Source organism: Chitinophaga caseinilytica (assembly GCF_038396765.1).
GTDB classification, from domain to species: domain Bacteria; phylum Bacteroidota; class Bacteroidia; order Chitinophagales; family Chitinophagaceae; genus Chitinophaga; species Chitinophaga caseinilytica.
Window position 1 is genome coordinate 4,086,420 of record NZ_CP150096.1, and the last position, 57,671, is coordinate 4,144,090.

General features: G+C 57.0%; 44 protein-coding genes and 1 pseudogene (2 of these 45 cut by a window edge). 18 read left to right on the forward strand and 27 right to left on the reverse strand.

The window, feature by feature from the left end; all coding sequences use genetic code 11:
• Positions 1-1,480, forward strand: partial view of a sulfatase gene (locus tag WJU22_RS16820; protein WP_341839339.1) — the 3' portion only. Its footprint begins 47 nt before the window's first position; 1,480 of the gene's 1,527 nt are visible here — the last part of the coding sequence; its start codon lies beyond the left edge, outside the window; it ends in the stop codon at positions 1,478-1,480.
• A gap of 84 nt (positions 1,481-1,564) precedes the next feature.
• Here WJU22_RS16820 and WJU22_RS16825 read toward each other — a convergent pair whose 3' ends face one another.
• The 3 genes from WJU22_RS16825 to WJU22_RS16835 all read right to left on the reverse strand — a co-directional run bounded on the left by WJU22_RS16825 (position 1,565) and on the right by WJU22_RS16835 (position 9,029).
• Positions 1,565-3,784: a TonB-dependent receptor gene (locus tag WJU22_RS16825; protein WP_341839340.1), complete on the reverse strand. Its 2,220-nt coding sequence runs from the start codon at positions 3,782-3,784 to the stop codon at positions 1,565-1,567.
• A 182-nt stretch (positions 3,785-3,966) separates the two neighbouring features.
• Positions 3,967-7,863: a discoidin domain-containing protein gene (locus WJU22_RS16830; protein ID WP_341839341.1), complete on the reverse strand. Its 3,897-nt coding sequence runs from the start codon at positions 7,861-7,863 to the stop codon at positions 3,967-3,969.
• Positions 7,864-8,126: 263 nt separating this feature from the next.
• The gene (locus tag WJU22_RS16835; protein WP_341839342.1) at positions 8,127-9,029 is read right to left on the reverse strand and encodes an AraC family transcriptional regulator; all 903 of its coding nucleotides are present in this window, start codon (positions 9,027-9,029) and stop codon (positions 8,127-8,129) included.
• A gap of 129 nt (positions 9,030-9,158) precedes the next feature.
• Between WJU22_RS16835 and WJU22_RS16840 the strand changes: the two genes are divergently transcribed.
• The 4 genes from WJU22_RS16840 (at position 9,159) to WJU22_RS16855 (ending at position 15,967) form a co-directional block, all read left to right on the forward strand.
• Positions 9,159-12,593 (forward strand): PVC-type heme-binding CxxCH protein, encoded by a 3,435-nt coding sequence (locus tag WJU22_RS16840; protein ID WP_341839343.1) that lies wholly within the window; start codon positions 9,159-9,161, stop codon positions 12,591-12,593.
• A gap of 102 nt (positions 12,594-12,695) precedes the next feature.
• A complete protein-coding gene (locus WJU22_RS16845) occupies positions 12,696-13,553 on the forward strand; it encodes a sugar phosphate isomerase/epimerase family protein (RefSeq protein WP_341839344.1) in 858 nt (285 codons plus the stop codon).
• Between the two features lie 3 nt (positions 13,554-13,556).
• Positions 13,557-14,687 (forward strand): Gfo/Idh/MocA family oxidoreductase, encoded by a 1,131-nt coding sequence (locus WJU22_RS16850; protein WP_341839345.1) that lies wholly within the window; start codon positions 13,557-13,559, stop codon positions 14,685-14,687.
• Positions 14,688-14,941: 254 nt separating this feature from the next.
• A complete protein-coding gene (locus WJU22_RS16855) occupies positions 14,942-15,967 on the forward strand; it encodes a hypothetical protein (RefSeq protein ID WP_341839346.1) in 1,026 nt (341 codons plus the stop codon).
• Positions 15,968-16,053: 86 nt separating this feature from the next.
• Here the strand turns inward: WJU22_RS16855 and WJU22_RS16860 are convergent, their stop codons facing one another.
• The 5 genes from WJU22_RS16860 to WJU22_RS16880 form a co-directional block, all read right to left on the reverse strand.
• Complete coding sequence (locus WJU22_RS16860) at positions 16,054-17,301, reverse strand: alpha amylase family protein (protein WP_341839347.1); 1,248 nt, start codon at positions 17,299-17,301, stop codon at positions 16,054-16,056.
• Entirely contained in the window at positions 17,301-18,896 is a 1,596-nt protein-coding gene (locus WJU22_RS16865) for a RagB/SusD family nutrient uptake outer membrane protein (protein ID WP_341839348.1), read from the reverse strand. Before WJU22_RS16865 ends, WJU22_RS16860 begins: the two co-directional genes overlap by 1 nt.
• Positions 18,897-18,982: 86 nt before the next feature.
• Positions 18,983-22,318, reverse strand: a complete 3,336-nt coding sequence (locus WJU22_RS16870) for a TonB-dependent receptor (protein ID WP_341839349.1) — start codon at positions 22,316-22,318, stop codon at positions 18,983-18,985.
• 141 nt (positions 22,319-22,459) lie between these two features.
• Positions 22,460-23,368 carry a FecR family protein gene (locus WJU22_RS16875; RefSeq protein ID WP_341839350.1) on the reverse strand — a complete coding sequence of 303 codons (909 nt, stop codon included), beginning with the start codon at positions 23,366-23,368 and terminating at the stop codon, positions 22,460-22,462.
• 73 nt (positions 23,369-23,441) lie between these two features.
• Positions 23,442-23,978 carry an RNA polymerase sigma-70 factor gene (locus WJU22_RS16880; RefSeq protein ID WP_341839351.1) on the reverse strand — a complete coding sequence of 179 codons (537 nt, stop codon included), beginning with the start codon at positions 23,976-23,978 and terminating at the stop codon, positions 23,442-23,444.
• Positions 23,979-24,084: 106 nt separating this feature from the next.
• On the opposite strand from WJU22_RS16880, the gene WJU22_RS16885 reads away from it, so the two are divergent.
• Positions 24,085-24,543 (forward strand): YciI family protein, encoded by a 459-nt coding sequence (locus WJU22_RS16885; protein ID WP_341839352.1) that lies wholly within the window; start codon positions 24,085-24,087, stop codon positions 24,541-24,543.
• Here WJU22_RS16885 and WJU22_RS16890 read toward each other — a convergent pair.
• The 5 genes from WJU22_RS16890 to WJU22_RS16910 all read right to left on the reverse strand — a co-directional run bounded on the left by WJU22_RS16890 (position 24,540) and on the right by WJU22_RS16910 (position 28,745).
• A complete protein-coding gene (locus tag WJU22_RS16890; protein ID WP_341839353.1) occupies positions 24,540-25,307 on the reverse strand; it encodes a LytTR family DNA-binding domain-containing protein in 768 nt (255 codons plus the stop codon). The two genes, WJU22_RS16885 and WJU22_RS16890, sit on opposite strands and share 4 nt — an antisense overlap.
• The gene (locus WJU22_RS16895; RefSeq protein WP_341839354.1) at positions 25,304-26,365 is read right to left on the reverse strand and encodes a sensor histidine kinase; all 1,062 of its coding nucleotides are present in this window, start codon (positions 26,363-26,365) and stop codon (positions 25,304-25,306) included. Before WJU22_RS16895 ends, WJU22_RS16890 begins: the two co-directional genes overlap by 4 nt.
• Before the next feature lie 14 nt (positions 26,366-26,379).
• The gene (locus tag WJU22_RS16900) at positions 26,380-27,273 is read right to left on the reverse strand and encodes an NAD-dependent epimerase/dehydratase family protein (RefSeq protein WP_341839355.1); all 894 of its coding nucleotides are present in this window, start codon (positions 27,271-27,273) and stop codon (positions 26,380-26,382) included.
• A gap of 90 nt (positions 27,274-27,363) precedes the next feature.
• Positions 27,364-28,152, reverse strand: a complete 789-nt coding sequence (locus WJU22_RS16905; RefSeq protein WP_341839356.1) for an SDR family NAD(P)-dependent oxidoreductase — start codon at positions 28,150-28,152, stop codon at positions 27,364-27,366.
• On the reverse strand, positions 28,149-28,745 hold the full coding sequence (locus tag WJU22_RS16910) for a hypothetical protein (RefSeq protein ID WP_341839357.1): 597 nt from the start codon (positions 28,743-28,745) through the stop codon (positions 28,149-28,151). The genes WJU22_RS16905 and WJU22_RS16910 overlap by 4 nt, the downstream gene beginning before the upstream one ends.
• Positions 28,746-28,947: 202 nt before the next feature.
• Between WJU22_RS16910 and WJU22_RS16915 the strand changes: the two genes are divergently transcribed.
• Both WJU22_RS16915 and WJU22_RS16920 read left to right on the forward strand, forming a co-directional pair.
• A complete protein-coding gene (locus WJU22_RS16915; protein WP_341839358.1) occupies positions 28,948-29,415 on the forward strand; it encodes a hypothetical protein in 468 nt (155 codons plus the stop codon).
• Between the two features lie 154 nt (positions 29,416-29,569).
• On the forward strand, positions 29,570-30,151 hold the full coding sequence (locus tag WJU22_RS16920) for a diheme cytochrome c-553 (protein WP_341839359.1): 582 nt from the start codon (positions 29,570-29,572) through the stop codon (positions 30,149-30,151).
• A 48-nt stretch (positions 30,152-30,199) separates the two neighbouring features.
• Here the strand turns inward: WJU22_RS16920 and WJU22_RS16925 are convergent, their stop codons facing one another.
• Positions 30,200-30,637 carry a DUF2147 domain-containing protein gene (locus WJU22_RS16925; RefSeq protein WP_341839360.1) on the reverse strand — a complete coding sequence of 146 codons (438 nt, stop codon included), beginning with the start codon at positions 30,635-30,637 and terminating at the stop codon, positions 30,200-30,202.
• Positions 30,638-30,770: 133 nt separating this feature from the next.
• On the opposite strand from WJU22_RS16925, the gene WJU22_RS16930 reads away from it, so the two are divergent.
• Positions 30,771-33,503, forward strand: coding sequence for a glycoside hydrolase family 78 protein (locus WJU22_RS16930; RefSeq protein WP_341839361.1), 2,733 nt, complete (start codon positions 30,771-30,773; stop codon positions 33,501-33,503).
• A gap of 86 nt (positions 33,504-33,589) precedes the next feature.
• Here the strand turns inward: WJU22_RS16930 and WJU22_RS16935 are convergent, their stop codons facing one another.
• The 4 genes from WJU22_RS16935 to WJU22_RS16950 are packed head-to-tail and all read right to left on the reverse strand — an operon-like array spanning position 33,590 to position 35,519.
• Positions 33,590-33,802, reverse strand: coding sequence for a helix-turn-helix transcriptional regulator (locus tag WJU22_RS16935; protein WP_341839362.1), 213 nt, complete (start codon positions 33,800-33,802; stop codon positions 33,590-33,592).
• Positions 33,802-34,416, reverse strand: coding sequence for a DUF2975 domain-containing protein (locus WJU22_RS16940; protein ID WP_341839363.1), 615 nt, complete (start codon positions 34,414-34,416; stop codon positions 33,802-33,804). Before WJU22_RS16940 ends, WJU22_RS16935 begins: the two co-directional genes overlap by 1 nt.
• 10 nt (positions 34,417-34,426) lie before the next feature.
• Positions 34,427-34,996: a TVP38/TMEM64 family protein gene (locus WJU22_RS16945; protein ID WP_341839364.1), complete on the reverse strand. Its 570-nt coding sequence runs from the start codon at positions 34,994-34,996 to the stop codon at positions 34,427-34,429.
• Positions 34,983-35,519 (reverse strand): class I SAM-dependent methyltransferase, encoded by a 537-nt coding sequence (locus WJU22_RS16950; protein WP_341839365.1) that lies wholly within the window; start codon positions 35,517-35,519, stop codon positions 34,983-34,985. The genes WJU22_RS16945 and WJU22_RS16950 overlap by 14 nt, the downstream gene beginning before the upstream one ends.
• Positions 35,520-36,006: 487 nt before the next feature.
• Here WJU22_RS16950 and WJU22_RS16955 point away from each other — a divergent pair, with 487 nt between their 5' ends.
• Positions 36,007-36,405 (forward strand): acyl-CoA thioesterase, encoded by a 399-nt coding sequence (locus tag WJU22_RS16955; RefSeq protein ID WP_341839366.1) that lies wholly within the window; start codon positions 36,007-36,009, stop codon positions 36,403-36,405.
• A 3-nt stretch (positions 36,406-36,408) separates the two neighbouring features.
• On the opposite strand, the gene WJU22_RS16960 is transcribed toward WJU22_RS16955, so the two are convergent.
• Together WJU22_RS16960 and WJU22_RS16965 are read right to left on the reverse strand one after the other, a co-directional pair.
• The gene (locus tag WJU22_RS16960) at positions 36,409-36,594 is read right to left on the reverse strand and encodes a hypothetical protein (protein ID WP_341839367.1); all 186 of its coding nucleotides are present in this window, start codon (positions 36,592-36,594) and stop codon (positions 36,409-36,411) included.
• A gap of 177 nt (positions 36,595-36,771) precedes the next feature.
• The gene (locus WJU22_RS16965; RefSeq protein WP_341839368.1) at positions 36,772-37,569 is read right to left on the reverse strand and encodes a hypothetical protein; all 798 of its coding nucleotides are present in this window, start codon (positions 37,567-37,569) and stop codon (positions 36,772-36,774) included.
• A 113-nt stretch (positions 37,570-37,682) separates the two neighbouring features.
• On the opposite strand from WJU22_RS16965, the gene WJU22_RS16970 reads away from it, so the two are divergent.
• A complete protein-coding gene (locus WJU22_RS16970) occupies positions 37,683-39,542 on the forward strand; it encodes a heparinase II/III domain-containing protein (protein WP_341839369.1) in 1,860 nt (619 codons plus the stop codon).
• A gap of 84 nt (positions 39,543-39,626) precedes the next feature.
• On the opposite strand, the gene WJU22_RS16975 is transcribed toward WJU22_RS16970, so the two are convergent.
• A complete protein-coding gene (locus tag WJU22_RS16975) occupies positions 39,627-40,361 on the reverse strand; it encodes a class I SAM-dependent methyltransferase (RefSeq protein WP_341839370.1) in 735 nt (244 codons plus the stop codon).
• 122 nt (positions 40,362-40,483) lie between these two features.
• Here WJU22_RS16975 and WJU22_RS16980 point away from each other — a divergent pair, with 122 nt between their 5' ends.
• Positions 40,484-41,542 carry an NAD(P)H-dependent flavin oxidoreductase gene (locus WJU22_RS16980; RefSeq protein WP_341839371.1) on the forward strand — a complete coding sequence of 353 codons (1,059 nt, stop codon included), beginning with the start codon at positions 40,484-40,486 and terminating at the stop codon, positions 41,540-41,542.
• A gap of 358 nt (positions 41,543-41,900) precedes the next feature.
• On the opposite strand, the gene WJU22_RS16985 is transcribed toward WJU22_RS16980, so the two are convergent.
• Positions 41,901-42,890, reverse strand: a complete 990-nt coding sequence (locus WJU22_RS16985) for an alpha/beta hydrolase (RefSeq protein WP_341839372.1) — start codon at positions 42,888-42,890, stop codon at positions 41,901-41,903.
• 249 nt (positions 42,891-43,139) lie between these two features.
• Between WJU22_RS16985 and WJU22_RS16990 the strand changes: the two genes are divergently transcribed.
• The 6 genes and pseudogenes from WJU22_RS16990 to WJU22_RS17020 all read left to right on the forward strand — a co-directional run bounded on the left by WJU22_RS16990 (position 43,140) and on the right by WJU22_RS17020 (position 54,331).
• Positions 43,140-44,771, forward strand: a complete 1,632-nt coding sequence (locus tag WJU22_RS16990) for a hypothetical protein (RefSeq protein WP_341839373.1) — start codon at positions 43,140-43,142, stop codon at positions 44,769-44,771.
• A 300-nt stretch (positions 44,772-45,071) separates the two neighbouring features.
• Positions 45,072-45,341: a hypothetical protein gene (locus tag WJU22_RS16995; RefSeq protein WP_126243436.1), complete on the forward strand. Its 270-nt coding sequence runs from the start codon at positions 45,072-45,074 to the stop codon at positions 45,339-45,341.
• A gap of 68 nt (positions 45,342-45,409) precedes the next feature.
• Positions 45,410-47,916, forward strand: a pseudogene (gene uvrA, locus WJU22_RS27285) (excinuclease ABC subunit UvrA).
• Between the two features lie 198 nt (positions 47,917-48,114).
• The gene (locus WJU22_RS17010) at positions 48,115-48,510 is read left to right on the forward strand and encodes a hypothetical protein (RefSeq protein ID WP_341839376.1); all 396 of its coding nucleotides are present in this window, start codon (positions 48,115-48,117) and stop codon (positions 48,508-48,510) included.
• Between the two features lie 127 nt (positions 48,511-48,637).
• Entirely contained in the window at positions 48,638-49,753 is a 1,116-nt protein-coding gene (locus WJU22_RS17015; RefSeq protein WP_341839377.1) for an efflux RND transporter periplasmic adaptor subunit, read from the forward strand.
• 33 nt (positions 49,754-49,786) lie between these two features.
• Entirely contained in the window at positions 49,787-54,331 is a 4,545-nt protein-coding gene (locus tag WJU22_RS17020; protein ID WP_341839378.1) for an efflux RND transporter permease subunit, read from the forward strand.
• 59 nt (positions 54,332-54,390) lie between these two features.
• Here WJU22_RS17020 and WJU22_RS17025 read toward each other — a convergent pair whose 3' ends face one another.
• The 5 genes in view from WJU22_RS17025 to WJU22_RS17045 are tightly spaced (at most 59 nt apart) and all read right to left on the reverse strand, a layout consistent with a single transcriptional unit that may run on beyond the window.
• A complete protein-coding gene (locus tag WJU22_RS17025; protein ID WP_341839379.1) occupies positions 54,391-55,002 on the reverse strand; it encodes a hypothetical protein in 612 nt (203 codons plus the stop codon).
• Positions 55,003-55,061: 59 nt separating this feature from the next.
• Positions 55,062-55,274, reverse strand: coding sequence for a hypothetical protein (locus WJU22_RS17030; RefSeq protein WP_341839380.1), 213 nt, complete (start codon positions 55,272-55,274; stop codon positions 55,062-55,064).
• Positions 55,275-55,328: 54 nt separating this feature from the next.
• Positions 55,329-55,598 (reverse strand): UBP-type zinc finger domain-containing protein, encoded by a 270-nt coding sequence (locus WJU22_RS17035; RefSeq protein ID WP_341839381.1) that lies wholly within the window; start codon positions 55,596-55,598, stop codon positions 55,329-55,331.
• A gap of 13 nt (positions 55,599-55,611) precedes the next feature.
• On the reverse strand, positions 55,612-57,273 hold the full coding sequence (locus WJU22_RS17040) for an FAD-dependent oxidoreductase (protein WP_341839382.1): 1,662 nt from the start codon (positions 57,271-57,273) through the stop codon (positions 55,612-55,614).
• Positions 57,270-57,671 carry the final stretch of an ATP-binding protein gene (locus WJU22_RS17045; RefSeq protein ID WP_341839383.1) on the reverse strand. 1,011 nt of this gene lie beyond the right edge of the window, so only the last 402 of its 1,413 coding nucleotides appear in the window; its start codon lies beyond the right edge, outside the window; the stop codon is at positions 57,270-57,272. Before WJU22_RS17045 ends, WJU22_RS17040 begins: the two co-directional genes overlap by 4 nt.

Here is a 57,671-nt window from a genome sequence, read left to right on the forward strand (position 1 = left end):
GGGCGCCAACGCGCAATCTTCGAAAAGGCCCAATATCATTTTCATTTTCTCCGACGATCACGCGTTCCAGGCCGTGAGCGCCTACGGCGGCAAGCTCGCCAAAACGCCGAATATCGACCGCATCGCGCGGGAAGGAGCGATTTTCCGGAACGCCCTCGTCACCAATTCCATCTGCGGGCCGAGCCGCGCCACGTTGCTGACGGGCAAATACAGCCACCGCAACGGTTATCCGCGGAACGAGCAGCGGTTCGACGTATCGCAGGTCCTCTTCCCCCGGGTGCTGCAGCAAAATCAATATCAAACCGCATGGATCGGGAAATGGCACCTCGGCAGCTTGCCCGAAGGCTTCGATTACTGGCGCATCCTGCCCGGACAAGGCCACTATTACAATCCCGATTTCATCGAAAAAGGAAAAGATACCGCCAGGTCGGAAGGGTATGTGACCAACCTGGTGACAGACTACTCCCTCGACTGGATCCAGCACCGCGACACCACGAAGCCCTTCATGCTCGTAGTAGGCCATAAAGCGACGCACCGCGAATGGCTGCCCGATCTGCAAGACCTCGGCGCCTACGATCATATCAACTTCCCGACGCCCGCCAATTTCAACGATACGTACGAAGGCCGCGAAGCCGCCCGGAACCAGGATATGACCATCGCCACCACCATGCGTCTCGACTTCGACCTGAAAGTGCACGCCAACTACAAAGGCTGGGTCTACAACCGCTTCACGCCGGAACAACTGTCGGCCTTCAAAGGGTATTACGAAGGAAAGGTCACGAAGGAATTCGATGCATTGAAGCCCACCGGCAGCGCCCTCACGCATTGGAAATATCAACGCTACCTGAAAGATTACCTGGCAACGGCTAATTCGCTCGACCGCAATATCGGCCGCCTCCTCGATTACCTCGACCGCTCCGGCCTCGCAGAAAATACGGTGGTCGTGTACGCTTCCGACCAGGGTTTCTATCTCGGCGAACACGGCTGGTTCGACAAGCGCTTCATGTACGAAGAATCGCTGCGGACGCCTTTTGTGGTGCGCTATCCTGGGAAGATCAAGCCCGGTACGCAAGTGAAGGAACTGATGTGCAACATCGACTGGGCGCCCACGATCCTCGACTGGGCGGGCGTTACCACACCCGAAGATATGCAGGGCACGTCTTTCATGCCACTGGTGGCCAATCATGGCGATAAATCGAAATGGCGGAAGGCCGCTTATTACCATTATTATGAATACCCGGAACCACACCGCGTTTCACCGCATTTCGGGCTGCGGACGGAGCGATACACGCTCATCCGGTTCTACGGCCCGGCGGATAACTGGGAGCTGTACGACCTGGCCAAAGATCCCGGACAGGTGCACAACCTCATCGGCCGGAAAGGTTTCGAAAAAATCACGGCCGACCTGAAGGCGGAATTACGCCGGCAGATCGTTCAATACAAAGACGACGACGCCCTCCGGCTACTGGATAAAAGCTAAAATGAAAATCCCGGTCACGCGACCGGGATTTTTTTATATCAGTACTGTAAAATAGTCACCATCCCTGTTTTGATAAACCGGTGATCAAAACGAAGCCTGCAGCTTCAGTACCACATTCCTTCCCGGACTGCTGATACCCGACGCGAATACGCGGTAATGAATGTCTAGGAGATTTTCCAGTCCTGCCTGCACTTTCAGCCATGGCAGCACCGGATAACGCGCGGACAGGTTCAGCGTCGTCCAGGAAGGCGTGCCTTCGGGCGTGGCGTAGACGAGGTTGTCTTCGCCGTTCGGATTATAGTCCTTCGATTTCTTCCAGCCGTTGAAAAGCACGTAACCTTCCGTTTCCAGCTGCTTCCAGCCGAATTGAACGCCGGCTTTGCCGAACACGGGCGGGATGTGGTCCATGGGCATACGGGCGCCTTTCGCATCGGTATACCTGCCATGCGTGTACGTGACGTTGCCATATGCGCGAAGGCGCGGGAGCAGTTGCCATTGCGCCGCCGCCTGGAAGCCCGCGATCGTGGCTTTGGCCTTGTTCTGCGCCGCCACCACGGGCGTGAGCTGTCCGTTGTAAACCACGCCGGGCTTGCCGTTGAAGAGAAACGCGTCCAGCACGATGGCGTTGCGCAGCAGGCTGTAAAACCCGTTCAACTCCAGGAACAGCCGTTCCCCGAATTGCCGCGCCGCTCCCAGGTCGAAATTGACGGTTTGCTCCGGCCGCAGGTCGGGGTTGGGGACCACCAGCTGTGCGCCGCCGGCAGATTCGAAAACCTTGGCGATGTCGTCGATATTCGGCGCGCGATAGCCGGTGGATGCGTCGAACGACAATTTGGTTTGTGTATCGGGAAGGTAGATCAGGCCGAGATTGGCGCTCCAGGTCACATGCCGCTGGTTGGCTTCAGTAAAGGGCAGGTGGAGGATGGACGTGTCTGCGAAGGTGCAGCGCAATGCCGTGTAATTGGCGCGCAGGCCGTCGTTGAGGATCAGTTTTCCCGGAACGATCTTGTACAGGTGCTGTGCGTATGCGCCGAAATAATGCATACGGTTCTGCCCGTCCGGATATCGCGTGTCAAGCCCCGTTTGCTTTTCTCCCTGCTGGATGTTTTGCCGGAAGGCGGTGGATTTGAGGAAGTTCAACTGTCCGTCGCCGCCCACGTTCAGCTCATGCCTGCCTTTGCTTTTGCGCAGATCGAGATGGAATGCGGCTACGTGGATGTTTTCGATGCGATGTTCGCGCTGCGGATTGCGGTAGGCGCGCTGCATGCGGCTTTCTTCCACCGATTGGTAGCTCGCCCCGGCCATCAGCTGGTCGAAAAAGCCGTTCAACCGGGAGGATTTGAATTGCCAGGCGGCCATGAGCCTGTCCTGTGGCCCGTAGTACCATTCGGCCCAGCGGAGCTTGCCGTTGCGGAGGTCCGTCAGCCGGTCGTACCGTGGGATGTCGCTGCTGGTGGAGTATTGGATGTTGAAGAGATGTTCATGTCCTTCCTTCGGCTGCCACCTGAATTTCTGTAACAGGTCGTATTGCCGGTAGCCACTGTTCCGCTGGATGCGCTCGTCGGCATTGGAAAGCACCGAATCTACGCCGTTAACGCTTCCGATGAACTGTCTGCGCTTGCCCCAATCGCCGTCGTGCCGGTTGCGGCGCGCCCCCATGCGGAGATCTCCCACGTCGGAATAGGAGAACGAAGTCAGTGAGGCAAACTTCCGGCCGCCGGCGTTTACGTCCAGATGTCCGGTATATTCCTCAAACGCGCTGCTGTAGCGGGCGGAGATGTTGGTGGAGAAGCGATGGAACTGCGGGTCTTTCGTCCGGAAATGGATAACGCCGCCCAGGGCGTCGGAGCCGTAAATGGTGGAGGCGGGGCCGTAGATGATCTCGACTTTTTCGGTGATGTCGTCGTCAATGGTGATCACGTTCTGGAGGTGGCCTGTCCGGTAAATGGCGTTGTTCATCCGCACCCCGTCTACCACGAGCAGTATGCGGCTGGCTTCAAAGCCCCTGAGCACGGGGCTTCCACCGCCCAGTTGGCTTCTTTGCACGAAAACTTTCCCGCTTTGCTCGAGGAGCCCGCCCGTGTTGTTGGATAGTGAGGCCCTGATTTCCGGGGCGTGCATTACTTCCACTTTCTGTGCCACGAACCGGCTTTTTTCTTCGAATTTATTGGCGGTTACGATGACTTCCGTCAGCGGATGAACGGAATCCCTGGCCGCGGGGCGCTCCTGCGCGGCAGCGGTCTTTCCGGCAGCGGAAAGTACGGAAGCGAGGAGCAAAATGTTATGTAGAGGAGGGTGTTTCATCGGGTTGCTTTACATCAGAATGTTGAATAATATCAGCCGGAACATACCGTTCTGGCACATGGATAATGCAAACGCATATCGCGTCGATGGGTTGTTATTGCGGGAAGTTCGCTTTCACTCCGTGCTGACTGATTTTCTGAAAAGTAAGCGGACACGCCCTTTCAGGCATGTCCGCTTTCCTGTTACCGTTGAATCACAAAGCGGGAAGTTTCCCTGCCGCCCGGTGTTTCGATGGTGAGGATGTACATGCCGTTCGGCAGCATGGCGGTATTCAGCTGGTGGGTGGTTTGCTGAAGGATGCCGAATTGCCGCAGCTTGCCGTCCATATTATGCACCCAGAATTTCACCGGCAGTTTAGCGGCGGCAGGCAGCTGGATGTTCAGGTATTGCTGGGCGGGATTCGGGTACACGCGCACCACGGAAACCTTCTCTGCGCCGGTCTGCAGGGAATCTTTCACCACCACCGGCGGCGGTGCGTATACATTGATTTCCGCTGCACTGGCCCATGCGCCGCTGCTGGCGGCGGAAAGCGTTTTCAGCCGTACGAACCGTGCATTGCGCGCTGTGAAAGTGGCCGTGCGCTCCGATTTGCCGCCCGATGGCCAGGTACCGGAAGCCGCAGCCGTGCCCCAGTTCACGCCGTCGGAGCTGGTGTAAATTTCATACCCGGTGATAGTGCCGTTGGTACCGGCATCCTGTCGCGGGAGGTACCCGATGCTGCCGATAGTAGCGCAGGCGCCCAGGTCGATGTGCAGCTCATGCGGATGGGTAGGCGTGGAAGTTGACCAGGCGGTATGCCAGTAGGTACTGGTATTCCCGTCGATGGCGTGTATGGCGCGGCCGTTGTTCGCACCTTCTCCGGTGAGCTCTTCCGAGGATACGAACTTCACGCTCCAGTTGCTTTTGGCAGGAACGGTGCCGCCGCCGCAGGCGGGAGCGGAGATGATATCGAACCGCCATTTCTGCGCAGCAAGACCAGCATCCGCGCCGATCTGCACGTTCGCATTATCTGCGTTGGCGCCGCCCGCCACTTCCATGACTTTGGTAAGGTCGTTGGCTACCTGTAATTTATACAGCCCGCCGCCGACGTTGACGATCTTCCATCGCTGGGAGTTGCCGGTATGCTCGGCGTACATCTGCACATTGGTGCCGTTCGCCGTTCCGTTGGCATAAACGTCCAGTGCTTTGCCGGCCACGTGCTGTGGTTTCAGGTTGTAATAACCGCTGCCGACGTTGATGAGGCGCCAGCGCTGATAATTGGCGCTGTTGTCGGTCAGGATGTCGACGTTGGTTTCATCCGCCGTACCGCCGCCCGTCACGTTGAGGTTGCGGGTGAGGCCGTGACTGGGCTTGAGCTCGTAGATGGCGCTGTCGATCAGCCCGTTGCCTCCGGTAATGGTGATGAAATTTGTTTTGGTAAGACTGTTGTTGCCCTGATCGTCTGTCACCGTGAGCGAAACGTTGTACTGCCCGGGCGCGCTGTACACCACTTTCGGATTGCGGGCGGTAGACGTAGCGGGCGACCCGCCGGGGAAGCTCCAGCTGTAAGCTGCGCTGGTGACCTGTTGCGCGGAATTGTTGTAATAGCGCGCGGTATCGCCGACGGTTTTGGTAGGCGCGTCTACGGCGATGAGGGCTTCCGGGGGCGAGGTTTCGTAAAGGTCGCTGGCCCATACGCTGCGGTTGGTGCCATTGATGAGCTTGGCGTCTTTATAATCGATCGCCAGGCGGGTGCAGAACGTGAGCGCGGGGAGGCCCTGGTTGAAGAGGACCCAGTCGGCCATGGTGTTGTTGCGGTAATACACCGACCGTTTCGTGCCGATATATACGCCGCCGTTGGTGCCCCGCTGGTGGAGGATTTCCGTCACCTGTTCGCCGTTCAGCAATGTGGTACTGAGGTTGGTCCAGGTAGTGCCGCCGTCGGTGGATTTGTATACTTTCTGCCCGTCTACGGTCGAATTCACGCGCGCCACCCAGATGTGATCGGGGTTGGCGGCACTGATGGTAATGTCGAACGCTACGCCGCTGCTTGAAAGCCCGGTGGGCGTAACATCCGTCCAGCTGCTGCCGCCGTTCGTGCTTTTCATCACTTTCTTTACCGTGCCCAGCGTAGCGGCGTACATGATGGAAGGATTGCGGTACCCTACGGCAATGCATCCTATCTTCTCCCCGAAATCATACACCGATGAATAGGTAGCCCCATGGTCGGTCGACTTCCACAGCGCATTGCCTTCTCCCAGCCAGATCGTGTTGTAATATTGCGCATCCCAGATGATGTCGCTGCTTTGGCCGATGGTATAGGAGCGGTTGGGCAGCTTGCCGTTGGGAAGATTGATGGGAGCCGTGCCCCTGCTGCCCGTCAGCTCTTTCCTGCCGTAATCGAACACCACGATGCGATCGTTGGCGTAGGAAACGGCGCCGAGGTAATTGTCGCCCCCGCCGGTACTGATCCAGCCGTCGGTATAGGTGTTGTTATCCTTCAGTAACGTACCGTTGTGATACGTGCCGCCTACCATCACATTGTTGCCTTCCCAATTGCCGACGCCGAATCCCCAGAAATCCGTTCCCTTGATGCCTTTCATGCGTATCTGGAAGTTGGCGCCGCCGTCGTTGCTATAGAAAATCCCGCCGTCGCAGGCGATCCAGAGATCGCTGCCGTAATAGCGGATGTCGTGAATATCTGCATGCACGTAGTTCACTTTGTTGGAATGGCTCCATTTGGCCGGGCAGGTCCAGTTCACGCCACCGTCCGTACTTACCCAGCGGTTCACCGCGCCGAGCTGGATGTTGTTGGCGTTGGCGGGGTCTGCGTCCAGCGCGAGGTCGTAGTAATATTGGCCGCCGTCGTCGGAGCCGTCGTCTGCCCAGGCCATGAGATTCTTGTTGGTGGTGGCGTTGGGCGCGCCGCCGGGGCCGGTGCCGCAGCAGGAGAACGACCAGCTTTCCCCCGAATCGGTGCTTTTGTAAACGCCGTACAATCCGCTGCCGCCGTTCGCAGCGCCCGTTGCGAGGGCATATACGATGTTCGGGTTGGCGGCAGTTACGGAGATCTCGGTGCGTTTCTGTTCTTCGCCGGAAGCGGTGGGGTTGGGCCAGCCTGTAGTTTTGATCGTCCAGGTGGCGCCGCCGTCGGTGCTTTTATAGAATTCGGTTTTTACGCCGGTCTGCCGGATGGCATAAGCCGTGGTATTGCTGCCCGGTTTGAATTCCACTTCCTGGAAAATGCCGGTCATGACCTGCGTGAAATTGGCCCCTGCGTCGAGGGAGCGGTACAGCCCCTGGTTAGACGCCACGAACAGGGTGTTGTTGAAACCCGGCCGGGAAACGATGTCGTTGATGGTGTGGTTGACGCTGTTGAACGTGGCATCGCCGGCCTGGGAAAAGCTCGTGCCGCCGTTGGTGCTTTTGTAGAGCCTGCTGGCGCCGCCGAAATAGACGATGTCGGCGTTCAGCGCGTCGATCTCCACGCTCAGGATGCTGCTCACGAGCATATTGTCGGTGAGGGCCGTCCAGTTGAGGCCCTTGTCCGTCGACTTGAACAATCCCGCATTGGCCGTACCGGCATACAGCACATTGGTGTTGCTGAGCGATTGCTCCACCGTGTACACGTGCGCCGCGCCGGAAGCGTAACTGGTGCCGGACGCGCCGTTGTCGAAATTGATGGGCCCCACGCAGGTCCAGTTGGCCACGCCGCTCAGTGCGCGCAGCTGCGCCGCTTCGCCCGAACGCTGCAGGTAAGCGCGGCCGAGCTGGCGGTCTTTCTCGTTCGGGCCTTTGTCGGGCGGCGAGGAATACGGATTGCGGCTCACTTCGCGCAGCCAGCGTTTATAATATTGCGTGTATTCGTTCTTCACGAACGGATGCGTTTCATAATACTTCTCGAACGCTTCCGTCACTTTATCCGGATCGGGATTTTCGCCGTACATGAGCCGCACCCAGTCGGGCAGCTTCGGATTGGCGGCGTTCACCTTCATTTCCATGGATTGCGCGGAGGCGGATCGCCATACTGCGGAAAAGAGAAGCGTAGTGGCCAGGATGAGGGCCTGTAATGAAAAGGACAGGATTCGGCGCGTTCGCATGGAACGGCACAGGGCTTTGTAGACCATGAGGGTTCGTATTAATTGGTTGATGAATGCTTATCGTTATCTACAAACTCGGCCAGGGTTCATGTTCAAGTTGGATGCGCTATCTGACGTGGCTTTGCTCTATGGGTTAAATGCATACAGTTCGGTTGACATGATGCCTCGCCGGTAAAGTACCTCCGGTCACTGCAACGGGACGTTGTATCAAATTACGTTTTACACTTATGTTACAAAGCAGGGGAAATGCACAAACAAGTTTGTCAGCCTTTGGTTCGGGGCATACCCTGTGCAGGGTATCCCGACTCGGAATAGGCGCGGCGGTAGGCGAGCGGACTGTACGAGGTGAGGGCGCGGAATTGCCGGTTGAAGTTGGAAAGCGTCTGGAACCCGCTTTCATAGGCGATCTGGGCTACGTCCATCTCTTTTTCGAGGAGGAGTTTGCAGGCATAGCCGATGCGGATTTCGCTGAGGAAATCGGAGAAGGTTTTGTTGGCGTGGGTTCGGAAATAGCGGCTGAAGGATGTGGGCGTCATGTTCGCCAGTGCGGCCGCGGCGTCGAGGCTGATCTTTTCGCGGAAATGCTGCATGACGTATGCATGCACGCTGTTCATGCGCTCGGTGTCTTCGGCCTTGAGCGCGTTCGTATAGCCGGCGCCGGCCAGGAGGCGGTAGTGGTCGGAGTGGGACAGGAGGTCGAGCAACCCGAGGAGCGCCAGCACCCGGTCGAAATCGCGCAGCTGCGGCAGTTCCTGCATCCGGCGCGATGCTTCCTGCTGGGTAGCGCCGGTAAACTGGATGCCTCGCGTAGACCGTGTCAGTAATTGCCGGATGCGGAGGGATTCGTTTTTGGACAGGAGCGCCGCGCCCAGGAGGTCTTCATGAAAATAAATCACCACGCCCTCCGTCTGCCGGCCGCGGTCTCCCTCGAAATACTCGGGGTCGCTGCGCCAGAGGTGCGGCAGGTCGGGCCCGGTAAAGACGAGGTCCCCCGGCGCAAAAGGCTCCACATGATCGCCGATGAACCGCGTGCCGGTACCTTCCAGCACCACGAACAACTGGTATTCCGCATGGAAATGCCAGTTATGATCGAAGTGCGGCGCATGCAGGTGCTGCACGGCAAAAGCACTGTCCGGCGAGATGCGGGCTTTCTGAACGGCTTTCATGTTAACTGTCTTTTGTCCTGATAAAGGTAATAAATCGAAATCCATGACAAAATACAGTCTGAATTCGACATAATCGAGGAATGGCGTCTTTTTTTTAAGTTGCAATTTGGGATGTAATTACGACAGCCAATGAAACTTCGATTCCACGTCTTAAGCCTGATGCTGACCGCCCTGTTCCTCACGGCCTGTTCCAAAGCGCCGCAGGGGCCGTTGCAGGTATTATTTCTCGGTCATCCGTCCACCCATCACCATTCCGAACGGTACATGCCCATCCTGGCCTCCGCGCTGGCAACGGAAGGCATCCAGTTCACCTATGCGGATAATCCGGATGTCCTCACCGAAGAAACCCTCCGGGATTTCGATGTGTTAATGTTATATGCGAACCATGATTCCATTACCCCGTCCCAGGAAGCCGCGCTGCTCAGCTTCGTTCGCGGGGGCAAGGGCTTCGTTCCCATTCACTGCGCCAGCTATTGTTTCCGCAATTCGGCAGAATTCGTGAAAATGGTAGGCGGACAATTCAAATCCCACGATACGGCCACTTTCAACGTCACCACGCTCGATACCACGCACCCCGTCATGAAAGGCCTGCAACCCTTCACGACGTGGGACGAAACCTACGTTCACGATCATCTTTCCGACGACAGGACGGTGCTGCAGGAGCGCCCCGAAAACGGCCGGAACGAGCCCTGGACCTGGGTGAAGGAATATGGAAGCGGCCGCGTGTTCTACACGGCTTACGGGCACGACGAGCGCACCTGGTCGGCCCCCGGATTTCAGCAATTAGTGAAGAACGGCATCCTGTGGGCCGCCGGCGACAAAGCCCGCAAAAACTGGGAAGCCTTCCGCGCCACCATGCCCACGTTGCAATACCGCGACGAAGCCAATATCCCCAACTACGAAAAGCGCGATCCGGCGCCGCGGTTCCAGTTGCCGCTGAGCCCGGATTCCTCCGCGAAACTCATACAGGTACCGCCGGGATTCGAACTGCAACTGTTCGCTTCCGAGCCCGATATCATCAATCCCATCGCCATGGCCTGGGATGAAAAAGGAAGACTTTGGGTGATCGAAACGGTAGATTATCCCAACACGGTCCGCAACACGGAAGGCGAGGGCGACGACCGGATCAAGATCTGCGAAGATACGGATGGAGATGGCCGGGCGGATAAGTTCACCGTCTTTGCCGACAAGCTAAACATCCCCACCAGCCTCGTTTTCGCCAATGGCGGCATCATCGTTTCCCAGGCCCCGCATTTCCTTTTTCTGCAAGATACAGATGGCGATGATAAAGCCGATGTAAGAAAGATATTGATCAGCGGATGGGGGACTTTCGACACGCACGCCGGCCCTTCGAACCTGCAATACGGCATGGACAATCATATCTGGGGAACGGTAGGGTATTCCGGCTTCAAAGGCAACGCCGGCGGGCAATACCGCGAATTTTCCCAAGGGGTTTACCGCTTTGCGCCGGACGTGTCTTCCTTCGAATTCGTAACACCGACGAGCAACAACACCTGGGGCTTCGGTTTCAACGCGGCCAACGATATTTTTGCCTCCACCGCCAATAATACCCACAGCGTATTCGTCGGCATCCCGAACGCGGCGCTCAACGGTGTGGAAGGCGCCGCCATCGCCGGAAGCACGAAGATCGACGGGCACTATGCCATGCACCCGGTAACGGCGCATGTGCGGCAGGTAGACGTTTTCGGCGGGTTCACCGCCGCTTCGGGGCATTCGTTTTATACTGCTTCGCAATATCCTGCGGCGTATCAGTCTGCAGCGTTCGTTTGCGAGCCGACGGGGCACCTCGTGCACGTGGCGCGCATCGAAAAAGACGGCGCCGGTTATAAGGAAAAGGACGGATGGAATCTATTTGCTTCCGCAGACGAATGGGTGAGCCCGGTGGAAGCGAAAACCGGTCCTGATGGCGCCGTGTGGGTGCTGGACTGGTACAACTTCATCGTGCAGCACAACCCCACGCCCACGGCGGAACGCGGCGGATATGCAGCGGTCAACGGAAAGGGTAACGCGTACGAAAACCCCCTGCGCGATAAAACCCATGGCCGCATCTGGCGCGTAGTGCATAAAAATGCCAAACCATCAACCAAAATACAACTCGGGAACACCGCATCGAACCTCGATGCCCTTAGCCACGACAACCTCTTCTGGCGAATGACCGCCCAACGGCTCATCGTGGAAAAGAAAGACTCGGCCGCATTGCCGGAACTCGCAGCACTGGCCGCAGGAAAGGCCCCCGCCGCACTGCATGCCCTTTGGGCCATCGACGGGCTCAACGCCGCAGGGCAACACCGCGCAACGGTAGAGAAAGCCCTGCGGCACGAAGACGCATCGGTGCGGAAGGCAGCCATCCAGATCATGGCCCGCCATCGGTGGACGGACAAGCAGATGCTGGCTTCCGGCGTGCTGCAGGATAAAGATGCGAATACCCGGCTGGCCGCGTTCGTGGCAATGGCGGGGATTCCGGCTTCAGACACGCTGGGGCGTGCGTTGTACGGCATGAGCAAGGAGCCCGCGGTACGGGGAGACGAGTGGCTGGCCAAAGGATTGTATGCCGCAGCGGCGCATCACCGGAAAGGGTTCATCGCCGCGTTCATGGCGGAGCATCCCGGGTTCGGTGAAAAGGCAGCTGAAAAAGTGAGTCGTTCCGTAACCGATATCGACGACACGAAATGGAAGACCATGCGCCTTCCGCAATACATTGAAAATGCCGGCCTGGCGATCGACGGCATCGTTTGGTTCCGCACAGTGGTAGACGTTCCGGCCGCCGCCGCAGGAAATGCTGCAACGCTTTCCCTCGGGCCCATCGACGATTCCGATGAAACTTTCGTGAACGGGAAACCCGTCGGTAAAACGGAAAAGAAATGGGCCGAACCGCGGAAATACACGATCGGCGCGGGTGTACTCAAACCTGGACGCAACATTATCACCGTTAAAGTGACCGATACAGGCGGTGGTGGCGGCATCTACGGAAAACCCGATGGTATGTACCTCGAAGCCGGTGGGAAAAAGATCCCGCTGGCGGGCGAGTGGAAATATGATGTCGAGAAAATTTTCAACGGCGAAGGCGTCAAACTGTTCGCAGACCGTGGCCTTGCCGAAACGTTCGTGTACACGTATCTCAACCGGCAAGAAGCGCCCATCGCCGGAGCGCCCGCCGGAAAGGCAGACCAGACGGTGATGCTGAAGGTGATCCAGAACGAGATGAAGTACGACCAGGCGTCGTTTACGGTGAAAGCCGGAACGGTGGTGGACGTGGTGCTGGAGAACCCGGATTTCATGCAACACAATATCGTGATCGTTACGCCGGGATCGTTGCAGACGGTGGGCCAGGCGGCCAACAAACTGGCCGCCGATCCGCATGGCGCGGAAATGAATTATGTGCCCGAGATGCCGGAAGTGCTGTTTTCCACGCGGCTCGTCAACCCGCAGGAAACGGTCGTGCTCCGCTTCAAGGTCCCCGGTGAACCGGGCGATTATCCGTTCGTGTGCACATTCCCCGGCCATTGGTCGATCATGAACGGTATCATGAAAGTAGTACGTTAATCCACATTTTGATATTCCACGTTTACAGGTTCCCGGAAGGGTGGGAGCGGCAAGGAGACCGCTCCCGCATCCGCCGGGCGCACCCGGAAAAAACAGATGATCATGCAAAACATTACACTGGGCGCAAGCACCTGGCTCTGGACGTCTCCATTCAACACCCAGTCCATCCCGCTTTTATTCAAGATTCGTGACATGGGTTTCGGTGCGGTGGAAATTCCGGTGGAATACCCGGAACAGATCGATGCGCAGGCCGTGCGCCGCGCATTGAAAGAAACCGGCCTCGCAGCCGTTGTTTGCGGTGCCTTCGGTCCATCGAGGGACCTAACGCATGCAGACGCCTCAGTCCGCGCAGCCAGCATCGCCTACATGCGGCAATGCCTGGAGCTTTGCGCGGAATGGGATGCGCCGGTTTTTGCCGGCCCCATGTATTCCGCCGTGGGGAAAGCCCGCCAGTTGCCGGAAGCGCAGCGCAAGGCGGAGTGGGACCTTGCCGTGAAAGGCCTGCGGGAAGTATGCAGCATCGCGGGGCAGGAGGGCGTCCGCCTCGCCATCGAACCGCTGAACCGTTTCGAGTCCGACCTTGTGAATACCGCCGCAGATGCGCGCCGTATGGCGGAAGAACTGCAGCATCCGTCGGCGGGTGTGGGACTGGATAGTTTCCATATGTCGATCGAAGAAGTGGACCCCGGCGAAGCCGTTCGCACGGCGGGAAGCTGGCTTACGCACGTCCAGGTATCGGAAAACCACCGCGGCATTCCCGGGACGGGGCAAACGCCCTGGCATTCGCTCCGCGATGCGTTGCAGGAAATCGGGTACAGCGGCGTGGTTTCCATCGAGAGCTTTACGCCCGATGTGCAGGAACTGGCCGGTGCGGTTTGTATCTGGAAGCAGCGCGCGCCCGACCAGGATACTTTCGCCAGCGAAGGCATCCGTTTTTTACAACAACTTTTCAAACATTGAGCCATGTATAACCGACCTATCAACGTAGCCATCGCCGGACTGGGGTTCGGCGCCGAGTTCATTCCCATCTATCTCAAACATCCGGATGCGAAGCTGGCGGCCATTTGCCAGCGCACCCGCACCAAACTCGACGAGATCGGAGATGCCTTTCACATCGAAAAGCGGTATACCGATTTCGACGAAATGCTGCTCGACCCGGATATCGACGCGGTCCACATCAATACGCCCATCCCCGACCATGGGCAGCAGTCCATCAAAGCCCTCCGCGCCGGCAAGCACGTTGCCTGCACGGTGCCGATGGCCACTACGGTGGAAGAGTGCGAGGAGATCGTGGCGCTGAGCCGTGAAAAGAATTTGACCTATATGATGATGGAAACCGTCGTGTATGCGCGGGAGTTCCTTTTCATGAAGGAGTTATACGATAAGGGCGAACTGGGGAAAGTACAGTTCCTCAAAGCCAGTCACCAGCAGGATATGGACGGATGGCCGGGCTATTGGCCGGGCCTGCCGCCGATGTATTATGCCACCCATTGCGTGGGGCCGGTGCTGGGGTTGATGCGCAGCGAAGCGGAATATGTGTCCTGCTTCGGTTCGGGTACCATCCGCGAGGAGATGCATGGTTTTTACGGGTCGCCGTTTGCGGTGGAAACGACCCATATCAAATTCCGGAACAGCGACGTCGGCGCGCATATTTACCGTTCCCTGTTCGATGTGGCGCGCCAGTACCGGGAAAGCTTCGAAGTGTACGGGTCGAAAAAGTCGGTGGAATGGCCGCTGATCGAAGGGAAGCCGTTGGTGGTACATACGGCCAAGCGCCCGGAGCCGGAGATCCCTGAAGAAACGGAGTGCCCCGATTTCGCGCACCTGCTGCCGGCGGAGATCCAGGCGTTCACGCGGCAGGGGGTGTATGATGCGGACGATCATCAGCACCTGTCGTTTACGCAGGGCGGCGGCCACGGCGGTTCGCATCCGCACCTGGTGCACGCGTTCCTGCAAGCCCTCAAAACCGGGGTGCAACCTTACCCGAACGCCGTACAATCGGCCAATATCACCTGCGTGGGCATTCTGTCGCATGCGTCCGCCCAACAAGGCGGTGCGCTGATCCAACTACCAGCATTTACCTTATCGAAATAGTTCATTAACGTTGAATTGGTAAAGGGACCGGTCAGGCGAAAGCTTGCCGGTTTTCTTTTTTGGGAACCCGCCTGATTTCAAAATGCCTGGGTTTCAATACTTTTCCCATCTACATGAAAAGTAAACGCGAATTCTTTTCCTAATTAATTAAATAATTTAATAAATAGTTCAATAATACTTTTATATTTACGAAACTAATGGCCATTTAGTTAAAATAATTTATTTAACCCGAGAAATCCACTTCCACGATCACCATGAAGAATTCCCTTTACAAGGGCTTGCCGTTGCTTGCCCTCGTCGTTACGGCCGCATGTCAGAAAAACAACGACGCCACGCCCGGATCACCCGCCGACAATGCATTGCAAACCCAGGTTTCCGTCGCGTTCGACCAATGGAAATCCGCCTTCCGGCAATCGCCGTATCAGCCGCAAAATTACCGGTTGCTGCCGAAAACGGATGCCGCCGCTTCCAAATCGCTTTTCCTGTCTGGCGAGGCCGTGTACCTTTTACCCGGCTCGCTGAAAAATCCGCAATTCCGTGCATTAAGCGATCTTGCTACCGCCGACCGCGAAAGCCTCCAGGCAACGGCCGGCCGCATGGCAGACTCCCTGCTCGCATTAGGTGCGGACATAGCTGAATTCAGCTGGGCCACGCCGCAGGGAACGCTGCGCACCTACGCGCTGGTACATAACGGAGCCGTTCGTTTCGACCAGGTATTTTCCAACTGGAACACGGTAAAATCCACGCAGGAAACCATCGTCGATAAAGCCCTGAAAGGTGCGATCACCTCCGCAAAAGGTTCGTCCACGCTGCCCACGCCGGACCCTAACGAAAAAGTGACCGTCATCACGCCGCAGCTCTTCGTATTCCATGAAGGCGGAACGCCCAAAACGATTTCCGATCCCTGGGCCACCAAAGCCGTGTTCGACCTCGAGCACAAACTCTGGGTCGCTAAATTCATCTATACAGACACGGTAACGAACACGGTTACACGTACATTCTGGAAAGTCTATGCGACAGATGCCGTCGCCTCCAAAACGGTCTATTCCGGCGAAGGCAGGGCATTGGCGTCGCGGATCGACGGCCTGTCGGATTTCGACCCGGCCACCGGCATCGTGCACGGTTATTCCACCATGGCTTACGTTTGGTGCTGGACGCAGGCCGCCGGTTTCCCCTTCACGATCAACTTCGACGGTACCGATTACCAGATCATCGGCGGCACCAACGGCGGTGAATCGCAGGTGGGGCGTACCACGCGTTATGGCGACAATATTTTCTGATCGCTGTTACAGTCACTTATAAAAACAACAACGGGGCACAGATGTGCCCCGTTTCAGCTTGCTGAGGTTTCCACTTAAATCTGAAATCACATTCCAGACCGCTCTGCCCGGTCGATGCCGGCTTTCAGGCGGTCCCATAAATTGAAGCCGATCACCTGCACGATGTCGAACATCACCAGGCCTTCGCTCTGCGTGAGGCAAACGTACACCTGGTCTTCGATATCGCTGTGGTTGAGGGCGTATAGGCTGCCGTACATTTTGCAGGCGCCGTTGATGATACGTTTACCGCGTGCGAGGCCGAATTCGATCGATTCGGGATCGTTCAGGCCGTAAGTTCTTTCGAGGTAGGTGCCGTTCATGAACACGTCCAGCTGCTCGGCGAAGCCCGTTTTGTTATAGTCGGGCGAGGCCCAGGGATATTCCTTCGTGGCGTCGTATGTCTGGCTGGCCCAGTTCTGTCCATTACTGTACAGATGCCCGTACCAGGAAGCCGCCCAGTATTCCAGCTGCACATCGGGCTGGATGGTTTTCACTTCCTTCCGCACCTTTGCGATGAAATCATGGATGACGCCCGCGCGGAATGCGAACCACTGTTTCGCCAGCGGGCCATCTTTCCTTACTTTCTGGCCTTCATATGTTTCCCAGGTGAAAATATCGTCGGGGAAGCGATCTACTTTTTTGCCGATGTATTCCTCGAAACGTGCGCGGGTGTAGTCGGAAAAATCGTTCTCCACATCCGCGAAACGACAGTAATCCAGCACATATCCATCGATATCATACCCGGAAACGATTTCCCGGATAAAGCCCAGTGCGTAATCCTGGACCTCCGGCATCAGCGGATTGAGGAATGCGGCTACTTTGGTTTTATCGTTCCGGATGTCTTTCATGCCTTTGGGCGTATGTTCCATCGTGGTTTTCCCTTCGAATCGCTTGTCGCGGTACGCGGGCCCGTTGCTGGTTTGTGGATGGCCGGCGGGGAAGATGGCGGTGGATACGCTCACTTTGAGGTTACGTTTCCTGGCCTCGTCGATGAACACCTGCAGGTAATCCCATTTGGCGGTCCGCTTTTCTGCGCCCACCTGTTTGAGGGGATGCATGGTTTTCGTTTTTCCGTACAGCACGTCGCCATAAATGGGCCGCACATCAATCACCACCTGGTTGAAGCCGGCGGCTTTGGTCTTGTCGAGGTAAAACCGGATGGAATCCTTGCTGGAAAACCGTTTGAAGTTGGCTTCCGCGTCGAACCACATGTATTTCGGCTTTTCGTTCTTCCCGGGCCCCGGCCCGCCGGCCTGTGCGAGCAGGCCCATCATCAACAGCGTTTTTATCATCATTACCAGTCTTTATTTTGATCGAGTACGTTCGGGTTTTTGTCGATTTCGCCCTGCGGGATGGGGAAGAAATACATTTTGTCGCTGAAGCTGCGCGGTTCTACCTTGATGTAGGTGAACACGAGCGTTCCGCCCCCGTTGCGGGTTACGCGCACGCCATGTACGTCTGACCCCAGGATTTCGGCGCCTTTCTTCCAGCGGCGGGCGTCCCAGAAACGGTGTTTCTCGAAAGCCAGTTCCACGGCCCTTTCATTCTGGATGCGCTCGCGCATCTGGTCTTTGTTGAGGGTGGTGGGCAAATCCTGCGTGATGCCGTTGCCACCGCGCCGACGAACGAGGTTCATAACGCGGTGCACTTCCGCAACCGGGCCATCCGCTTCGTTCAGCGCTTCGGCGTAGTTGAGGTAGATTTCGGCGAGGCGAATGATGGGGAAGAACCGGCGAACACCGCTCTGGTTATTGGCGTTCTGGAATTTGCGCATGTAATAGCTGGTGCGCGACCAGTCGCCGCCGATGGCAGGGTCCTGGTTGCCGCCGGGCAGCATGCTCAGCGTTACGTTCTTGTGAACGGCCCCATGATAGTTGATGGTGGCGTAGAACCGGGGATCGCGGCCGGCGTACGGATTCTGCGGATCGTAGCCGCTGGCGGGATCGGTGATTTCCTTGCCGTTGGCCATGTTGTATTTGTCGACCATATCCTGCGTAGGATTGGTGCCGCCCCATCCCATGCCTGCAGGGTCTGCGATGGCTTCGTTGAAAGCCGCGCGGTTGCTGGAAAGGATCACTTCGTTGTTGTCGGGGAACAGGAAGATGTTGGCGTAGTTGGGATGGAGGGAATACTTCCCGTCGTCGATGAGCGATTTCGAGATGTCAGCTGCCGAGCGCCATCTTTCCACTTTCCCTTCCGGGTTGAAGAGGGGGCTGGCGTAGAACAGGAGCATGCGCGATTTGAGGGCTTTTACGAGCGTTTTATTGGCGCGCCCGATGTTGCCGCGGTTCAGTTCCTTCCCGGGATTGTTGGGGTCGGGCCCGAACCATACCAGGGGAATTTCGGGGTTATTGGCGCAGCTGTCCAGGTCTTTGAGGATCTGGCCCACCACATCGTCGATCGATCCGCGGCGGGTATTGCGCAGCGCTTCGGAATCGGCGTCGTAGGGCTGTGTTACGATGGGCACGCCGCCATAACGTTTCAGCAGTTCCCAGTAATTCCATGCGCGGAGGAAGAACACCTCGCCCTTGATGCGCCTGGGCGTAAGGTCGGATTGCGTTACCTGGCCGGCGTGCTTGTTCGGCACTTTGTCGATGTTCTGCAACATCAGGTTGCATTTGCGGATGGTGCGGTAGGTGTAGGCCCAGATATCGTCCGGGTTGTCGCTGGGGTTCCAGGAACCGTTCTGGTACTTTTCGACGGGCGTTCCGCCGAAGGAGTTGTCGAGCTCGTCGGTTCCCGCGCCGGTGGTGGAGTTGCCGATATCCATGAAGTTACCGGGCTTGGTGAAGGTGTAGGCGTAAACGTCGGTGAGGAACTGGTTGGTGAGATCGATGTCGCCGAATACTTTCGATTCGTCATAATCGAGCTGAGGGGCCTGGTCCAGCACTTTTTGCAGGATGCGCCAGCTAGGGCGGCTGCGAGCAGTATGTATGCGGATAATTTCTTCATGTTGTTGGATTTCAGGATCAGGAATTAGAAGCTAACGGTTGCGCCGAAGTTGTAGATCTTCTGTTGCGGATAGAAGGTACCGTTGCCGGAGGGCGCTTCGGGGTCGAACTGGAAGTCTTTCATGTCTTTCATGTACGTCCAGAGGTTCTGCCCGTTCACGTAGAACCGGATGCCCTGGAGTTTCAGGCGGTTCACGAGGTATTTGGGCAGGCTGTAGCCGATCTCGAAGTTCTTGAGGCGAACGTAATCCGTGCGCTTCATCCAGAAGTCCGACACCACGGTGTTGTTGGTGTTGAGCGTGGCGTGAAGGGCCGGGTAGGTGGCCGTTGCGGCGGTTTCGGGGGTCCAGCGGCCGAGGTGTTTTTCGGTCACTTTACCGTTGCTGAAGAATTCATACGCGGCGAACCCTTCCAGCAGGGTGTAGGCGCCGAACGCACCCTGGAACAGTACGCTGAAATCGAATTGTTTGTAATGCACGCCGAAGGATGCGCCCAGGGTATGGGTGGGAATGTCTGTCCCGGCCACGGAAGTCTGGTCGTTGGCGTCGATCACACCGTCTCCGTTGAGGTCGGCGTACTTGATGTCTCCGGGGATCACCTGTCCGAGCTGGTCGGCGCTCTTGGCGATGTCTTCCTGGTTCTGGAAGAAACCGAGGGATTTATACCCGAAATACTGGTTGATGGGGTGCCCCGTGCGCATGAGCCAGGGGTAGAGGCGGGGAGGCTCGTCTGCATACACCACCTTGCTCTTCGTGAAGTTGATATTGCCTTTCACGTGATAGCCCCAGTTTTTGTTCACTTCGTTCTGATGGATAAGCTCCAGCTCGAACCCGTGGCTTTTGGTTTCACCCATGTTGATCGCCGGGAGGGGACCGCCGTAGGTTGCCACGATGGTACCGGGCGTGATAAGGATGTCGGTCACGTTTTTGGAAAATACATCGAGGTTGATCCCGAGCTTGTCGTGGAAGAAGCGTGCTTCCAGGCCACCGTTGAGGATTTTATGCTTTTCCCAGGTTACACCGCGCGTACCGGCCGATCCTTCGGAAAGACCATTAAACCACACTTCGCCGTTCTGTCCGAAGCTATATCCGGAGCCGGCCTGGTAAATGCTCTGCCAGAGGAAGCGGCGCCCGCCGATCTGGTCGTTGCCCACCACGCCGTAAGAACCGCGCAGTTTCAGGTAGTTCAGCCAGGAAACGTCTTTCATGAACGGTTCGCTGGTCATCACCCATCCTGCCGCAACAGAGGGGAAGAACCCGAACCTGGAGCCCTGCGGGAAGTTCTCCGACCCGTCGTACCGGCCATTCACGTCCACGAAGTATTTGTTGTTGTAATTATAGCTCATGCGCGCCATTACCCCCTGCACGAAGAAGGGTTTGCCGTACTGGGCGCCCTGGATCACGCGCTTGCGCTGGTTGTACAGCACCATGCCGGTCACGTTATGTTTCTGGAACTGGCGGGCGTAGTTGATGTAATATTCGAAGTTGAGCGCGTAGTTCGGCGAGCTGGACGCCTCGGTAATGGGCTCCAGGTTGGAGTCGTTGCCGAGCGAAAGCTTGGACGATTGTGTGGCTTCGTCCCAAACGTACATGCCATACCCCTGCGTGCGGTTCATGCGATAGTTGAAAGCGCGGTCGAAGGAATAGTTCAGCCCCGTGCTCAGGCCCTGGGTGATGAAGTCCAGTTTGCGGATGGCGCGGATGGTGCCTTGTGCGGTACCGTCGAAGGTTTCGGTGTAGCCCGTGCGACTGAGATCGCCGATGGGGTTCTGCGTATGCGCGCCGGGCTGGGCGATCTTGCCATCGGGCAGCAGGGCCAGGTACGTGGGCTGGTACCAATATACCTGGCGGAGCATGTCGCCTTCAACGCCCGCTGTGGGAGCGTGTTTGCTGGTGATTACGCCGGCGAGGTCAACGGCGATGTTGAAATCTTTGGACAGTGCGATATCGATGTTCGACCGGAAGTTCCAGCGGCGGAATACGTCGCGGGTATCATAGTCGGGATTCTCGTATTTGCGGAGGATGCCCTGCTGGTTGAGGTATGCGGCGGACACGAAGTATTTTACCTTGTCGTTGCCGCCATTGATGCTCAGGTTATAACGCTGCGTGGGCGAAGTTTCGCGGAAGAGCAGGTTCACCCAGTCGGTATTCGGGTATTTGAGCGGGTCGGAGCCGTCTTTGTATTTCTGCAGGGCTTCTTCGGAATATTGCGGTGCGCGGCCGTCGTTGGCCAGGGCTTCGTTGTACAGCGTGGCGTGGTTGTAGGAATCGAGGAATTTCGGCAGCTGCGTAGCCTGGTTCACGGCATAATTGGCGCTGAAATCCACTTTCGGAGGGCCGGCCTTGCCGCGGCGGGTGGTCACTACCACAACGCCGTTCGCGCCGCGGATACCGTATTGCGCGGTGGCAGACGCGTCTTTCAGCACGGTGATCGATTCGATCTCCTGCACGTCGATATTGTTCATGGTACGCTCCACACCGTCGATGAGGATCAGCGGACTATTATCACCAGACGTAGAGTAGCCGCGGATGAGGATGCGGGAATGGTCTGCCCCGGGCGCGCCGCTGTTCTGCATGGCGATGAGGCCGGGGAGGCGCCCAGCGAGGGCGTTGGAAAGGTTCGAGGCGGGGCTTTGCTTCAGCTCGTCGCCGGTTACCGTCACCAGCGATCCCACGATGGAGATTTTCTTCTGTTTGGTATATCCAACTACGACCACTTCTTCCAGTCCGCCGGAATTGGTTTTCATCAATACGTTCACCGTCGTTTCCCCTTCCAGTGTGATTTCCTGTTTTTCATATCCTACATAGGAAAAAATAAGCACGCTGTTGGCCGGAGCGGAAAGGGAGTAATTCCCCTGCGCGTCGGTCACCACGCCGGTGGAGGTGCCTTTGAGCTGCACGCTTACGCCGATAAGGGGCGTTCCGTCTGCGTCGGTCACTTTGCCGCTGATGACGTTGTTCTGCGGCGCGGCGATTTCCGACTGCATGGATTTGGGCAGCGGCATTTTTGTCGGGCGAACGGAGAAGTACCGGTCAGACTGGCGGAATTCCAGGCCGGTGGTTTCTTTCAGGTAGTTGAGGAGGTTGAAGAGCGATTCGTTCTTCACCTGGAGCTTCACGCTCTGGCCGGCGTTGCAGGCGGCGGCGTCGTAGAGGAAGCGGATATCTGCCCGTTTTTCTATCTCGGCGAACACGCGTTCGAGCGGTAAGCGGTCATAGGGGAGGCTGATGTAGATCTTTTTGGTGTCGAGCTCCTGTGCGTCGGCGCGTGCGGCCAACGGTAACAGGGTAATGAGGAACAGCGCCGCGAGTAAAAGCTTGCGGGCAGTTTTCAGTGCGTAACATCGTGGAGCATGTTGCATGTTTCTACATGGATTTTGGTGAGTATACTTTGATACGGGCAATACGATTCTCTGCGGTGCATCGGCACCGCCGTGGGTTTACGGGTCGCAGGATGAGACGGTTTTTTTAAGGTTCGGATGTATGCATATGACGTCTGTTTTTCATGGTTCCTGTGGCATGGGTTGTGGCAGCAGCCAGAGGGAATCGCCTGCCATCCGGTATTGCACATCAGCGATGAAGGCGATGTTGCGGACAACGAATTCGGGTTTTTCCCGGGCAAATTCCCCTGTCACCTGCCACTTCCGGTTGTACAACGCGGTATCGGCGATGATATGGATGTTATAGTAATTCTCGAGCTTGGTGATCACTTCGTCGAGCCCCGCGTGCTTGAAATACAGCACGCTGCCGCGGTAAGCTTCGGGTGCGGCGCGCTCCACCGTTCTGGCGGCGCCCGTGTATCCCAGCGCCTCCCCGGGCCGGAGGTACATGCTGTCGCGCTCGCGCGTCACCACCACCTTTCCGTAACGGAGCCAAACCTTCACCTCTTCCGAGCCCTCGGGCGCGCGTACTTCGAAAGACGTTCCCAGCGCCGTGGTCTTCACTTTGCCGCTCACCACCGTAAAAGGGCTCCGGGCATTCCCGCTCACCTCGAAAGCGCCGGTGCCCGTGAGGAACACCATCCGCTCGCCTTCCGAAAACCGGCTGGGATACCGCAGCGCCGACGGGCCCTGCAGGAACACGACCGAACTGTCGGGCAGCACGATGCGCGATGTTTGACCGGCCGCTACGTAGGCTGTCAGCTCCTGCGGCGCGCGCATGAGCCGGATGCCGTAAATGGCGGCGGCGGCGAGCACAGCGGCGGCTGCGGCTACGGTGGCGCGGCGGACGAACCTCCGCCACAAAGGCCGGCGGCGCGCTTCGATCTTGCGCCAGATGGCGGCCCCGTTGCCGGGCGCTTCTTCCAGCCCGTCGGTTTCACCGCTCTGCAACCAGGCGGCTACTTCCGCCAGTTCGGCTTCCGAGCACCGGCCGGCGATGAATTTGTCGATGATCTCTTTGGATAATTGCATGTCTTTCCGGGATGGTCCCTGTATATAAGTTCCATTTCAGGGCTAATACCCTAAACGTTTTTAAAAATATTTTTTAAATCGTGCCGGAATGGTGGCAGGAAAGTTCGAGGAGCACGACGAGGAGCGATTGGCTGAGGGCGCGCAATGCCTTAGAGACGTGGTATTCGACGGATTTGACGGACAGCCCGGTTTTTTCGGCGATCTGTTGGTAGGTGAGGCCATCTTCCCGGTTCATGAGGTAGATGGCGCGGGTTTTTTCCGGAAGGGATTCGAGGGTGCGGTGCGCCACGGCGCGGATTTCCTTCACTTCGAGCGGGCGCTCGGGCTGGGAGTGGCGGTGATGGTCTTGCAGGGTGTCTACCATCCGCAGCAGCGCCGCGTCCATTTTTTGCTGGCGGATGAGATATTTAAGGGAAAGGTTCTTGGCGGCGCGAACGAGGTAATGGTCCATATTTTCAATGACTTGCCTGTCGCGGTTGTTCCACAGTGAGATGAAAACCTCCGTCACCGTGTCTTCCGCCGCCTCGCGCGATCCGATGGTAAAGTAGCAGATACTGTATAACCTGGACCAATACCGTTCATATGTAGCCCTGAAAAACGCTTCGTCCATTGTAGATTCCCATGTCAAGTGGAATAGGCCCTCCCGACAATACTAGCAATATTTTTTAATAATTCCTAGTGAGGCGGAATTCCCTACATTCGCGGAAACAACCTGTATGAAGCTGCTCGTTATCACCGCGTTAATGGCCCTGTCTGCCATTTCCCTCCACGCGCAAACGGCCAACCCAGGCTATAACAAGCCCCTGGCCGACTCCCTCGGCGCCGACGCTTACGGCATGAAATATTATGTATTGGTCATATTGAAAACAGGCCCCCGGTCCACCGAAAACCAAGACACGGTAGCGGCGCTTTTCCGCGGGCATATGGAGAACATCGGCCGCCTGGCCAAAAGCGGGAAACTGGCAGTGGCCGGTCCGTTGGGGAAAAACGACCGTAACTGGCGGGGGATTTTCATCCTCAACGTGCCTACTGTCGAAGAAGCGGAGGCGCTCCTGCAGTCCGACCCGGCCGTGGCAGGAGGGCTCCTGGCGGCGGATTGCCTGCGCTGGTACGGCTCGGCTGCCTTACCGATGTACCTGCCGTATCACGATAAAGTTCAGGAAAAACATTTTTAAGCGCCGGATGGCAGGCGCCCTTCCAGCCAATTCTTGAAATCGTTCACCCGCTCGCGGCTGATGATGACGTCTTCCCCCGCAGCCGGCTCCAGTTGCAGGATGAAGCGACTATTGTAATAAGTCATGATCTTTTTGATCCCGTCGATCTGCACGATGTATTGCCGGTTGATCCGGAAAAACTGGTGCCGGTCCAGGAGCTTCTCCATCTGGTCGAGGGAATAATCGAGCGGGAGGCGCTGCCCCTCGAACGTAACCGCCCAGGTTACGCCTTTGGTAAACTGCAGCCAGGCGATGTCTTTCGCCTTTACATAAATGAGTTGATTGTTGAGCCGCCCGATAAACCGGGCATGATCGCGCCGGAGGAATTCTTCGGCAATGCCTGCAATGTCCAGCCGGTAAGGCTGCGCGGGCCTGAACTGCTCGAATTTGTCCAGCGCCTGCTGCAATTCCTTCTGATCGATCGGCTTCATGAGGTAATCGATACTGTTCACTTTGAACGCCTGCAGCGCAAAGCCGTCGTACGCGGTCGTGAAAATGATGGGCGTCACCACCTGCGCCTGGTTGAACATTTCGAAACAGTTGCCGTCAGACAGCTGGATGTCCATGAACATCAAATCAGCAGGGTGTTCTTCCTTCATCCACTGGAGGCCTTCGGCCACGGAGGCGATCACGCCCACGATCTCTATATCGGCGCGGCATTGCCGCAGCAGTTGCGTGAGCCTTTCCGCGTTGTGGATCTCGTCTTCGAATATGGTTACCTTCATGAGAGAATGACCGGTATTTTGACGGTGAACGTATCCGGCGATGGGATCACTTCGATCCCCCGTCCGATGGCCAGTTCGTATCGTTTATGAATGTTTTCCAGCCCGATGCCGGAGGGCGTTTCGGGATGCAGCCTCGCCCGCAGCTGGTTGGTGATCACCAGCGAATCGCCCGTGCTTTTTACTTCGATCAGCAGCGGATCGTTCGCGGAAAAACGGTTGTGCTTGATGGCGTTCTCCACGAGCAATTGCAACGTGGCCGGCGGGATGAGGCCTTTCAGTTTCACGGAATCGTCTATCTCCGCATGGAACCGGATGCTGTTCTGGTGGCGGATCCGGATGAGAAAAAGGTACGACTCCAGGAAATCCAGCTCGGTGCGGATGGGCACGAGGTTCTCGAATTTTTTGTCGAGGATGTAGCGGTAGGTTTTGGCCAGCTGGGTGATGTAATCGGCTGCAAGGTCGGGACTTTTGTACACCAGGTTCGTGAGCACGCTGAGCGAATTGAAGAAGAAATGCGGATCGATCTGGTTGCGCAGCGCATCGTACTTCGCCTGGATGTTTTCGCGCATGAGGCGCTCTGTCTGCAATTGATTTTCTTTCCAGGCTTTGTAATAATACATGATCCCGTTAACAGTGAGCAGGAGCAGGTAAAAGATCCAGGTGCCGAAGATGAGGTCCCAACTGAAATGGCTCACGCTTTCCCAGGCTTCGTAGCGGTGGAAGAAAACGATGTCGAACACGGCATACGTCAAACCGAAAAAATACGATGCCACCACGCCGTATGCGAGCAGGCATCCGGCGAGGAGGAAAAATTTCTTCTGGGTGAACCGCGGCGCGGCCCATTTCGCTACCAGGATGGCGCCTTCCCAGGCCAGCAGGCCATATAGCACGTACACGATGCTGAACATGTGGCCGCGGAGGTTGAACACACTGAGGTCGGCGATGAAGGATTGGTCGAAAGATTTGAAGATGGTGGAGATGAGGTACAGGATCACGATCCGCACGAACAGGCGGGCGTATCTGCTGGAAAAATATTTGTCGAACGAATTAACTTCCATGTGTTGCCGTCTGGTTAAAAATAGTCATTTTCCTTCAACCAGGCGCAGGCGTCGGCCACGGCCGTTTCGGTGGAAAGGTACCGCATGCCGAGGTCGCGCTCGGACTTGCGGCCGGAGTAATAGTTCCCCAGGCAAAGGAGCCTCGCTGTCGTATAATTGAGCTTCGGCCGGCGGCCGGAGAATTGCCCCGCCAGCGAGCCCGCCAGTCCACCTGCCTTCAACACCCAGGCCGGGATGGTGAACAGCAGCCGCTTCCGGCCGATAGTGCGGCTCACGATACGGAAAAACTCGCGGTAGCTGTGATTCTCGCCGGCCAGCAGGTAACAATCGCCCGGCTTCCCTTTTTCGATCGCCAGGGCGATGCCGCGGCACACGTCGCCCACATGCACGAAGTTCTTCCCGCCCGGCGGGCACCACACGAACCACGACCGCACGCCGTGCAGCAATAGTTTGCCGCTGCTGGGGCGCACGTCGTGCGGGCCGATAATGAACGTCGGGTTCACGACCACGGCCGGCAACCCATGTTTCTCAACCTGTTCCAGCACGTATTGCTGCGCGAGGTATTTGCTGTTGATGTAGCCCGAGCCGGCGGAGAACAGCGAGAACCCCGCCAGTTCATTCCCCGGTTCGTTTTTGGTGCCGTGGCCGAGTGTGTTGGCGGTGCTCACGTACACGAGTTTTTTCACGCCGTGGCGGCGGCAGGCTTCTGCGATGTGCACGGTGCCGGTGAAGTTGACGCGCTCGTAATCTTCGAAGGAAATGCCCCACTGGTCGGTAATGCTCGCGGCGTGGACGACGTATTCGCATCCCGCAACGGCCAGCTGAACGGCCTGCGGGTCGCCCACATCGCCGTGGAACAATTCCACGGGGATGTCGGCCAGGGTGCGCAGGTTGGCGGAGGGGCGCACCAGCAGGCGGATGTCGTGCCCCAGCCGGTACAGCTCGCGGGTGAGGTTGGCGCCCAGTGAGGCCGGTGGCGCCGGTGATGAGGATTTTGCTCATATGCTGAATTGCATTTCTTTTTTTACTTCCCTTGAAATGATCCGCAGGCGCAGGTTGCCGGGCATCAGCTGCATGAGGAAATGACTGATCCTGTTCGCTACGCCGGGGATGATGACGGGCTGCCCCGCGAGCGTGAGCCGTATCGCCACTTTCGCGATCTCGTGCGTAGGGAGCAGTCCCAATCTGGCTTTGAGCCCCTGGCCAATGATCCGCCGCGCCGTCCCGGAATTGGTGAGTATCGGGCCCGGACAAGCCACGCTCACCGAAAGCCCCGTTCCTGCAAACTCTTCCCGCAACCCGAGCGAAAAGGAAGTGATGAAGGCTTTTGATGCCGGGTACACCGTTTTATACGCGATGGGCGTGAAAGCCGCCATGCTGGAGATGTTCAGAATGTGGCTGCGCGTATGTTCCAGCAAATGCGGGATCATGATCCGCGTGAGCAGCGCCGTTCCGCGCACATTCAGCTGGATAATCCGGTCGATGTTCTCCAGTGGCGTTTCCGCAATGGAGGCCGTTCCGCCGACACCGGCGTTGTTGATGAGGAAATCGACCGGGCAGGCGTCCACGATGGCGGGCAGGTGGTATTGCAATTGGTCCACATCCGTGAGGTCGAATTCGAAAGCGCGCACGTCTACCGGGTATTCTTCCATGATATGGCGCGCCAGCGAATGCGCCTGGCCGCCGGGCAACGCGATGAGCACGAGGTTCATGCCCATCCGCGCGCATTGTATGGCGAATGCTTTTCCCAATCCGGCGCTGGCGCCGGTAATCAAAGTGTAAGTCATTGTTCTGCGAGGTGTTTGAATTGTGTCATGGTTTTGACCAGGTTGCTGTGCACGATCGGGTCAGACGCCCAGCGCGGCAGTTTCCGGTTGCGGTTGGTGGTAATGTAGTATTGTACCTGCACGAACCCCGAATTCCGCGGCTCCAGCAACCATCTTCCGCGGACGCCGGTGAGCCGGGTACGCCCTTCTTCCGGCGGGAACGCCGGGTGCTGGGTACTTTCGAAGCGGACTTCCAGCGGGTTTTCCACATGGAAGGAGAGGCAGCAGTCCTGGTCCTCGAAAGGCCAGGGGATGGCGTAACGGATGTAATTGATCCATTTGTCGGGCTCGGGCGCGGGCAGCACTTTGTATTCCCGGGCGGAAGGGTTCCATCCGGGGCCGCGTTGCGGATCGCGCAGGAGACTGATGATCGAAGGCGCGTTCGCCTTCACGAGGAATACGGCCTTCAGCTCGCGAACGGCGGCATCGCCGTCGCCTATCCAGCGCTCGTAAAGGAAAACGTCGCCGGATTGCTTCACCAGCCTGAAATCGGCCGCGCGGAGCGCCGTGGTGGTCAGCAGTTGTATCATGAGGATGAAGCTGGTCAGTTTCATGATCGGAATGATTTAAGGCAAAAGTCGCCCCGAGGGCCCGGCACGCCGCCGATTTATCCACGAATCGCCGGATGAAGGGGTTGAGTTGTGGAATTCCGGCAAAGCGGGGAAGCGATCGTGGCAAACCCGCTACAAATCTCCCTCCATCCTGCGGCTGTTCATCCATGGCATGGTTATTTCGCCATATCCCGAAACGAACATCATGAAAAAACAACCCGGCATCCCCGATAAAAACCTGGACGAACAACTGCCATCGTCCGAAGACATCAATATGGAGTTCCCGGAAGTGAAAGATATTCCCGGACAGGAACACATCCACGTTCCCCCGGCAGGGGAAATGGCCGACACCACCGCATCTTCCGCAGATGAGGAAGGGGAAGGGATTTTGGATGAGGAGGAGGAAGACGATGACCTCGATCTCGAAGGCGACGACAATGTTTCCGACCTGGAACGCCGCCTGCTGGATAACGCCGCCAACTCAGACCCGGATTATGAAGACGAACAACGCCTGCGAGAAGCCCTGCCCGACGGAACGGATGACGATGGCGACATCCTCAATGAAGACGGTGAACTGGACGTTCCCGGCAGCGAAGACGACGACGAAGCGGAGGATATCGGCTCGGAAGACGAGGAAAACAACGAATTCAGCATCGACAAAAACAGCGATTAGCCCGTCAGGCAACAGGGGCACGATTAACGGATCCGGACAGTTAAAACTGGCAACGGCCGGGCGGAAACGTCCGGCTTTTCCGAAAATAGGTAGTACTGCCCATAGTATACTTAGGTAATGCTGCTATCTTAGCGGCGCAAAAAATTACCGAGTTATGAATTGTAAACCCCTCATCGGCCTTGCCCTCCTCAGCGCAATGGCGATTTATTCCTGTACCGGCACCACCGGTGCGCCAACGGCGGAAGCTCCCTCCAAAGACAGTCTCGTAAAACGCGGCGCCTACCTCGTAAAAATCATGGGCTGTAACGACTGCCATTCCCCCAAGAAAATGACGCCACAGGGCCCCGTTCCGGACGAAGCACTGCTGCTTTCCGGCCATCCTGCGGCGATGCCCGTCGCTAAAATCGATACGGCCACAGCGAAAGACTGGGTGCTGTTCAATATGAATAATACCGCCATCGCCGGGCCCTGGGGCATTTCTTTCGCGGCGAACCTGACGGCAGATTCTTCGGGCATCGGCAGCTGGACGGAAGAGCAGTTCGGAAGAGCGGTGCGCCAGGGGATGTACAAAGGCCTCGAAGGCACGCGTCACCTGTTGCCGCCCATGCCGCAAATACCCGACCTGGCCGACGATGACCTGAAAGCGATCTTCCTGTACCTCAAATCCGTGAAACCGGTGCAGAACGTGGTGCCGCAACCGGTGAGCCCGCCGCAGATGGCAGCGTATTACCGCTAAGGAGATTTGTGATGAAAAAGGAAATCCGCAGCTGTACTGCGGATTTTTTTATTCGGCGCGCGTCCAGATTGTTGTGCGGCCGAAAAGCGGGGCACCGACGTACCCGCGGATATCGAGCGTATTGCCTTTGATTTTCATTTTGCTGCTGTAGGTTTTGCCGCTTTTGGGGTCGTAGATCTTTCCGTCTTCCCATTCCTGATCGTCTGCGTCGTATTCGAAACCGGTGAGGATCACGAGGCCCTGCAGCGGGCGGGCGCGGAGGGAAGAATTGCTGTTCTTCGCATCGCGGCGCGGGGTTTTGCCGTCGGCCTCCAGCGGATGGGCCATCCAGATGAGTTTGCCGAAATATTTGTCGCCGTTTTTATATATCTGGACTTTCGCGTCTTTCTCTTCGTTGAGCCACACGCCGTTCGCCGCGTCTGCCTGGGCTTTTGCTGTGGTATGGATGGTGAAAGTGAAGATGATCGCGGGAAGTAATGCTTTCATGTTGCATGGTTTTGATGATCGGTACCTGTAATTTAACGAAAAATCGGCTACGGGCAGGTGAGTGCAGGATAGTAGTTACGGATGAAAATTATATTTTGAGCGGCACCACTTGAAAACTGATTACGACATGTATATGAAATCCTGGCTATTCCACGTTTTGACAACGGCCGCCGTTTCTGCAGCGGCGGTCCCCTTGTCTTTGTCCGCACAATCTTTCCTTCCCGAAAAATTGACGACGGAATATAAATCCGCTCCGATCGGCATTGCGGCATCGCAGCCGCGCATGAGCTGGCAGATCAAATCCTCCGGCCGCGATTTCCTGCAATCGGCCTATGAAGTGCGCACCGGTGCCAACGCAGCTGCGCTTGCCAAAGGGAAAGAAATTTCCTGGCAAAGCGGCAGGATAAATTCCGGTGTGTCGCTGCACATCCCTTACGGCGGCGGCCCCCTCGCTTCGCGCCAGCGCGTGTTCTGGCAAGTGCGCGTGTTCGACAAAAACGGAAAAGCCTCGCCCTGGAGCGAAGTGGCGTCCTGGGAAATGGGGCTCCTGCAACCGGCCGACTGGCAAGCCCAATGGATCGGGCGAAGCAGCGACACCACGGGGAAACCCGGTCCCAGCCCGCTTTTCCGGAAAGGGTTCCGGTTGTCGAAACCCGTACAAAGCGCACGCCTGTACGTAACGGCGCACGGGCTGTACGAAGCGCATATCAATGGCAAAAGGGTGGGAGACGATCATCTCACGCCCGGCTGGACCGCCTACGACAAACGCCTCCAGTACCAGGTGTACGACATCACGCCCATGCTCCGCAACGGCGATAACGCGATCGGCGCCACCCTTGGAGACGGCTGGTATCGCGGCAACCTCGTGTTCTTCAATCAAAGGAATACCTACGGCAAAACCGCCGCATTGCTCCTCCAGGCGGAAATCACGTACCGCGACGGCTCTAAGGAAACCATCGCCACCGACGGCTCCTGGAAATCCGTCGATTCCGGCCCGGTGCGCTATTCCGATATTTATAACGGCGAAACGGTAGATGCCCGGATGGAAATGAACGGCTGGGCAGCCCCCGGTTTCAACGATGCTTCCTGGGAAAAGGTGGCCGTGCTGCCGCTCACGAAAGATAACCTCGTGGCGCAGGAAGGGCCCGGCGTGAAACAACACGAAAGATTGAAACCCGTCAAATTCATCACCACGCCCGAAGGCGACGCCGTCGTGGATTTCGGGCAGAACATGGTGGGTTGGGTTGAACTGAAAGTGAAAGGCAATGCCGGAGACACCGTTACCCTGCATCATGCCGAAGTGCTGGATAAAGCCGGGAATTTCTATACCGCCAATCTCCGCGCCGCCAAGCAGGAGAATAAATTTGTGTTGAATGGTCGGGGGACGGAAACCCTCGCGCCCAGGTTCACTTTTCAGGGCTTCCGGTACATCCGCGTGAAAGGTCTGCGCCAGCCGCTGGATACGTCTATGTTCACCGGTGTGGCCGTGTATTCGGATATGGGTGAAACCGGCAGCTTCTCCTGCTCGCATCCGCTCATCAATCAACTCCAGAAAAATATCCAGTGGGGGCAGAAAGGGAACTTCGTGGACGTGCCGACCGATTGCCCGCAGCGCGATGAGCGCCTCGGCTGGACCGGCGACGCGCAGGTATTCTTCAACACCGCCGCCTACAACATGAACGTGACGGGCTTCTTCACCAAATGGATGAAAGACGTGGCGGCAGACCAGCGCACCAATGGCGACATCCCCGTCGTGATCCCGGACGTAAAATCCATTCCTTCGCCCGGTTCGGCGGGCTGGGGCGACGTGGTGACCATCATTCCCTGGAATTTCTATCAAAACTATGGCGACCGCCGCATGCTCGAAGTGCAATACGAAAGCATGCGCAAATGGGTGGATTATATCACCGCGCAAAGCAAAAGCGAGCTCTGGAACCATGGGCCGCACTTCGGCGACTGGCTCTTCTATTCCGCGCCGCACGATAACGACGGCCGTTCCGCCATCACCGATAAATACCTCATCGCCCAGGCGTTTTACATCCATTCCACCCAAAACGTCATCAATGCCGCGAAAGTGCTCGGCAAAAATGCAGACGTCGCGAAGTACGAAGAGCTGATCAACAGGATCAAGGCGGCGTTCATCCGCGAATACGTGACGCCCAACGGCCGCATGGTTTCATCGACCCAAACGGCATACGTGCTGGCCCTGAACTTCGACATCCTGCCCGAAGCGCAGCGCGCATCCGCCGCAAAACGGCTGGCAGACAACATCGGGTCTTATGGCAACCACCTCACCACCGGCTTCCTCGGCACGCCGTACCTCTGCCATGTGCTCACGCGCTTTGGTTATACGGATGTGGCGTACAAACTGCTCGTGCAGGAAAGCTACCCTTCCTGGCTGTACCCCGTGAAAATGGGCGCCACCACCATCTGGGAGCGTTGGGACGGCATCAAGCCCGACGGCACTTTCCAGGACGTGGGGATGAACTCCTTCAACCACTACGCATATGGCGCTATCGGCGACTGGATGTATAAAACAGTGACCGGCATCCAACCAGATCCCGCATCGCCCGGCTACAAGCAATTCCGCATCCAGCCGCGCCCCGGCGGCGGGCTCACCCACGCCAGCGCGGAATATAAATCGCTGTACGGCACCATCGCGTCGAAATGGAAGTTGGACGGCGGTAGATTGAAGCTGGAAGTGACCGTTCCCGCCAATACCACGGCGAAAATCGTGTTGCCCGGCGCGGCCGGCGCTTCAGTGACGGAATCGGGCAAACCGGTGCAGCTTTCGGCGGAAGGGAAGGATGCTTCCCTGCAGGTGGGTTCCGGTAATTATGCGTTCGAGTACGCATTCGGCAAATAACCACGACTCTTTTCCCATAACTGTAACGATCACATGCGAAAGGCCGCCCGATGAGGCGGCCTTTGCTGTTGGTATGATAAGTGCGGTTATTCTTCGTCGGCCGAATAATCGAGAATGTCTCCCGGTTTACAGTTCAGCTCGCGGCAAAGGGCTTCGAGCGTTTCGAAGCGGATGCCCTTCACTTTGCCGGTTTTGAGCAAGCTGAGGTTGGTAACGGAAATATCGATCCGCGCCGCAAGATCTTTCAGCGAGATCTTGTTTTTAGCCATTTCCACGTCAAGATTAACAATGATCGCCATTATACAAAAGCTTCGTTTTCCTGTTGCAGTTGCATTCCGTACCGGAATATATCTACCATGATGTAAATGATCGCCGCAACAGCGATGTAAGGTAAGCCAAAATTCCAATTCATGTGGAAGTTGCGCTGCGCTGCGGGGATGTAGGCATGGGCGACTTCCGCCTGCAAAACGCTCAGCAGGAAGTTGTAAGGCGCCAGCAGGCCGATGAAAAGCGCGGTATACCGGAGCCGTCGGATGGTTTCGCCGGTGAAGGGGCTTTGCCGGTTCAGCGAACGGAAAACACGGCGCAGGTTATAAATGGCGGCGATGACGAGGAATTCGAACAGGAAGAAAAACACGAAGGAGTAAACCCGGTAAAGATTGTTCACGGGCAGGAGCATCTTCAGTTGCACATCCTGCGTTTCCATTTCGCCGCCGGGCACTGCAATGACGGAAAGCGGAGCGTTCAGGCGTACGATGGTGCTGAAATTGAATTTCGTTCCGCCAAACATCGACGTGGCAAGGAAGAAAAGCCCGATGGCGGCTAACACGAAATTGAGGTACCAGCAAATATTTACGATCCAGCGTATGGCATGGAAGAAACGGTTGCTGGAAACTGGAGGTGTGTGGTGCATACAGGATGGATCAGATGTTACGCAAGATAAAGATATACAAAGTGCAGATCACGGCCTCACCCGCCAGCAGGGCCGGCAGGAATTTCCGCAGGGGGATTTTCAGCGTACCGGCCACGTAGCATACCAGGTCGGTTGGGGCGATCGGCGCAAAGGCCCATAAGGCCACGAACCACTGTCCGTACGGCCCCTGCAGCCGCTGCCGCATGCGCTCCGTTTTTTCGGGATAATGCTTTTCGAACCACGCCGCCAGGCCCAGCCAACCCGAAAGGTGGTACAACATCCACGATACCACGGCGATGGATGCCAGGAACACGCCCAGCAACAGCCAGGGCTCGTTGCGGAACAGCAGGATGCCCGCTGCGAGGAACGGCGTTCCGGGAATTAGCGCCACGCCGCGGGCCACGCAAATGGCGAAGAACACGGCGACCGTCCACCCGGGATATCGCCCCACGAAAGCCGTGAGATCGTCGGTAGAGAAGCGTTGCGCAAAGATTACGTACAGCGCGATGGCGACCAGCAGCACCGATACCTTGATGATCCGGAGCGTGCGGCCGGTGGCGGAAGTATCATTTCTGGGCATAGTAAATGAATGCGGGTGGGATGTTAAGCAGTGTGAAACCGTAGCATACCGCGGGAAACCGCTGGCGGATGGCGGCAATGTCTTTGAGGGAATACTGGAACTGGATGAAGAACCCCCCGGGCTTGAGCGCCTTGTGGCAACGCTCGAGCAGCTGCGATTTGGTGCCGGCGTCGAGGTTGGCGAGCGGGATACCGCTGAGGATGTAGTCGGCCGACTCGTCGGGGATGTACGCCGGAAGCCGCAGTACGTCTGCATTGTGGTGAGATGCGCGCTGGTCTTTGACGGCAGACAGGATGCGGTACAATTCCGGGTTTATTTCAAAGGAAGCGAGGGTGGAAGCGGGGCTCATGCGACCGAGCAAATGCCTGGTCATAACGCCCGTGCCTGCGCCCAGTTCTACGATGGATAAGGGTTTCTGGAACTGGATGATGTCGGTCATCCGCGCCGTCAGCGCCGGTGAGCTCTCCACAACGGAGCCCGTTTGCCGCAAATTCCGCCATGCCGCTTTGAGGAAGGTATACATAACGCGGTAGAGGTTTGATTACGAAACGAAGGTAAATTGATATTTTCATTAAACAAAAATAAATTTACGTAAAACATAAATTGTGTGATGAAATGCATAAATCTGTGACGAGGGGACGAACGCCGGGCCGGAACGGCCGGTACTGGATAACGGGGCATAGGAATGGACATACCTTTTACGCAAAAAACACAGAAGCCTCTGTAGATACAGAGGCTTACATTTTTCAGCTTCATAACCATTTAAGAAAATTCTCCGGTGAAGCCGGATATATCATCACCGCTCCCGGCGTTGCGGGAATCGGGTTTTGTATAAGTGAAAGGAATCGCGTCTGATAAACATCGCATCGCAAATTACCGGCGATACGTCGGGAAAGACAAGAAAAGTTGAGTGAAGGGGGACTTTAGAATGCTTAACTGCCGGAGAGAACAGGCGAAGCGGAAGGAATCCGCATGATTTTAACTAATTTTGCGCCAAAACCGGAGCGTACATGAATTTTTATACCAGGAAATGGGTGAAACCGGAAGACCTCAACGCCCACGGCACCCTCTTCGGCGGCAGCCTCCTCCGATGGATCGATGAAGAAGCCGCTATCTATGCCATCATCCAGCTCGGTACCAACCGTTGCGTTACCAAATACATGTCCGAAATCAATTTCATCAACTCCGCGCGCCAGGGAGATATCGTGGAGCTCGGCATTAAAGCCACGCATTTCGGCCGCACGTCCATCACGCTCAACTGCGAAGTCCGCAACAAAATCACGCATAAATCCATCCTCACCATCGATAAGATCGTATTCGTCAGCGTAGATGAAAACGGCGTTCCAAAGCCCCACGGCCGGACGGAAATCACCTACACCGACGAGCGCCTCCGCGAAGATCCGCTCTGATCGTCAAACAAGATTGCGGTCGCGCAGCGCCTGCTGTTGCCGGAACCAGGTCTCGATTTGCCGCAAATCGTTGCCCAGCGTATACACGGCCGCTTTCACCTTTTGCAGCGATACGTTGAATTTTACGGCCAGGTACATTAAATCGGGGTGGGGAATGCCTTGCCAGGGGTTTTTATGCCTGTTTTCCATAACTGTTCCGTTTTCCTTCTCCTTAACAATTCCGTGCCAAATCCCCCGGAAGCGGGAAAAGCTGCTGATATGCATATAGTTAGGTCTACCGCTGTGGATTCCCGTCTGCATTGCGGGGAGCGGCGTTATCGTTTTTTAGCAACGGAATTTCGTGGGCCCGCTGAATGACAGCAGGTTTTACCGGGTAGGTTGATATGTGATTTTCATCCAGTCGCCGTTAGACATGTCGCGGCGCAACAGCCGGCCGATCGCGTCTACGGAATGGCTGTATTCCAGCGTGGTTTGATCGGACACCTGTCCGCCGACCTTGTGCGTCCGCACCACGCGCTTCGGCAGCCTGTCCATACTTTTCAGCACAGGGATATTCCATATTTCGTATTGGTCGAACACAAGATGGTACCGGTTCACGAACGCCCATTCGTTGAAAATGAACGACCGGTTTTCTGGCGTGAGGTCGTAAATGATCTCTTCAGGCTTGCCGGTAACGGTGGTTTTGATCTGTAGCAACAACCCATCTGTGCTCCAGGTATACGTCGATTTCGACATCGGCGTGTAAACGTCTGGTTTATAATGCCCGAAATCCATCTGGATGACCTTTCCCCGCCCATCGTACGTAAAATCCAACCGGAACCTGCCTTCTTCGCGCATGCCCATGATGCCTTCCTCGATGCGGACGATCCGCCGGTGGTCATCATAATAGAAGGTATCTTCCTTGAGCGATGTTTTCTGCATCAGGCCCAGCAAATCCCCGTTGTACAGGAAATCCCGCTCGATGGCAGAACTGGTAGGACTGGCGCCTTTCGTGTATTCGATGTTGTTGTTGGCGTCGTATTTCCAGTTTTCGAACGATCCGTCTTTCCATTCCAGTTGCTGAACGAGCACGGAATAAGTGGCCAGCACTTCGATGCGGTTGCGTTTGCAGGCAGTGAAAAACAGGATGCAGCAAAGGAGGCTGGCGAGAAGGGGAGTGCGCATGGGGATGATTTAAAGATGGCACAAAAGTACGCCGGCGCCGTCCGGCCGTTTATCACATAAACATGTGGTTCGGGCCGAAAGGTCGTATTTTGACCGTGAACAATCCACCCGTTATGAAGCTATCCTGGCTTTTCCTGTTGCTGTGCCTGGCAGGTACTGTTCGCGCGCAAACAGACTCGCTTCCGGCCGATTTCAACATGCCTCCCCATCCCCGGATCCTCTGGAAAACGGCAGACGAGCCCGTCCTGCAAAAGAATGTCAATACGCCGGGCCCCTGGCAAAATGTGCATCGTAGTATTTTGTCGGCCTGCGATAAAATGATGTCTGCACCCGTGCTGCAGCGGCAATTGACCGGCAGGCGGCTGCTGGGCGTTTCGCGGGAATGCCTCCGCCGGGTGTTTTTCCTCGCATATGCCTGGCGTATGGAAAAAGACCAACGGTATGCCGACAGGGCAATCAGTGAAATGATGGCCGTTTGTTCGTTTTCCGACTGGAATCCTTCCCACTTCCTCGACGTCGCGGAAATGACGATGGGCGTGGCGATCGGGTACGACTGGTTGTACGACCGCCTCACGCCCGATCAGCGGCGGGCGATCGCCACGGCGATCCTCGAAAAGGGGATGCGCCCTTCGCTCGAAAAGAAAAACAGCAACTGGCTCCGCGAGCATCACAATTGGAACCAGGTATGCAATGCCGGTATGCTTTTCGGATCGCTGGCGGTGTTTGAAGACGCGCCGGAACTGGGTTTGCATCTCATCAACCGCGGCATCCGCAGCATTGTATTGCCCATGGAAGCGTACAGGCCGGCGGGCGCTTATCCCGAGGGGTATAGTTACTGGGGATATGGCACCAGCTTCAACGTGCTCTTCATCAGCGCGCTGGAAACCTTGACCGGCGGCGATTTTGGTCTGCAGAAAATGCCCGGCTTCATGGAAACGGCGGCCTATTACCAGCATATGGCCGGCCCCACCGGTCTCCCGTTCAACTTCTCCGACGCAGGTACCGGCGGCAGCCTGGAACCCGCGATGTGCTGGTTCGCCGCCCGACTGGGAGCCCCGTCGCTGCTGTTTACGGAAAAGCTCCGCCTGGAGAAACCTTCCACCGGTAACCGGCTTTTACCGGCGATGCTGTTGTGGGGAAAGGATATCGATATGAAGGCCGTCCGTCCGCCTTCGTCCACCTTCTGGACCGGCGGCGGGGAAACACCCGTGGCGCTGATGCGGAGCGCCTGGGGCGACAGTTCCTCCATGTACATCGGCTTCAAGGGCGGCTCGCCCGGCGTGAACCACGCGCATATGGACGTGGGCTCGTTCGTGCTCGACTGGGGCGGCGTTCGCTGGGCGGCGGATTTGGGGATGCAGGATTACAATTCCCTCGAATCCCGAGGACTGAGCATCTGGAACAAGTCGAAAAACAGCCAGCGGTGGGAGGTGATGCGCTACAATAATCTCGTTCACAATACTTTGACGGTAAACGGCGCCTACCAGCAGGTAAGCGGCCATGCGGATATAACGGCAACGGGAAAACGAAATCCGCAATTCGCGGTGATAGATATGACGTCGGTTTATAAAGGTCAGCTGGATCGATCGCGCCGGGGCGTTGCGTTGCTGAAGGGCGAGCGCGCCGTTATCCGCGATGAAGTGGCGGCGGGCAGCGGGCCGGACACGCTGCAATGGCGCTGGCTCACCCAGGCCGAAGTGACCCTGGAGCAGGATAACGTGATCGCGCTGCGGAAAAACGGTAAAACGTTGCGCCTGGTGATCGAAACCCCGGTTCCCGTGCAGCTCCGCACCTGGAGCGCCGCGCCGGTCCATGATTACGACGCCCCCAATCCCGGAAGCACCATTACCGGCTTTGAAGCCATATTGCCGGAGGGATACGCCGGCGCATTCACGGTGCATGTGCTGCCGGAAGGCGCCAAAGCCCCGCGCAGGGTGCCGCCGCTCGATGACTGGATAAAATGGAAACCCTGATAAACAAAGAAGGACGCCCATTTTGCGGCGTCCTTCCTGTTTATATTTTTCAGTACAGTTAAGATACTCAACGTTTTCCGGGAATCAGACTTTCCCGATGCGCAGCAGGATGGGGAAATGCACTTCCCGCTCGGCGGGCTCGCCCCATGCGGCTTTCAGATCGGCGGAGATAAGCGCCACAGGATCATGCTGTTCCGCTTTCATGTAATGTTGCACGGCCGACCAGGTGGAGAGATACCCGGCCAGGTGCCCCCAGCTCCAGGTTTCCGTATGCGCGAAATAAGGCGTAGGGAAGGCGGGATAGGGGAAGGGGATGGTCATGTAATTTTCGTCGACGTATTTCCGCTCGCGGTCCCAGTATTGGCCCAAAAGATCCACATACAACCTGCTGATCACCGCATCGATCTCGGGTGTGATATGCAGCAGTCCATATCCGATCACAGCCAGGATGCCGCCGGGTTTCAGCGTGCGGCCCACTTCACGGTAAAACGCTTCGAAATCGAACCAGTGGATGGCTTGCGCTACGGTCACCAGGTCGAACGAACCATCCGGGAAATCCGTTTTCTCGGCAGGCTGTAAGGTGTAGCGGATGTTGGGGCGTGGCCGGGCTTTGTCGAGCTGCTGGCGGCTGATGTCCGTCGCCTCCACGCGTTTGAAATCGGCCGCAAGCTTCTCCGCAACCTGGCCGTTCCCGGTACCGCAATCCCAGGCGCTTTCCGTTCCGGGTACGATGGACAGGAGGAATTGAAAGAGCTCGTCGGGGTAATGGGGCCGGAATTTGACATAATCCCCGGACTGTTCTGAGAAAACATCTTTCATGGGGCGTGATTTGTACAAAAATACGCAATCCGCCGCAACGAAACTTCGCATGGGCGAAATCGTGATTTCCCTCACATCCAAGTTGGCGAAAGGGGCCTAACTTGGCGGGATAAACGGAGCATATGCGACCAAATACCATTACCGATATGTTGGGGATCAGGTACCCCGTATTCCAGGGCCCCATGGGGGCAGGACTGTCGACCCCCGCGCTGGTGGCCGCCGTAACGAACGCGGGCGGCCTCGGCGGGTACGGCGCATATACTTTACAACCGGCGGAGATCCGGGAACTGGGTGCGCAGGTGGGGCAACTGACCGCCGGGCCCTGGAATCTTAACCTCTGGGTGTCTGACATCGATCCTGCGCTGGGGAATTATACGGAAGCTGAATTCGATATGGTGAAATCGTTGTTCCGCCCCGTGTTCGATGAACTGGGGATTCCCGTTCCTTCCCCCGTAATTTCCGTTGAAAGTAAATTCGCGCGCCAGGCGGAGGCCATGCTGGCCGTGAAGCCCGCGGTTTTCAGTTTCGTATTCGGCATACCGGACGAAGCTATTTTGCAGGAATGCCGCCGGCAGGGGATCGTAACGGCTGGTGCGGCCACCACGCTCGATGAAGCCCTGGCGCTGGAAGCGGCGGGTGTAGATGTGATCGTAGCGGCGGGGTTCGAAGCGGGCGGGCACCGGCCGAGCTTCCTGGAGCCAGCGGAAGATTCGCTGCACGGAACGTTCGCCCTCGTGCAAAAGCTGCGCTGGAAGGTACGCAAGCCCATTGTGGCGGCCGGTGGCATTGCAGACGCGGCGGGTGTAGAAGCGGCGCTGCGCCTGGGAGCGGCAGCCGTACAGGTGGGAACGGCGTTCCTGGCCTGTGAGGAATCCGGAGCGTCGGCCACATACCGCGACAGGTTGTTTTCTCCGGCCGCTCAGCATACCGAATTGACGCGCGTATACACAGGGCGCCTGGCGCGCGCGGTGCGCACGCAACTGCCCGCGCGCTTCGCCGGTATGGAACTGGAACTGGCGCCTTTCCCTTTACAATCCCAACTGATGGCGCCTGTCCGTAAAGCAGCGCTCGATTCCGGGCAACTGGAATATTCCGCCGTGTGGGCCGGTCAAAATGCCGGAAACCTCCATCACCGCAAAGCTACCGACCTCATGGAGGAGCTGACTTCCCTTTGGCGGTAAATCAACCCGACAAGTTTGGTTTTTATTCCCCGAAAAGCTGGTTTACGGGTGTGTCAGATAAAGAATTCGTGACCGTTATAAACTGCTTGTAAACGCTGTAACCGTACACGGCCCAGCACATGTATCCGAACCCCACCACCGGGAGGATCGTCGAAAAATCCGGCGGCGTGATCTACGAAAAGATGCGCATGCAGCTGGTAAGCATGAACGGCGAATATCCCGGCGTCCGTGCCGGACGGGGTCTACCAACTCATGATCATCAACGGGCCGGTCAGGCGAACGAACATCGTCCTGTTACGCCCATAACGAAAAACGGTTGCCACATGGCAACCGTTTTTTTTATAACTGGAAGGATAGTTTACAAACCGAGATGGAATTTCAATTCTGCCGCCGCGTGCAAAATCAGCGAGCGGGTTTCGGGGAGATGGGCCAGCCCGTTGAGCATGCCCCAATCGTGAATGACGCCGTTGTACCGGATGGTGGTGCAGGGAACGCCGGCGTCTGACAACTTCCGGCCGTAAGCTTCGCCTTCGCTGCGCAGGATGTCGTTTTCCGCCACCTGGATAAGCGTGGGCGGGAGGCCTTTCAGCTGGTTGGATGTGGCTTGCAGGGGAGAAGCGTAGGGCTCCAGTCGCTGGGCATCGTTCGTGGTATATAAACCCCACATCCATTGCATGAGCGACGCGGTGAGGAATCTTTGCTCCCCATACCTGCGCCAGGATTTGGTGTCGAAATCCGCATTGGTGACGGGCCACATAAGTACCTGGCATTTCAACCGGGGTGCGCCTTTCTCGTTGCACCGGATCGCCGTAACGGCGCTCATATTGCCGCCTACGCTGTTGCCCACGATGGCGATGTTGGAACCGTCGATCCCGATTTCCCTGCCGTTTTCGGCCAGCCATTGCGTAGCAGCGAAAATTTCGTCGATGGCGCGGGGATAATGCTCATCGGGCGTGGGCGTGTAGTTCACGAACACCGCTGCGGCGCCGGAATGCACGACGAGGTCGCGCACGAGGCGCTGATGCGTGGGAAAATCGCCCAATACCCAACCGCCGCCGTGGATGAACAGGAAGCCGGGGAGGAGCGGGGCGGCGCCGTCGGGCTTCACGATGTGGAGCAGCAGCGTGTAGTCGCCCGCGGTGATGGTCTTTTCCGCGACGCTTACGCCGGACAGGTCAACTTTTACCGATTTTTGCGCATCCACGAGGACTTTGCGCGCATCCGGAACGGAAAGGCTTTCCACGGGTTTTCCGCCGGGGGCGTTGAGGATGTCCAGGAATTTTTTGACTTCGGGGGTCAGGTGCGGGTCGGCAGTGTAATCGACCGCCTTATCGTTTTTATGACTCATGGTGAAAGATGGTTTGGGAGTTGGGAATCGAAATGTGTGCCGGGTAATTAACAGCTTGAAACTGAAATAGTTTGATGGGCGGGATAGATTTCCGGGGGATGCGGCCCCGAGGGGGCGTGGCGGCGGCCGGTCATTCCGCGAAATGCCGTGGCGGCGCCTCACACGAAAGTTTCTTTTTGATTGGAAGTTGCTGATTATCTTTGCGGAACGTTTGACCCGCTTGAATGTTCAACAAATAATCCCGTACATATGAAATGTTTCTTAACCAGCCTGCTTATGCTGGTACAATTGGCAGCTTTCCCGCAATTCAAGGAAATAGCCACCAGTAAATCGTTCCAGGAGCCGGAAGATGGCTTCGCCCGCATCATCCAGATGAAGAATGGAAATACCGTGCTGGCCGTCATCGATCTCAAAAAAGGGATCGACATTAAGATTTACGACGAAAAACATAAACAGAAGGTCGCCAAAAACATCCGTCCCAAATTCGGCAGGCTGAAAGCCGGCAATGTGGAAGCCATGTTCGAGATCAAAGGGAACGTGGTGTTCCTCGTCCGCGAAATCCAGGACAAAACGCCCGTGCTGCACCGGCTCGTGGTAGATGGTGAGAAAGGCAATATTATTAATGAGGAAACGATCGGCGAACTGAAGAAGATGAATATGGGACATGGGTATGCCATGGCTTTCGGAGGCGTTGCGATGCCTGATTTCTATTCGGAAAAAGACCCGAACAGCGATCAGTACGCCGTAGCCCTGTTCAACAGCTTCGAAAGCGACCGTAGCAAACGCCTGGAACTGGTGATATATGACGGCGACCATAAAGAGCTGGCCCGTGCATTCTATAAATCACCGGAAGAAAAGTACAAGTATATCAATTATATGGACATGACCTTCGTAGGCAATACGGTCTATTGCCTGGGTTATGCACGTAATACCCGTGCCAGCGGCGGAAAGGAGAACACGGTAATCATGGCCGAACTGAAGGCGGGAGACGCCGAAGTGAAGCTGACGGAACTGAAGTTCACCCACGACCAGGACCTCAAAAAAGGCATGCTGCGCTACAATGCCACTACCAACAAGATCATGCTCCTCGCATTCGCGCCCTATAAAAACAGCGACGGCCGCGGCGAGCTCTGGCTTTTCCATATGGACCCCGCCAGGCTGACCGCCAAAGAGCACGATGAAATCTATCCTATCGCCATCCAGAACAAGGCCACGGCCGTTTTCGGACGGAGGGAGAAGTTTACCGGTACCCCGGTAAACATGTTCGTATATAAAGACGGCAGCTATACCATTGCCATGGAGGAGATCCGCCAGGTGACACATACGTCCATGAGCACGCCCGTTGCAGGCGCCAATGGGTCTTTCAGCATGAGAGGCGGTTCCAGCAGGACCTACACCGTAGTGGAACACCTCGGCCTGATGCATTACACCGCCGATCGCAAGCTGGCCAACAGCTGGTACCTGCCTAAAGATCATCACATGTGGTCTGCTCACCCGCCCACCTTCTACCACCGCCAGCGCGAAGGCCGCGCCGTGGTGTTGAACGACGGCGACCAATACAAGACCTTTACGCTGCTGCGCTCCAAAGGCAAGGAATTTGTGCTGTACAACGACGTGGAGGAGAATGACAAACGTATCGAGAAAGGGAAGGACCCCCAACAGGTCAAAGGCCTCAAGGCCTGCGATGCGTTCTACTTCCCCCTGGAAAAAGAAATGATCCCCGCCCGGACGTTCCTTTTTGGTGAAAGCACCGGCCGCAAAGACCATCGCCTGGCGCTGACGCCCATTTCTGACTTCAACGAAGACCAGAATATTTTTGTGACCCTTCGCCTCGATATCCACCAGGCCAAGCAGGTACATCTCGTTTGGATGGAACCTTGATCCGGTAAGGATTTCAGGAGTGAAGAATAACGAAAAAGACCGGCAGACGTACGTTTCGCCGGTCTTTTTTTATTTGTGGGAAACTATTTCCGCACCTCGGAAAACAAGGTCTATGTTTTGCAGAAAAGATTATCTATTTTTATTTCAGCAGCTACAGTGTGGACGAAATTTCCCACCTGTGGCCCTGTCAAAATGTCTATTGTGAAAAAGTTAACCGATTAATTTTCAAATATTTAAATATTCACCCCAACATTCAGGCCTACTATTTGTTATTAAACGAACAACACAACGCTGAACCTTATGATACACGAGCAGTATACCATTATCCGCAACCTAATCTGGGAAAACAAAATCACGACGTATCAGGAGTTATACCTTGCAGTTCCGCTGCATGAGCTCAGCCGCGACACCCATATTTCGGAATCGCAGCTGCGCGAATGGTTTACGGACATCGGCAGTGTTTCTGTCGAAGACGTCAAGCAGTTGTCGGAACTGCTGGAAATACCGGAATATCGCATGATGCGCATTATTGTAGCCACGCAGCGATTGCAGCAGTCACAGCTGAATTAGCCAATAAAATTGAACGGGCCGGGATGATCTCCCGGCCCGTTCGTATTTTTGCGGTGAATACATTAGATATGGCTCATCATCATACACCGAAACCCGGGTTCGTGACCGTCCGCGGCGCAAGGGAACACAACCTCAAAAACGTAGACCTCGAAATCCCGCGGGATGCGCTCGTGGTTTTCACCGGCGTTTCGGGGTCGGGGAAATCTTCCCTGGCATTTGGCACACTGTACGCCGAGGCGCAAAGGCGTTATCTCGAATCTGTGTCCCCCTACGCCAGGCGGCTCTTTCACCAGCTGTCCGTTCCCGACGTAGATGAAATCGACGGCCTGCCTCCCGCAGTAGCCCTCCAGCAACAGCGCGGCGCGCCCACCACACGCTCGTCGGTCGGCAGCGTCACTACCCTCGGCAACCTGCTCCGCATGCTATACTCCCGCGCCGGGGAATACCCCCGCCATCAGCCCATCATCCACGCGGAAGCGTTTTCCCCCAACACCCCCGAAGGGGCTTGCCCCACCTGCCATGGCATGGGCATGACATATGACGCCACCGAAGCCTCCATGGTCCCCGACCCCTCGCTCACGATCCGCGAGCGCGCCATCGCCGCATGGCCACAGGCATGGTACGGCCAAAACCTCCGCGATATCCTCGTCACGTTGGGGTATGATGTCGACAAGCCCTGGAAAGACCTTCCCCAAAAGACCCGCGACTGGATCCTCTTCACCGAAGATCAGCCCACTGCGCCCGTATACGCCGGTTTTACGCCGGAAGAAACGAAACGGGCCGTGAAGCAAAAAATGGAACCCAGCTACATGGGCACTTTCAGCGGCGCCAGGCGCTACCTGCTGCATACATTTTCCAATACGCAAAGCGCGATGATGAAAAAACGCGTGCAGCAATACATGGTAAGCGCGCCTTGTCCCACCTGCAAAGGCAAGCGCCTCCGCAAGGAATCGCTGTCGGTGAAATTCGCAGGGCGCGACATCGCCGAAATCGCCCATCTTTCCCTCGAAAAGCTCGCGGAAACGCTCGCGCCGTTCGCCAGCAATAAAAAAAGGCCGATCCCGCGCACCCGGAGCGCAATATCGTGGCGCAGCGCATCACGGCAGACATTTGCGCCCGCCTGCAAGTGCTGCTGGATCTCGGCCTGGGCTACCTGACGCCCGACCGCAGCACGCCTACGCTGTCTCCCGGAGAATTGCAGCGCCTGCGCCTCGCTACGCAGGTGAGGAGCAATCTTTTCGGCGTGGTATATGTGCTGGACGAGCCTTCCGCCGGTTTGCACCCTGCTGACACGGAGGCGCTACTGCGCGCTCTCAAAGGCCTCAAAGCCTCCGGGAACACGCTTTTCGTAGTGGAACACGAAACCGACGTTATCCGCGAGGCCGACTGGATCGTTGACGTAGGCCCGGCCGCGGGCTCCAACGGCGGAGAAATCCTCTACAGCGGCGATCCCCAGGGGCTCGAAAGCGTACAAGGCTCCGTGACGCGCAATTACCTGTTCGGCCGGCAGTCCATCCCCGAAAGACCGGCATATACACCGAAGGATTGGTTGCAGCTGAAAGGCATCTCCCGCAACAACCTCCATGGCCTCGACGCCGCCTTTCCCCTTGGCCTGCTCACTGCGGTGACGGGGATTTCCGGTTCGGGGAAGTCGAGCCTCGTGAGCCAGGCGCTCGTGGAGCTGGTGGCAGACGCATTGGGCCACGCGCCGGAAACGGAGCACGAAGAAACGCCGCAGGCGCAAGGCCCGGCCGGCGGGCAGATCGCCTCCGGCATGGAGCACATCGCCCGGCTCGTACAGGTGAACCAGGCGCCCATCGGGCGAACGCCGCGCTCCAACCTGGCCACGTATACCGGATTGTTCGATCACGTCCGGAAGATTTTCGCGGAAACGCCCATGGCGCGCAGCCGTAAATACGACGCCGGCCGCTTCTCCTTCAATGTGGCCAAAGGCCGCTGCAAAACATGCGAGGGTGAGGGGTTCGTGATGGTCGAACTGCTGTTCCTGCCCAGCGTCTATTCGCCTTGTCCCACCTGCCACGGCGCACGGTACAATGAAAAAACGCTGGAAGTAACTTACCGCGATAAGAACATCGCCGAAGTGCTGGGGCTGACGGTTGACAAGGCGCATGCGTTCTTCGCCGGGGACGATAGCGTGCAGCGCCCGTTGGCGGTGCTCCGGGATGTAGGACTGGGATATCTGCGCCTGGGCCAGCCGGCAACGGAACTTTCCGGGGGTGAGGCGCAACGCATCAAGCTGGCGACGGAATTGCAGCGCACGGGCAAGGGGAATACGCTGTACGTGCTGGACGAGCCCACAACCGGGCTGCACCCTTCAGACGTAGACAAGCTCATGTTACAATTGGAAAGGCTCGTGGCGGCGGGGAACACGGTGATCGTGGTGGAGCACGATATGCGGGTGATCGCCGGGGCGGATTGGGTGATCGATATGGGGCCGGGCGCGGGCGAGAAAGGAGGGAACATTGTGGCGGAAGGGCCACCGTCGACCGTAGCGGATTCCCCAAAAAGCAAAACCGCACCTTACCTGTCCGCATTCATCGCTTCCATGCAATAGTAACGGTACTTTTTATCGATGCCAATCATCCTGATGCGGGACGAATGTGCTATGTGTTGTGAAATCCGCCGTTGTGGAGGGTTTTGGACATATGATCATTTTAACTTTTTGTTAAAAGCCCGACCGTTGATCCTCTTTTGATAGGTTTTACAACCGCGTTGTATATTTTTGCAGTTGGATGAATTGTATCGCATACTCATGAGGATCAACAGAAAAATATTGTTCTTACTGTTTCTTGTTTGTATCCAGCACCTCGCGGGATTCGTTATTCCGGCGCACGCCGGCGTGATGCCCGTAGACGTGCACATGATCGAAATCGATCTGCAGCCCGAAGTAGAAGTGCCGTCGGCTTTCCTGATCAACAATCTGGAAGACGACGATGCCAGCGTTCGGGCGAAGCAATCGCGCCGCCGTGGAAGATATTACCTTAGCGCTGCTTCCAAACAATTCAACTTTACGCAACAGGCGGCGCCGGACCAGACAGACAGGACTTTCCGGCCGGAAATGGAGGAGAAGAAGACAGGCGTTTACCTTCAACAAGACGCCTTCCTCCCGGCTTATTACAATTTCCTCTTCCGGTTCACGCTATTCTGAGCCATTCCTTCCCCTGACTTTACGACATTGATCACACCCGCGCCCGCCATGGGCGCCAGTTCTGCATTTTCCTAAACGCGGCCGGAAACGTACGTTCCTCCGGCCCCATAAATCTTTTTTACCTATTATGCACCAGATAACAGGAGGCATCGCTATTGCCCTTGTAGCCGCGTCTTTGACCGGCTGCGTCACCAAAGGAGATTCCGGCAACAAAGAAAACGACCTGCAATCGTTCCCCGTCCTCAAGCTCGAAAAAACGGACACCGTCCTTCACCGCCATTATGTGGCCGATATCCAGGCCGTGCGCAACGTAGACGTAAGGGCCCGCATCAACGGGTTTCTCAATAAAATATATGTAGACGAAGGCCAGCAGGTGAAAAAAGGCCAACTGCTCTTCAGCCTTAACGACGAAGAGCGCCGCGCCGAACTGGCCCGCGCCAAAGCGGCACTCAGCAGCGCCATCGCCGAAGCGAAGGCCGCCAGCCTCGAAGTGGACCGCGTCAACATCCTCGTCACCAAAAAAGTGATCTCCGCCTCCGAACTGGAAGTAGCCCAGGCCAAACTCGCCGCGTTCAACGCCAGGATCGAAGAAGCCCGCTCCGCCGAGTTCAACGCGGCCACACAGTTGTCGTACACGAGCATCCGCGCGCCGTTCGACGGGTTCATCGACCGGATCCCCCTTAAAACAGGCAGCTTCGTGAGCGAAGGGAACCTCCTCACCACCGTGTCCGACATCCACGAAGTGTACGCTTACTTCAATGTGTCCGAAACCGAATACCTCGAGTTCATCCGCAGCGGCAGCGACGCCCGCCGGAGCGTATCGCTCGTGCTGGCCGATGGTTCGGATTACCATCACGACGGCCATGTGGAAACCGTGGAAAGCGAGTTCGAGGAAAATACGGGGTCTATCGCTTTCAGGGCGCGCTTCCCCAACCCGCAACAGGTGCTCAAACACGGCGCCAGCGGGAAGGTGACGCTCACCAACCGGATCGATAGCTGCCTGCTGCTGCCACAGAAAGCGGTGTTCGAGATGCAGGACAAAAACTATGTATACGTGCTGGAAACGGACAATACGGTGAAGATGCGCGCATTTGAGCCGGGAGCGCGGATTTCGCATTCCTATCTCGTGAATGCGGGCCTGAAGGCCGGCGAAAAGATCGTTTTCGAAGGCGTCCGCAATCTGCGGGAAGGCATGAAGATCAGTCCCAAACTCATGGCTACCGGCCAGGTGAAGGCTTTGTAAGACAGATTGAATCGTAACCAGAAACCAAACGTAATGTTCGATACTTTTATCAGGCGGCCTGTGTTGTCGCTGGTGATCTCTTTGTTTATAGTGTTACTGGGGCTGCTGGCGCTTTTCGGGCTGCCGGTCACCCAGTTCCCCGATATCGTGCCGCCATCCGTTACGGTAACGGCCAAATATACCGGCGCCAACGCCGAAGTGTGCGCCAACGCCGTGGCCATCCCGCTGGAAAGGGCCATCAACGGCGTTCCGGGCATGACGTACATGACGTCTGTCTCCTCCAACAACGGCACCACGCTCATCACCGTCTTTTTCAAGGTGGGAACGGATCCCGACCAGGCGGCCATGAACGTGCAAAACCGCGTGTCTACCATCATCGACGAACTGCCCGAAGAGGTGATCAAAGCCGGGGTTACGACCGAAAAGGAAGTGAACTCCATGCTGCTGTACCTCAACGTGATGAGCGAAGACTCCACGCTCGACGAAAACTTCATCTACAACTTCGCCGACATCAACGTGCTGAAGGAATTGAAGCGTATCGACGGGGTGGGCTTCGCCGAGATCATGGGCGCCAAGGAATACGCCATGCGCGTGTGGCTGCAGCCCGACCGGATGCTGGCCTACAACGTGTCTGCCGATGAAGTGGTACAGGCCATCCGCCGGCAGAACATCGAAGCCGCGCCCGGCAAAACGGGCGAAAGCTCCGACAAGCAGGCGCAATTGCTGCAATATGTGCTTCGCTATACCGGTAAATACTTCGAGCCGGATCAGTACGCCGATATCATCATCCGCGCCAATCCAGACGGGTCGGTGTTGCGGCTGAAAGAAATAGCGGACGTGGAATTCGGGGCTTTGACGTACGGGATGGTGTCGAAAACGGACGGGAAACCTTCCGCTTCGATCATGCTCAAACAACGGCCGGGCTCCAATGCGCAGGATGTGATCAAGAATGTGAAGCTGCGGATGGAAGAACTGAAGGCATCGTCGTTCCCGCCGGGCATGACGTATAACTTCAACTACGACGTGTCCCGCTTCCTCGACGCGTCTATCGCCGAGGTGTTGCGCACGCTGTTTGAAGCGTTCATCCTGGTGGGGATCGTGGTGTTCCTGTTTCTGCAGGACTGGCGTTCTACGCTGATCCCCATCCTGGCCATCCCGGTGGCGCTGATCGGTACGCTGGCGTTCATGCAACTGATGGGCTTTTCCATCAACCTGCTCACGCTATTCGCCCTGGTGCTGTCGATCGGGATCGTCGTGGATAATGCGATCGTGGTGGTGGAAGCGGTGCATGCGAAGATGACGGAAACGCATTTGCCCGCGCTGCAGGCAACATTGGCGTCGATGAAGGAAATCAGCGGGGCGGTGATCGCCATCACACTGGTGATGTCTGCCGTGTTTATTCCGGTGGCGTTCCTCAGCGGGCCGGTGGGCGTGTTTTACCGGCAGTTTTCGCTCACGCTCGCCTTCGCGATCATCATTTCGGGGATCAACGCGCTCACGCTTACGCCGGCGCTTTGCGCGCTCATGCTGAAGCACGATCCCAACGGGCATATGCGCACCAATCCGTTGCAGTGGTTCTTCAACATGTTCAACCGCGGATATAACAAAACCGAGAACAAATACAAGCGCATCGTAGGCGCCATCGCCGGAAAGCGGGTGCTGACGCTGATCACGCTCATCGCGTTCTTTGTGCTCACCTGGGGCGCGGCGGCTATTCTGCCGGGGGGATTCATTCCCGGGGAAGACCAGGGCATGATCTACGTGAACGTGACCACGCCCAACGGCGCCACGGTGGAGCGTACCGAGAAAGTGCTCGATTCCGTGCAGGCCGCTGCTGCGGGAATGGATGCGGTAGAATCGGTGTCCACCCTCGCGGGGTATAGCCTCGTGAACGAAGTAGCAGGCGCTTCTTATGGGATGGGGATGATCAACCTCAAATCCTGGGGCGACCGTGAACAGTCGGTCAACGAAATCATCGAAGAGCTGAAGCAGCGGACGCGCAACATCGCCGACGCATCCATCGAATACTTCCCGCCGCCGACGGTGCCGGGTTTCGGGAACGCTTCCGGATTCGAGCTGCGCGTGCTGGACAGGACCGGGGCCGACGACCTGGAACAGGTATCCGAAGTCACGAATAAATTCATCGCCGCGCTGGAGAAGCGCCCCGAGATCGGGAGCGCCTTCACGAGCTTCGACCCGGCCTTCCCGCAATACATGATCCACGTAGACCAGGCCATGGCGGCCAAAAAGGGCGTGAGCATCGATAATGCCATGAGCACCCTTCAAACCCTGCTGGGCAGCTTCTACGCGAGCAACTTCATCCGTTTCGGACAGATGTATAAGGTGATGGTGCAAGCCTCGCCGCAATACCGCACCAAGCCGGAAGACGTGCTGCTGCTGCATGTGAAGAACGACCACGGCGAAATGGTGCCCTTCTCCAACTTCGTGCGGCTGGAGCGGGTGTACGGGCCTGAAACCCTCACGCGCTACAACATGTACATGTCTGCCATGATCAATGGCGACGCGGCGCCAGGGTTCTCCAGCGGCGACGCCATCAGGGCCATCGAGGAAACGGCGAAAGCGACCCTGCCGCGCGGATTCTCTTTCGAATGGAGCGGGATGACGCGCGAACAGGTGCTTTCCGGCAACCAGGCCATCTATATTTTCGGGATATGCCTCCTGTTCGTGTACCTGTTGCTGGCTGCGCAATACGAAAGCTTCCTGTTGCCGCTGCCGGTGCTGCTTTCGCTGCCCGCGGGCATTTTCGGGGCGTTCCTCTGCCTCAAGCTCGCCGGACTGGAAAACAACATCTACGCACAGGTGGCGCTGGTGATGCTGATTGGTTTGCTGGGCAAGAACGCCATCCTGATCGTGGAATTTGCGGTACAGCGGCAGAAACAGGGCCTTACGGTGGTAAGGGCCGCCATAGAAGGCGGCGTGAGCCGTTTACGGCCCATCCTGATGACGAGCTTCGCGTTCATCGCCGGGCTGATCCCGCTGTGTATCGCCAGTGGTGCGGGTGCCATGGGGAACCGTTCCATCGGTACGGCCGCTGCGGGCGGGATGTTGATCGGGACCATTTTCGGAGTGCTCGTTATTCCCGGATTGTATGTACTGTTTTCAAGGATAAAGGTGAAGCGGAAGAAACCGAAACCCGCCGTGATCGCGGCTGCGGCCTTGCTGCTGTTCCTGGGCGCGTGTAAGGCGCCACAGCCCCTGCAAACCCCGGAGCTGCCGGCGGTGCCGCAGGCGGAAAAGGATACCCTCGCGCCGGTGAGCCTCCTTCCCGTCAAATCGTTCTTCACCGACCCGTATCTGCAGCAACTGCTTGATACCGCGTTCCGCAATAATGCCGACGTGCTCATCGCCGTGCAGAAAATGGAAACCGTACAGGCGCAACTGGCCATGGCGCGCAAAGCCTGGCTGCCGACGCTCAACGCCGGCGTGCATGCGGGAACGGAGAAATTCGGGAAATATACCATCGACGGGGTCGGCAATTTCGATACGAACTTGTCACCCAATATCGATAAAGACCAGCGCCTTCCCACGCCGGCGGTGCCGGATTATTTCGCGGGGCTGCGCAGTGCCTGGGAGATCGACCTGTGGGGGAAACTGAAGCGGCAGAAAGAGGCCGCGTACGCAAGGTTCCTCGCTTCGGCCGAAGGCCGCCGGCTCGTGTATACGCAACTGACGGCCCAGATCGCCTCGCTGTATTATCATTTGCTGGAACTGGATTACGAACTGGCCGTTATCGAAAAGAACGTGCTGCTGCAGGAATCCGCGCTGGAAACGGTGAAGATCCAGCAGGAAGCGGGGAGGGCCACTGCGTTGGCGGTCCAGCAGTTCCACGCGCAATTTCTGAATACGAAAGCCCTGGCATTCGGCATCCGGCAGCAACGCACGGAAATCGAAAACCAGCTGAACGCCCTGGCCGGACGGTTCCCCCAGGAAGTGCCCCGCTCAAAAAATCTGCTGGAAGCGCCCATCCCGGCGAAGCTGGCGGAAGGCATCCCGGCGAAACTGTTGCTGGCGCGGCCAGACATCCGCCAGGCGGAACTGGAGCTCGTGGCGGCAAAGGCAGACGTGAATGCGGCGCGCGCATCGTTCTTCCCTACATTGACATTGAGCGCATCCATCGGGTATAATGCGTTCGACCCGGGATTGCTGTTCAAAAGCCCGGCCTCCATCGCGTATACGGCGCTGGGCGGGCTCACGGCGCCCGTGTTCAATCAAAACCAGATCCGGTCGCGCTACCGGATCGCTACGGCCGAAGGTATGAGCGCGTTCTACGCGTACCGCCAGGCCATCGTGAACGGATACCAGGAAGTATCCACCTCGCTGCAAAAAGTCGGCAACAGCGAGCAGGCATATAAGCTCAAGGAAGCGGAAGTGCTCATGCTGCAATCCGGCGTATCCACCTCGCGCGATCTCTTCGCCACGGGGTACGCCAATTATCTGGAAGTGATCAATGCCCAGAAAAACGTCCTCGATGCAGAACTGGCTCTGGCGCAGCACCGGCGTGAAGTGTTCGACGGTGTGATAGCGCTCTACAGGGCCTTGGGCGGAGGTGCGGAATAGGGCAAGGGCCGGTCATTTGACCGGCCCTTTTCTTTTTTATGTGCAACGTTTCCGTTTGATTACATTTTTTTGAAGCGCCCGATGGCAAGCCCCGTCTGTATCTTCTGCATTCTCACTCCCTGAATTACCTCGGAGGAAGATTGATTGATCACAGACGTGAATATCAGCTCGCCATTCACGATCGCAAATTTCGATGCATTGGGAACTACGGGCATTTCCTGGCCGGTGGAGGGGAACTGGATGAGCCCTTTTTCGGCCAACACGGAATCCGTTCCCACATACTTGAACGTGGCTGTGCTGTTGTATTTGGGCACAGTGAAATTGAACGGCACCTGAAACGGCTCGTCAAAATCAGGCGTTGTTCCGGTAAAGGATTCCACTATCATGGTAGCGTTGATCTTGTAACCGAGGCCGGTCGATGTCATGGTATTGCCTTCGATGATCATCATACCGGTATTTTCGGTGGTCGTGTACTCAATGTCCGAAACTGTCCGGTTGGTTACGCCGGCTTCAACATAAGATTGCTCCGTTTTAGCTTTCAGGTACATGGATACGAACTGGTAAGTACCATTCAGCGTGCCCGTGGGCTTGGGCTCATCGTCTTTTTTGCTACAGCCGGTAAACACAAGGGCGGCAAACAGGAGATAGGTCAGGGATGAAATCTTTTTCATGTGGGATAAATATTTGAACCCCAAAAGTAAACCCATCCCTCCAATCTTTTATCCCACCTTTATTCCACTTTTCCGAACACCATTTTCATAACACTTGATAAGATGAGATAGCCCGCGCAGCTAGCCGCGCCCCAGGAGAAAAGAAACAGCAGCGCGCCTTTCACGGTCGACGGATCGATCCAGTTATAGGCCAGGATCCCGCAGAAAAAGCTGTTGGATACGGTCGCAAACAAAAGCATCACCGCGAGAAAAGTAGCGGATACGTTTTTCATAGGATAGGATTTGTCTTAAATATATGTTAAATATATAACATGTGCAAGTGGCCGCTAGTATTCCGCGAAACTTTGGTCTTCGTAGCACCATATCCACCGTTCCCCCGGCTCTGCGGAAATCACCACGGGATGCCCGGTAGCGTGGAAATGGGCGGTCATGTGGCGGGAAGGGGAGCTGTCGCAGCAAAAAGTGCCGCCGCAGGTCTGGCAGGTGCGCAAGTGCAGCCAGGTGCCGCCGGTTTTGACGCATTCCTCACATTCGTGTTTTTTCGGGTGTACCAGTGTTTCCAGTTGCAGGATGTGCTGGCAGGGTTTATCGGCCATAAGAACGTTTTTATCAGGTTTCGGCTAAATATTTATGAACGAAGCTGATCGCCATGGCACCCTCGCCCACAGCGGCTGCTACGCGGTTCATTGCGCCCGCGCGCACGTCGCCGGCGGCAAAGATGCCGGGGATGCTCGTTTCCAGGATATACGGATCGCGGGCGGGTTTCCACAGCTGCCGGAAAGCCGGGTATTGCTGGAGGTCGCGCCCCGTTTCGATGAACCCCTTGTCGTTTTTGATGATGCCGTCTCCGATCCAATCGGTATACGGCCGCGCGCCGATGAAAATGTACAACGCATCCGCCGGCATGTCGCTTTCGGCGCCGGAGTTGAGGTCGCGCAGGCGGAGGTTGCTGAGCTTCGCTTCCCCCGTTCCCTCCGCGATCTCCGCGCAGGGCAGCAGATGGATATTGGGCGTTTGTGTGATCTGATCGATGAGATAGGCGCTCATAGACGAGCGCAGGTCGGGCTTGCGGATAACGATATGCACGTTCCTGGCGAATTTCGACAGGTACATCGCCGCCTGGCCCGCAGAATTCCCTCCGCCGAGCACGAACACTTCCTTGTCGCGGCATGATGCCGCTTCGGTGCTCGCCGCGCCATAATACACGCCGGCCCCCGTGAAATCCCCGATGCCCTGGGTTTCCAGCTTCCGGTAATCCACGCCCGTCGTGATCACGAGGGCTTTGCTGTAGATCTCGGTACCATCGTCCAGCGAAATGATTTTATACTGGTCTTTCACCTGGATGCCGGCCACGGATTGGGGCGACAAAAACTCCGTCCCGAACCGCGTTGCCTGCGTAATGGCGCGCCGCGTCAAATCGGCGCCGCTCAATCCCGTGGGGAATCCCAGGTAGTTTTCGATCCGCGAGCTGGTACCTGCCTGTCCGCCCGGCGCCCGCCGCTCGATGAGCAGGGTGCTGAGGCCTTCAGACGCGCCGTAAACCGAAGCCGCCAATCCCGCGGGCCCCGCGCCGATAATGGCTACGTCGTATACCTGGTTGCGAACGGTGGGGTTCAGCCCGATGCGCGACGCGATGTCTTTCAACGCCGGTTTGGCGAACAGCGCGCCGTCTTCGAATATGATGGCGGGCAATTCCTGCGCGCCGAGGTTGTTGGCGGCGGCCAGGAGCTTGCCCTGTTCGTTGCTTTCCACATCCATCCATTGGTACGGAACAAGGTTGCCGGCCAGGAAATCCTTGATTTCGTGGCTGCGCGGCGAAAACTGGTACCCGATCACGCGGATGCCTTTGAAATCTGGCCGGTAATTGGCCTGCCAGTCGCCCAGGATCTCTTCCATCACGGGATAGAGCTTTTCTTCCGGAGGGTCCCAGGGTTTCATGAGGTAATAATCCAGTTTCACGTCGTTGATCGCCTTGATGGCTGCTTCGGTGTCAGAATACGCCGTGAGCAGCACGCGCTTCGCTTCGGGGAACACTTTCATGGCCTTTTCGAGGAAATGAACGCCGTCCATTTCGGGCATGCGCTGGTCGGAAAGGAACAGGGCCACTTCTTCGCCTTTGTTCTGCAATTCGGTGAGGCTCGCCAGTGCTTCCGCCACGGAAGCGGTAGACAGTACTTTATACCGGTCGCGGAACTGGTTGCGTAAATCCCGGCTGATGGCGCGGAGCACCTGCTGATCGTCGTCTATCAAAAATATAATGGGCTGGTTCATGCGTTGTTGGTATTGGCTTCGCCGTTGATGGGAAAGCAGATGGTAAAAATGGTATTCCCCGGTTCCGACGTGGCTTTCACGGAACCATGGTGCTGCCGCACGATGTTCATCACCGCGTCCAGGCCGAGGCCGGTGCCTTTGCCGATCGCTTTGGTGGTGAAAAACGGGTCGAAGATCCGGGAAAGGTTTTCCGGCGGGATGCCCGGGCCATTGTCGCCCACGGTCACTTTCACGAATTCGCCGTCGCGCACGGTGCGGATGGTCAGCACCCCGTTGCCCTGGGCGTCCAGCGCATCGGCCGCGTTATCGATGAGGTTGGTCCAGACCTGGTTCAATTCTCCCGACAGGGCAAATACGGGCGGGAGCGTGTCGTCGAATTCTTCCTTCACTTCGATCTT

Bases quoted from the DNA above. Each gene is read 5' to 3' on its own strand.
- WJU22_RS16840 (WP_341839343.1), top strand. From the start codon at position 9,159: ATGAAACTTCGATTCCACGTCTTAAGCCTGATGCTGACCGCCCTGTTC.
- WJU22_RS16995 (WP_126243436.1), top strand. From the start codon at position 45,072: ATGATACACGAGCAGTATACCATTATCCGCAACCTAATCTGGGAAAAC.
- WJU22_RS17020 (WP_341839378.1), top strand. From the start codon at position 49,787: ATGTTCGATACTTTTATCAGGCGGCCTGTGTTGTCGCTGGTGATCTCT.
- WJU22_RS16880 (WP_341839351.1), bottom strand. From the start codon at position 23,978: ATGGACGAAGCGTTTTTCAGGGCTACATATGAACGGTATTGGTCCAGG.
- WJU22_RS17010 (WP_341839376.1), top strand. From the start codon at position 48,115: ATGAGGATCAACAGAAAAATATTGTTCTTACTGTTTCTTGTTTGTATC.
- WJU22_RS16960 (WP_341839367.1), bottom strand. From the start codon at position 36,594: ATGGAAAACAGGCATAAAAACCCCTGGCAAGGCATTCCCCACCCCGAT.
- WJU22_RS16915 (WP_341839358.1), top strand. From the start codon at position 28,948: ATGAAAAAACAACCCGGCATCCCCGATAAAAACCTGGACGAACAACTG.
- WJU22_RS16920 (WP_341839359.1), top strand. From the start codon at position 29,570: ATGAATTGTAAACCCCTCATCGGCCTTGCCCTCCTCAGCGCAATGGCG.
- WJU22_RS17025 (WP_341839379.1), bottom strand. From the start codon at position 55,002: ATGAAAAAGATTTCATCCCTGACCTATCTCCTGTTTGCCGCCCTTGTG.
- WJU22_RS16835 (WP_341839342.1), bottom strand. From the start codon at position 9,029: ATGAAAGCCGTTCAGAAAGCCCGCATCTCGCCGGACAGTGCTTTTGCC.
- WJU22_RS16990 (WP_341839373.1), top strand. From the start codon at position 43,140: ATGAAATGTTTCTTAACCAGCCTGCTTATGCTGGTACAATTGGCAGCT.
- WJU22_RS16970 (WP_341839369.1), top strand. From the start codon at position 37,683: ATGAAGCTATCCTGGCTTTTCCTGTTGCTGTGCCTGGCAGGTACTGTT.
- WJU22_RS16875 (WP_341839350.1), bottom strand. From the start codon at position 23,368: ATGCAATTATCCAAAGAGATCATCGACAAATTCATCGCCGGCCGGTGC.
- WJU22_RS16895 (WP_341839354.1), bottom strand. From the start codon at position 26,365: ATGGAAGTTAATTCGTTCGACAAATATTTTTCCAGCAGATACGCCCGC.
- WJU22_RS16935 (WP_341839362.1), bottom strand. From the start codon at position 33,802: ATGGCGATCATTGTTAATCTTGACGTGGAAATGGCTAAAAACAAGATC.
- WJU22_RS16870 (WP_341839349.1), bottom strand. From the start codon at position 22,318: ATGCAACATGCTCCACGATGTTACGCACTGAAAACTGCCCGCAAGCTT.
- WJU22_RS17035 (WP_341839381.1), bottom strand. From the start codon at position 55,598: ATGGCCGATAAACCCTGCCAGCACATCCTGCAACTGGAAACACTGGTA.
- WJU22_RS16830 (WP_341839341.1), bottom strand. From the start codon at position 7,863: ATGCGAACGCGCCGAATCCTGTCCTTTTCATTACAGGCCCTCATCCTG.
- WJU22_RS16885 (WP_341839352.1), top strand. From the start codon at position 24,085: ATGAAGCTGCTCGTTATCACCGCGTTAATGGCCCTGTCTGCCATTTCC.
- WJU22_RS16950 (WP_341839365.1), bottom strand. From the start codon at position 35,519: ATGTATACCTTCCTCAAAGCGGCATGGCGGAATTTGCGGCAAACGGGC.
- WJU22_RS16910 (WP_341839357.1), bottom strand. From the start codon at position 28,745: ATGAAACTGACCAGCTTCATCCTCATGATACAACTGCTGACCACCACG.
- WJU22_RS17015 (WP_341839377.1), top strand. From the start codon at position 48,638: ATGCACCAGATAACAGGAGGCATCGCTATTGCCCTTGTAGCCGCGTCT.
- WJU22_RS16890 (WP_341839353.1), bottom strand. From the start codon at position 25,307: ATGAAGGTAACCATATTCGAAGACGAGATCCACAACGCGGAAAGGCTC.
- WJU22_RS16925 (WP_341839360.1), bottom strand. From the start codon at position 30,637: ATGAAAGCATTACTTCCCGCGATCATCTTCACTTTCACCATCCATACC.
- WJU22_RS16930 (WP_341839361.1), top strand. From the start codon at position 30,771: ATGAAATCCTGGCTATTCCACGTTTTGACAACGGCCGCCGTTTCTGCA.
- WJU22_RS16860 (WP_341839347.1), bottom strand. From the start codon at position 17,301: ATGATGATAAAAACGCTGTTGATGATGGGCCTGCTCGCACAGGCCGGC.
- WJU22_RS16855 (WP_341839346.1), top strand. From the start codon at position 14,942: ATGAAGAATTCCCTTTACAAGGGCTTGCCGTTGCTTGCCCTCGTCGTT.
- WJU22_RS16845 (WP_341839344.1), top strand. From the start codon at position 12,696: ATGCAAAACATTACACTGGGCGCAAGCACCTGGCTCTGGACGTCTCCA.
- WJU22_RS16825 (WP_341839340.1), bottom strand. From the start codon at position 3,784: ATGAAACACCCTCCTCTACATAACATTTTGCTCCTCGCTTCCGTACTT.
- WJU22_RS16980 (WP_341839371.1), top strand. From the start codon at position 40,484: ATGCGACCAAATACCATTACCGATATGTTGGGGATCAGGTACCCCGTA.
- WJU22_RS17040 (WP_341839382.1), bottom strand. From the start codon at position 57,273: ATGAACCAGCCCATTATATTTTTGATAGACGACGATCAGCAGGTGCTC.
- WJU22_RS16940 (WP_341839363.1), bottom strand. From the start codon at position 34,416: ATGCACCACACACCTCCAGTTTCCAGCAACCGTTTCTTCCATGCCATA.
- WJU22_RS16850 (WP_341839345.1), top strand. From the start codon at position 13,557: ATGTATAACCGACCTATCAACGTAGCCATCGCCGGACTGGGGTTCGGC.
- WJU22_RS16985 (WP_341839372.1), bottom strand. From the start codon at position 42,890: ATGAGTCATAAAAACGATAAGGCGGTCGATTACACTGCCGACCCGCAC.
- WJU22_RS16975 (WP_341839370.1), bottom strand. From the start codon at position 40,361: ATGAAAGATGTTTTCTCAGAACAGTCCGGGGATTATGTCAAATTCCGG.
- WJU22_RS16955 (WP_341839366.1), top strand. From the start codon at position 36,007: ATGAATTTTTATACCAGGAAATGGGTGAAACCGGAAGACCTCAACGCC.
- WJU22_RS16965 (WP_341839368.1), bottom strand. From the start codon at position 37,569: ATGCGCACTCCCCTTCTCGCCAGCCTCCTTTGCTGCATCCTGTTTTTC.
- WJU22_RS16945 (WP_341839364.1), bottom strand. From the start codon at position 34,996: ATGCCCAGAAATGATACTTCCGCCACCGGCCGCACGCTCCGGATCATC.
- WJU22_RS17030 (WP_341839380.1), bottom strand. From the start codon at position 55,274: ATGAAAAACGTATCCGCTACTTTTCTCGCGGTGATGCTTTTGTTTGCG.
- WJU22_RS16905 (WP_341839356.1), bottom strand. From the start codon at position 28,152: ATGACTTACACTTTGATTACCGGCGCCAGCGCCGGATTGGGAAAAGCA.